This window comes from Duganella qianjiadongensis, assembly GCF_009857915.1.
Lineage (GTDB): Bacteria > Pseudomonadota > Gammaproteobacteria > Burkholderiales > Burkholderiaceae_D > Rugamonas > Rugamonas qianjiadongensis.
On sequence record NZ_WWCM01000023.1, the window covers coordinates 1 to 57,671 of the forward strand.

General features: G+C 62.7%; 36 protein-coding genes and 2 tRNA genes (1 of these 38 running past the window's edge). 23 read left to right on the top strand and 15 right to left on the bottom strand.

The window, feature by feature from the left end; all coding sequences use genetic code 11:
* Window positions 1-76 precede the first annotated feature (76 nt).
* The 4 genes from GTP27_RS21075 to GTP27_RS21090 all read right to left on the bottom strand — a co-directional run bounded on the left by GTP27_RS21075 (window position 77) and on the right by GTP27_RS21090 (window position 8,842).
* Window positions 77-511: a CCDC90 family protein gene (locus GTP27_RS21075; protein WP_161041073.1), complete on the bottom strand. Its 435-nt coding sequence runs from the start codon at window positions 509-511 to the stop codon at window positions 77-79.
* Window positions 512-573: 62 nt separating this feature from the next.
* Window positions 574-2,592, bottom strand: a complete 2,019-nt coding sequence (locus GTP27_RS21080; protein ID WP_161041074.1) for a DUF885 domain-containing protein — start codon at window positions 2,590-2,592, stop codon at window positions 574-576.
* Window positions 2,593-2,713: 121 nt separating this feature from the next.
* Window positions 2,714-6,877, bottom strand: a complete 4,164-nt coding sequence (locus GTP27_RS21085) for a DEAD/DEAH box helicase (RefSeq protein ID WP_161041075.1) — start codon at window positions 6,875-6,877, stop codon at window positions 2,714-2,716.
* Window positions 6,878-6,883: 6 nt separating this feature from the next.
* On the bottom strand, window positions 6,884-8,842 hold the full coding sequence (locus tag GTP27_RS21090; RefSeq protein WP_161041076.1) for a dipeptidyl-peptidase 5: 1,959 nt from the start codon (window positions 8,840-8,842) through the stop codon (window positions 6,884-6,886).
* 123 nt (window positions 8,843-8,965) lie between these two features.
* Here GTP27_RS21090 and hemE point away from each other — a divergent pair, with 123 nt between their 5' ends.
* Together hemE and GTP27_RS21100 are read left to right on the top strand one after the other, a co-directional pair.
* Window positions 8,966-10,045, top strand: a complete 1,080-nt coding sequence (hemE, locus tag GTP27_RS21095; RefSeq protein WP_161041077.1) for a uroporphyrinogen decarboxylase — start codon at window positions 8,966-8,968, stop codon at window positions 10,043-10,045.
* Between the two features lie 776 nt (window positions 10,046-10,821).
* Window positions 10,822-12,855, top strand: coding sequence for a primosomal protein N' (locus tag GTP27_RS21100; protein ID WP_161041078.1), 2,034 nt, complete (start codon window positions 10,822-10,824; stop codon window positions 12,853-12,855).
* 10 nt (window positions 12,856-12,865) lie between these two features.
* Here GTP27_RS21100 and GTP27_RS21105 read toward each other — a convergent pair whose 3' ends face one another.
* Window positions 12,866-13,753 carry an ArgP/LysG family DNA-binding transcriptional regulator gene (locus GTP27_RS21105; protein WP_161041079.1) on the bottom strand — a complete coding sequence of 296 codons (888 nt, stop codon included), beginning with the start codon at window positions 13,751-13,753 and terminating at the stop codon, window positions 12,866-12,868.
* A gap of 196 nt (window positions 13,754-13,949) precedes the next feature.
* Between GTP27_RS21105 and GTP27_RS21110 the strand changes: the two genes are divergently transcribed.
* Window positions 13,950-15,077, top strand: a complete 1,128-nt coding sequence (locus GTP27_RS21110) for an HD-GYP domain-containing protein (protein WP_229634271.1) — start codon at window positions 13,950-13,952, stop codon at window positions 15,075-15,077.
* Between the two features lie 11 nt (window positions 15,078-15,088).
* Here GTP27_RS21110 and GTP27_RS21115 read toward each other — a convergent pair whose 3' ends face one another.
* Window positions 15,089-15,571, bottom strand: a complete 483-nt coding sequence (locus GTP27_RS21115; protein ID WP_161041080.1) for an SRPBCC family protein — start codon at window positions 15,569-15,571, stop codon at window positions 15,089-15,091.
* Window positions 15,572-15,704: 133 nt separating this feature from the next.
* Here GTP27_RS21115 and GTP27_RS21120 point away from each other — a divergent pair, with 133 nt between their 5' ends.
* From GTP27_RS21120 to GTP27_RS21135, 4 genes are all read left to right on the top strand, one after another.
* The gene (locus GTP27_RS21120; RefSeq protein WP_161041081.1) at window positions 15,705-17,765 is read left to right on the top strand and encodes a UvrD-helicase domain-containing protein; all 2,061 of its coding nucleotides are present in this window, start codon (window positions 15,705-15,707) and stop codon (window positions 17,763-17,765) included.
* Between the two features lie 187 nt (window positions 17,766-17,952).
* Window positions 17,953-18,417, top strand: a complete 465-nt coding sequence (locus GTP27_RS21125) for a cache domain-containing protein (RefSeq protein WP_229634272.1) — start codon at window positions 17,953-17,955, stop codon at window positions 18,415-18,417.
* Between the two features lie 54 nt (window positions 18,418-18,471).
* Window positions 18,472-20,100, top strand: a complete 1,629-nt coding sequence (locus GTP27_RS21130) for a methyl-accepting chemotaxis protein (RefSeq protein WP_229634273.1) — start codon at window positions 18,472-18,474, stop codon at window positions 20,098-20,100.
* Window positions 20,101-20,146: 46 nt separating this feature from the next.
* Window positions 20,147-20,359: a SlyX family protein gene (locus GTP27_RS21135; protein ID WP_161041082.1), complete on the top strand. Its 213-nt coding sequence runs from the start codon at window positions 20,147-20,149 to the stop codon at window positions 20,357-20,359.
* Window positions 20,360-20,394: 35 nt separating this feature from the next.
* On the opposite strand, the gene GTP27_RS21140 is transcribed toward GTP27_RS21135, so the two are convergent.
* Complete coding sequence (locus GTP27_RS21140) at window positions 20,395-20,862, bottom strand: heme-degrading domain-containing protein (protein WP_161041083.1); 468 nt, start codon at window positions 20,860-20,862, stop codon at window positions 20,395-20,397.
* A 114-nt stretch (window positions 20,863-20,976) separates the two neighbouring features.
* Between GTP27_RS21140 and GTP27_RS21145 the strand changes: the two genes are divergently transcribed.
* From GTP27_RS21145 to ahpF, 10 genes are all read left to right on the top strand, one after another.
* Window positions 20,977-21,420 (top strand): SRPBCC family protein, encoded by a 444-nt coding sequence (locus tag GTP27_RS21145; protein ID WP_161041084.1) that lies wholly within the window; start codon window positions 20,977-20,979, stop codon window positions 21,418-21,420.
* A 227-nt stretch (window positions 21,421-21,647) separates the two neighbouring features.
* Entirely contained in the window at window positions 21,648-23,777 is a 2,130-nt protein-coding gene (locus tag GTP27_RS21150; protein WP_229634274.1) for a M3 family metallopeptidase, read from the top strand.
* A 38-nt stretch (window positions 23,778-23,815) separates the two neighbouring features.
* The gene (locus tag GTP27_RS21155; RefSeq protein ID WP_161041085.1) at window positions 23,816-25,942 is read left to right on the top strand and encodes a M3 family metallopeptidase; all 2,127 of its coding nucleotides are present in this window, start codon (window positions 23,816-23,818) and stop codon (window positions 25,940-25,942) included.
* 120 nt (window positions 25,943-26,062) lie between these two features.
* A complete protein-coding gene (locus tag GTP27_RS21160) occupies window positions 26,063-26,272 on the top strand; it encodes a VF530 family protein (protein ID WP_161041086.1) in 210 nt (69 codons plus the stop codon).
* Window positions 26,273-26,281: 9 nt separating this feature from the next.
* Window positions 26,282-26,560, top strand: coding sequence for a DUF4404 family protein (locus GTP27_RS21165; protein WP_161041087.1), 279 nt, complete (start codon window positions 26,282-26,284; stop codon window positions 26,558-26,560).
* Window positions 26,561-26,692: 132 nt separating this feature from the next.
* Window positions 26,693-29,074: a YgiQ family radical SAM protein gene (locus GTP27_RS21170; RefSeq protein WP_161041088.1), complete on the top strand. Its 2,382-nt coding sequence runs from the start codon at window positions 26,693-26,695 to the stop codon at window positions 29,072-29,074.
* Window positions 29,075-29,287: 213 nt separating this feature from the next.
* Window positions 29,288-30,700, top strand: a complete 1,413-nt coding sequence (locus tag GTP27_RS21175) for an RCC1 domain-containing protein (RefSeq protein ID WP_161041089.1) — start codon at window positions 29,288-29,290, stop codon at window positions 30,698-30,700.
* 144 nt (window positions 30,701-30,844) lie between these two features.
* Complete coding sequence (locus GTP27_RS21180; protein WP_371865972.1) at window positions 30,845-33,649, top strand: EAL domain-containing protein; 2,805 nt, start codon at window positions 30,845-30,847, stop codon at window positions 33,647-33,649.
* Between the two features lie 186 nt (window positions 33,650-33,835).
* A complete protein-coding gene (gene ahpC / locus GTP27_RS21185) occupies window positions 33,836-34,399 on the top strand; it encodes an alkyl hydroperoxide reductase subunit C (protein ID WP_155435771.1) in 564 nt (187 codons plus the stop codon).
* Between the two features lie 94 nt (window positions 34,400-34,493).
* Window positions 34,494-36,083 carry an alkyl hydroperoxide reductase subunit F gene (gene ahpF / locus GTP27_RS21190; RefSeq protein WP_161041090.1) on the top strand — a complete coding sequence of 530 codons (1,590 nt, stop codon included), beginning with the start codon at window positions 34,494-34,496 and terminating at the stop codon, window positions 36,081-36,083.
* Between the two features lie 522 nt (window positions 36,084-36,605).
* Here the strand turns inward: ahpF and GTP27_RS21195 are convergent.
* From GTP27_RS21195 to GTP27_RS21215, 5 genes are all read right to left on the bottom strand, one after another.
* Window positions 36,606-37,733: an AI-2E family transporter gene (locus GTP27_RS21195; protein ID WP_161041091.1), complete on the bottom strand. Its 1,128-nt coding sequence runs from the start codon at window positions 37,731-37,733 to the stop codon at window positions 36,606-36,608.
* The gene (locus GTP27_RS21200; protein ID WP_161041092.1) at window positions 37,730-38,212 is read right to left on the bottom strand and encodes a cyclic nucleotide-binding domain-containing protein; all 483 of its coding nucleotides are present in this window, start codon (window positions 38,210-38,212) and stop codon (window positions 37,730-37,732) included. Before GTP27_RS21200 ends, GTP27_RS21195 begins: the two co-directional genes overlap by 4 nt.
* A 212-nt stretch (window positions 38,213-38,424) precedes the next feature.
* Window positions 38,425-38,501: transfer RNA gene (locus GTP27_RS21205), tRNA-Asp, on the bottom strand.
* A gap of 22 nt (window positions 38,502-38,523) precedes the next feature.
* Window positions 38,524-38,599 (bottom strand) — tRNA-Val (locus GTP27_RS21210).
* Between the two features lie 142 nt (window positions 38,600-38,741).
* Window positions 38,742-39,572, bottom strand: a complete 831-nt coding sequence (locus GTP27_RS21215) for a substrate-binding periplasmic protein (RefSeq protein ID WP_161041093.1) — start codon at window positions 39,570-39,572, stop codon at window positions 38,742-38,744.
* A 126-nt stretch (window positions 39,573-39,698) separates the two neighbouring features.
* Here GTP27_RS21215 and dinB point away from each other — a divergent pair, with 126 nt between their 5' ends.
* The 3 genes from dinB to GTP27_RS21230 all read left to right on the top strand — a co-directional run bounded on the left by dinB (window position 39,699) and on the right by GTP27_RS21230 (window position 49,728).
* Window positions 39,699-40,850, top strand: a complete 1,152-nt coding sequence (gene dinB / locus GTP27_RS21220) for a DNA polymerase IV (protein WP_161041094.1) — start codon at window positions 39,699-39,701, stop codon at window positions 40,848-40,850.
* Between the two features lie 69 nt (window positions 40,851-40,919).
* On the top strand, window positions 40,920-41,816 hold the full coding sequence (locus GTP27_RS21225; RefSeq protein WP_161041095.1) for a recombination-associated protein RdgC: 897 nt from the start codon (window positions 40,920-40,922) through the stop codon (window positions 41,814-41,816).
* Window positions 41,817-41,994: 178 nt separating this feature from the next.
* Complete coding sequence (locus tag GTP27_RS21230; RefSeq protein WP_161041096.1) at window positions 41,995-49,728, top strand: SPM autocatalytic domain-containing protein; 7,734 nt, start codon at window positions 41,995-41,997, stop codon at window positions 49,726-49,728.
* A 10-nt stretch (window positions 49,729-49,738) separates the two neighbouring features.
* On the opposite strand, the gene GTP27_RS21235 is transcribed toward GTP27_RS21230, so the two are convergent.
* Window positions 49,739-50,224 carry an asparaginase domain-containing protein gene (locus GTP27_RS21235; protein WP_161041097.1) on the bottom strand — a complete coding sequence of 162 codons (486 nt, stop codon included), beginning with the start codon at window positions 50,222-50,224 and terminating at the stop codon, window positions 49,739-49,741.
* Window positions 50,225-50,352: 128 nt separating this feature from the next.
* Here GTP27_RS21235 and GTP27_RS21240 point away from each other — a divergent pair, with 128 nt between their 5' ends.
* Entirely contained in the window at window positions 50,353-51,177 is an 825-nt protein-coding gene (locus GTP27_RS21240; protein WP_229634275.1) for an L-asparaginase, read from the top strand.
* A gap of 5 nt (window positions 51,178-51,182) precedes the next feature.
* On the opposite strand, the gene GTP27_RS21245 is transcribed toward GTP27_RS21240, so the two are convergent.
* Window positions 51,183-52,187, bottom strand: a complete 1,005-nt coding sequence (locus GTP27_RS21245) for a D-2-hydroxyacid dehydrogenase family protein (RefSeq protein ID WP_161041098.1) — start codon at window positions 52,185-52,187, stop codon at window positions 51,183-51,185.
* Window positions 52,188-52,492: 305 nt separating this feature from the next.
* On the opposite strand from GTP27_RS21245, the gene GTP27_RS21250 reads away from it, so the two are divergent.
* Both GTP27_RS21250 and GTP27_RS21255 read left to right on the top strand, forming a co-directional pair.
* Complete coding sequence (locus GTP27_RS21250) at window positions 52,493-54,358, top strand: phosphoenolpyruvate carboxykinase (GTP) (protein ID WP_161041099.1); 1,866 nt, start codon at window positions 52,493-52,495, stop codon at window positions 54,356-54,358.
* A 152-nt stretch (window positions 54,359-54,510) separates the two neighbouring features.
* Window positions 54,511-56,313 (top strand): DUF885 domain-containing protein, encoded by a 1,803-nt coding sequence (locus GTP27_RS21255; RefSeq protein WP_161041100.1) that lies wholly within the window; start codon window positions 54,511-54,513, stop codon window positions 56,311-56,313.
* A 70-nt stretch (window positions 56,314-56,383) separates the two neighbouring features.
* Here the strand turns inward: GTP27_RS21255 and uvrA are convergent, their stop codons facing one another.
* Window positions 56,384-57,671, bottom strand: partial view of an excinuclease ABC subunit UvrA gene (gene uvrA / locus GTP27_RS21260; protein ID WP_161041101.1) — the 3' portion only. It continues 1,574 nt past the right edge of the window; 1,288 of the gene's 2,862 nt are visible here — the last part of the coding sequence; the start codon falls outside the window, past its right edge; it ends in the stop codon at window positions 56,384-56,386.

The window sequence follows — 57,671 nt, forward strand, 5'->3', positions numbered from 1 at the left end:
AAGATGCCGCAGCGAACTTGGAAGATGGCAGCAAACCAGTTTGCCATTCTGTTTGGGGAACGCTTCACCAACGCGATTAATTAACTACGAACCGCGACCCCGGCACACAAAATTCCTGACAGGTCCGCATTTCGCTGCGCAAGGTTGCAATCTGGGATTGCATTTCACTGCGTAAAGTCGCGATCTGGGCCAGCATTTCAGTGCGCAAGGCTGCAATTTGCGTCTGCATCTCGGTGCGCAGAGCGCCGATCTGGGCCAGCATTTCGTTGCGCAGGATGTCGATGCGTGCCAGCAGGTCCGTCTTGAGCAGGAGCAGATCGCCCGGTGTAACCGTGGCTTCGTGCAGCACTTCAGCCAGCGCCTGCGCATGCGTCTCGGCCAGATCCGGCGGCAAGCCGCCTTCGCTCAGCTTACGTGCATATTCCAGCGTGTTGAAATGTATGGGCATATTCATCACCGCTCCCTGATCGCATGCTAGCAGAACTGGCCATTCCGGCAGCCAGTTCCTCATCGTATCGAATCAGGGGCGGTGCTGTTTGCGGACCCGCAAGCGTGCCGCACCCGGCCGCAGGCTTACTGGCTCATCAGTCCTTTGATGACGCGCACAGGAGCGCTGCCGTAGCTGAGGAACTGCTCGTGGAAGTCCTTCAGGTTGAACTTGCTACCTAGCGCCTGCTTGCGCTGCTCGCGCAGTTCCATGATTTCGCTGTAGCCGCTGAAGTAGCTGGTCAGCTGCACCGACGATACCTGTACGCGATGCCATTTTTCCGTTGCTTCGCTGCGCGTCTGGAAGGCTTGGCGGGTCAGCAGGTCCAGCGCCTGCTGTTCCGTCATGCCCAGCACATGCACGCTGTAATCGAGGATGGTGTTGGTTACGCTGCGCAGATTCCACTTCGAATACATCAGCCACATTTCGGGCGCATTATCGCCATAGCCCGATTCCAGCATCATGCGTTCGCCGTACACAGCCCAGCCTTCCACCATGGCGCCATTACCAAAGATGGATTTGACGATGGAGGGCGAACGGTTGGCATACACCAGCTGGGCGTAATGGCCGGGAATCGCTTCGTGGATGTTGAGGATCTGCAGTATCCAGTAGTTGTACTCGCGCAGACTGCTTTCGGCCTGCTCTGCCGTCGCGCCGTCGAGCGGAGTCACGTTGTAGTAGGTCTTATCCTGTGGCCGGTAAGGGCCGGGCGCATCGATGCTGGCACCGGCCACGCCTGCCGCGTAAGCCGGGGTGGCGCGCACTTCGAGCGGCTTGCTCGGGTCTAAGGTCAGCAGATCATGGCTGATCACCCAGTCCTGCAGCAGCGGCACCTGACGGCGGATTTCGTTCACGAAATCTGCGCGTGCCACATGACGTTCGGATAGCTTGTCGATCATCATGCCGATGCGGCCATAACGGTCAGGCGGACGCGGCGTTGCGCCCAGATAGCGGTCCCACAGTTCGTCCGTAATCCGGCTCATGTTCGACAGCAGTTCTTCCCGTGCTGCCAGCGCCTTCTGGTAGGTTTCTTCCGCCGTGCTGGCCGACTGGATATCGAAAGCGAACTTCTGTTCGTACAGTTCTTTGCCCAGACGGAAGCTGCGGCGGCCTGCGCTGTCGGACTGCTTGTCGAGCTCGGTGAGGAAGGCCACATAGCCATCGATGGCCGTCAGGGCAGCATTGATGCGCTGGGTATACAGCTGCTTTTCTACCGGCGTGAGGATGGAAGCCTGCGCAGCCTTGTCCACTTCCGTCAGCAGGGTCTGGATGCCGGGCGCCTGGGCGATGGCCAGACGGGTATGTTCGCGCGTGGGGTTGACGATGTTGGCACGCGCTGCGTCGTAGTAGGCGGGAATGCCGGCGATACGCTTGAGTAGGGTGCGCAGCCGCTGCGGCTGGGCCGCATATTCCGTGTTGAGGATCAGGTCGATGGGGCCGGCCACATTGTAGCTGGCCGGGTTCCATTCCCATTCCTTGAGCGTGGTGAGGCGGAAGCGGTCGCTATTGAGCTTGTTCATCAGCAGCGCCAGATCGGTGCGCTGTTTGAGCGCCAGCTTGCTGGCTTCAACGGCGGCGAACTTCATCTTCCACTCATCGATAAAGGCCAGCGCGCGCGCCTGCCCTGCCTTGTCGGGGATGGCCAGTGTCGCTGCGGTGTCGTACTTGCCTGCATACACGGCGCTTTCCGAGTCCAGACGCCAGAGCGCGTTGAGGAACTGGTTGCTCAGCGCATTGAAGTTGCGGTCGCGGTAGCTTTCCGGTGCCACCAGTTTCAGCGAGGCCGGGGTGGCAATGGCAGCACCTGCTACTAGCGCGTTGCCAGTGCTGGCGTGCTTATCCTTGCCGTGTTTGCTGCTCTTGCTGTCCTTGCTGCTTTTGCCGCCGCTTTTGCTTTTACTGCTTTTGCTGCTGCTCTTTGCGCTACTTTTGGTGCTGCTTTTTTCGCCGCCTTTGCTGCTATGGCTGCTTTTGCCCGAGCTCTTGTGGTGCTTGCCACTGCTGCTGGTTTCTTCCGTATCCTTGTGGTGGTGCTTGCTGGCGCTAGCCGGTGCGACGGCGAGCGTCGTCATCAGTACAGCTAGTGCAATCCTGGTTTTGATCATCGTGAACAGCCTTGTTGAAAGTGGCCCGGGTGTACCGGACCGAAGCGGTGGAGATTATCATTAAATCGCCCGTTTGCGCGTTCCCGTTTGTAACGGCTTTGCTACTTGCGTTCGCTGTGGTTTACTTGCGCAAGCCTTCCTGCAGCATGGCCAGCATTTCGCTGGCCGACATCCGGCCCGACACGTCGGCCCCCTCCAGCAGGCTATCGGCCAGATCACGCTTATGCTGGTGCAGATCGACGATGCCCTGCTCGATGGTGTGGCGCGCCACCAGCCGGTAGATGGTGACAGGGCGCAGCTGGCCCATGCGGTGGGCGCGGTCGGAGGCCTGATCTTCCACCGCCGGATTCCACCACGGGTCCATGTGGATCACGTAGTCGGCTGCCGTCAGGTTGATGCCCACGCCGCCTGCCTTCAGGCTGATCAGGAATACATCGCCCTGTCCGCTCTGGAACAGGTCGACGCGCTTCTTGCGTTCGGCCATGGGCGTCGCACCATCGAGATACTGGTAGCTGATGTTCTGCTGGTCCAGATGGGCGCGGATCAGCGCCAGATGGTCGACGAACTGGCTGAACACCAGCACCTTGTGGCGGTTTTCTAGCAGGCCCAGTAGCAAATGCGAGAAGGCTGCCAGCTTGCTGCTGGCCAGCCCCAGCTCGGGTGCCACCAGTTGCGGATTGCAGCAGGCACGGCGCAGCTTCATGATCTCGGCCAGGATCTGCATGGATTTCTTCTCGGCCGGACCTTCCGCCTGCGCCAGCTTTTCTAGTGCCGCGCGGCGCAGCGATTCGTACAGCGTGGCTTCTTCCGGCGACAGGTCGACTTCCAGCGTGATCTCGGTGCGGGCCGGCAGTTCGCTCAGCACCTGCGCCTTGGTCCGGCGCAGCATGAAGGGCTGGATCAGGCGGCGCAGACGATTGCGCGCGCCTACTTCGGCACGGTGGTCCTGCTGCCTTTCTATCGGGCCGGCAAAGCGCAGATTGAACTGATCGAGGCTGCCCAGCAGGCCCGGATTGATGAAGCGGAACAGATTCCACAACTCGCCCAGATGGTTTTCCAGCGGCGTGCCGGTGGCCACCATGCGGAACTCGCCCTGCAGCGCCATGACGGCCTGCGAGCGCTTGGTGGCGCCGTTCTTGATGGCCTGCGCTTCGTCCAGCACGATGGTGTGCCACTGCACGCCAGCAAAGCGCGCTGCTTCCAGCTGCAGCAGGCCGTAGCTGGTGACCACCACATCAAACGGTTGCAGATCACCCAGCATGGCGGCGCGGTCGCCGCTGCCGAACTGCAGCACGCGCAGCGTGGGCGCAAAGCGCGCCGCTTCGCTGATCCAGTTCAGGCAGACGCTGGTGGGGGCCACCACCAGCGCCGGGCCTTGCGGTGCGCGCGCCAGCATCAGTGCCAGCGTCTGCAGGGTTTTGCCCAGGCCCATATCGTCGGCCAGACAGGCGCCTACGCCCCAGTGAGCCAGACGTGCCAGCCAGTTATAGCCTTCCAGCTGATAATCGCGCAGTTCGGCCTGCAAGGTGGAAGGCAGTTGCGGCTGGAACGCAGCCCGCGCCGCCATCTGTTCCAGATGCTGCTTCCAGCGCTTGTCCGACTTCAGCGTGCCCACTTCGGCCGCCAGTTCCTCCAGCGAGAAGGCGGCCAGCGGATGCAGGCGTATGCCGTCGCCCTGCAGCTCGCCATAGGCCGCAACCTGCTGCAGGCGGCGGTGCAGCGCGTCGGTCAGCGCCAGATAGCGGCCCTCGGAGAGTTCGACGAAGCGGCTCTGGCTGTTGCGCATCAGCTCCAGCAGGGTTTTCAGATCGATCACCTGATCTTCCGCCACCTGCAATTCGCCGCTGGCGGCAAACCAGTCCTTATTGCTCTTGATGGCAAGGCGCAGCTGGCGCGTGCTGGCTTGGGCTGTCAGCGCGAATGGCTGGCCTTCGGGCCAGGCCAGTACCAGACTGTCGGCCGGCAGTTCCTGCAGCTCGGCCAGCAGCTGCAGACACAGGGCCGGTTGAGCGAGCAGCCATTCGTCGTGATCTTGCTCTGCCTCGGCCAGTACGGCGCAGCGTTCGATCAGCTGGCGCTCGGTTTCCTTTTCGTCGGCCAGCTGGCGCGTGGCGCGGGCTGGCTTGCCATCGATTTCGGCAATCACGTTGGCAGCGCCAGCGCCGGGCGCGTAGTAGGCGCCATTGGCCAGTGGCCGCACCAGTATCTGCAGTTTCAGGCCATGCTGGTAGGGCAGCAGATGCAGATGCAAACGGGTATCGGCTTCCAGCTGCAGCATGTCGGGCGCGGCGCCGCCGATTTCCGACTGTACCGTGACCATGCTGGACATGGCGCTGATGGCTTCCAGCACCTGCGCTTCGGCGCGTGCCGGTACCACCAGCCCGCTGCCGACGATGGCGGCTATGCGGCGGTGTTCGTCGAGGATGCTGATGACGCGCAAGCGGGTTGGCGTTTCGCGGCTGATGATGACCAGCGCGCTATCGTCGGGGATAGGCGGCTGCAGCCGCAGTTCCAGACTGCCGGCTTGCTTGGTGATCAGCAGTTCCGGCGCGCCGGCCAGCAGTTCCACCCGCGTGTCCGCTGCGTCCTTCCAGAACAGCAGCGGATGGCCGACCAGCAGGGGCGCGGCCCGCTGCGCATCGATTTCATAACTGAGCCCGCTCGAATAGTAGCTGCGGTGCGCCACGGCGATCGCTTCGGTGGCGCGGATATCTTGCGGTGTCAGGTAATCGAACTGCTCGGTTTCGAAGCGCAGCCGCTTCAGGCCTACTGCGCGGCCTTTGCTCCAGTGGCCGCGGGCGTCACGCTTCTGTTCGACGGGGCTGATTTCATGCAGGCCGTAGCGTGCATCGTAGCTGAGTAGCCATGCCAGACGGGTGGCAGCGCTGCTGTCGCTGGCGGCCGGCTGCTGCAGATTGATCAGCGCTGTCAGCTGGCGCTGCCATGCTTCCTGCCGCTCGAACCAGCTGGACAGATCGCACAGACCCGCTTGCTTGCGCAGCGCCTGCGCTTGCTGCTGGCGCGTGGGGTCACCGAGCGCGCCCAGCAGGCTGGCCAGCTGGGCGGCCAGCAGCAGATAGCCTGCCGCTTCGGCTAGCGCCAGCGCATCCTCCATTTCGGCGCGCCGCTCGGCCAGTTGCGGCAGCGAGAGCCAGAAGTACAGCAGACACTGGAACACCTGCGTCTGCAGCTGGCTGCCCCAGGCCAGTCTGGCGGCTACTTCCGCTGCCATGGTACCGGCGCGGATCTGGCGCAGCAGATCGATCTGCTGATGGATGGCGCTGTCGAGGTTAGGGCTGGCGCGCACGGCCAGCTCCAGATAGGCGCCGGCGGCCTTGCGGTGTTTGGCGTCGTCGCTGCGCAGCAGGGCCAGCATGTACAGATAGCTGCCCATGCCGCTGAACAAGCGGGTGCGCTTGCCGGTTTCGCGCCGCAGTATTTTCAGCGCGACCTCGTAGCCGGACAGCGCCTTGCCGCTATCACCGCGCAGCAGCTGCACGCTGGCAGCCAGAAACTGGCTTTGCCAGCCTTCCGTGTGTTCCAGATAGCGCTCGGCCGCGTCGCAGCGGCCACACAGGATGGCGTCTTCCGCCAGCGCCATGCGCAATTCCATGCTGATGTCGTCGCCAGCGGCTTGCCGGCTTTGCTGGTGCTGCTGGCAGTACAGGCGGATGGCGGGCGCCGAGGCGGGCGCATACTGGGCTGCCTGCAGCAGCAAGACCAGCACATCGTCGCGCAGCAGCGGATGGACTTGCGCCAGCATTTCCGGCTCGAACGGGCGGCCGAATATTTCCAGTACGGGGTGCAGCTGGGCCGCTTCGTAGCTGCCCAGACAGAAGGCCAGTAGCGGCTGGATCTGCTGCGGCGTATGGCCGCGCAGATAGCCCATGCGCAGGCGGGCGATGCCGGCACGGTAGCTGCGCGGTTCCATGCTGTTCCAGGTCTGGCGCAGGGGCGCTTGCATTTCGTAGGCCTGGCACAGATCATCGAGCATATGCTGCTCGATGGCGTACCGCAGCGCGGGCCAGCGCAATTTCGCATTGCAGACGAAGCCGCGCCCCGTCACCACGCTGACGAAGGCCAGCCGTTCCAGCTTGTGTATCACGTCATCGACGCTGGCAACGGTGAGTTTGCGCCGTTCGCCGTCGAGGATGTTCGCTGCGCGCAGCTGGTCCAGCAGTGCGGTGCGGCCCGTCGGCTCGCCGATCAGCGCCAGTTGCGCCAGCACGATTTGTTCATGCAGGGCCAGTGCGGCGAATTCGTCCTGCAGGGTTTGCTCGCTCATACTGCCTTAGTCTGTCAGGTTGGCGATCTGCACCGGCGCACCGGCCGAGGCGTCGTGCAGGCCGAACATGCGCTGGTAGAAGTACAGTTCCGCTTCCAGCGTGCGGATGATGGTGTCGGCTTTGCGGAAGCCGTGGCCTTCGCCTTCCAGTTCCACATAAGCCACCGGTACGCCGCGTGCCTTGAGCGCCTGTACCATCATTGCCGACTGCTGGGGCGGCACTACCTTGTCGTCCAGCCCCTGGAAGAAAATCATCGGGCAGGACAGCTTATCCGTGTGGTGGATGGGCGAACGCGCCTTGTACAGTTCTGCCGCAGCGGGTTGCGGCGCGATCAGGTATTCGTTGTAGTGCGATTCGAACTTGTGCGAATCCGCATCCAGTCCGGCCAGATCGGATACGCCGTAATAGCTGGCGCCCAGCTTGAAAGTGTCATGGAAGGTCAGCGCGCACAGGGTGGTCAGGCCGCCGGCACTGCTGCCGCGGATAATCAGGCGCTGCTGGTCTGCCAGTCCGCGCGCTACCAGCGCCTGTGCTCCGGCCACGCAGTCCTCCACATCGATGACGCCCCACTGGCCTTTGAGCAGGTCGCGGTAGGCGCGGCCAAAGCCGGTGCTGCCGCCGTAGTTCACATCGAGCACGCCGAAGCCGCGGCTGGTCCAGTACTGGGTCACGAGTTTCAGGGTGTTGACCGTCATGCCGGTGGGGCCGCCATGGCTGATGACGATCACGGGCGGCTGGCTGCCCTCGGGCGCCTGCACGGCCGGATTGCACGGCGGGTAGAAGAAGGCATGGGCCGTGCGCCCGCCGGCACTCGGGTAGCTGATGCTGGCCGGGACGGACAGGCAGGCCTCATCGGGCAGCTGGGCGATGGACTGGGCCAGAATTTCCACCCCTTCCTCGCTGAAATCTATGCGCGCCAGTTCCAGCGCAATGGTGGGGCTACCTGCCAGCATGGCGATATAGCCCGCTGCCACGCGCAGCTCGCGGATTTCCGCATACGGATGGGCAATCGGCTCCAGCTTGCCGCTGGCGGGCAGCAGGCGCGCCAGATGGCTGACGCCCTTATCGATATAGGTGCAGATGATTTCGCTGGCCGAGCGGAAGCCGTACATGCTGTTGCCGAAGGTCCAGTGCGGGGTGGCGAATTCTGCCTCCATCGGGCACAGGCCCTCGGTACGCTGGCCGTCGCGGCACAGGCGGTACAGATTCCACCAGCCGCTGCGGTCGGAGACAAAGTGCAGCAGGCCATCGGGCGACCATTCCGGCTGGCAGATGGATTCCTCACGGCTGCCGGCAATGCGGCGTGGTGCGTCCAGCGTGCCGTCGGCGGCGAAGGTGGCCAGCCACAGGGTAGTGCCCTGCCATGGCATGGCGGGATGGTCCCAGCTCAGCCACGCCAGCGCGCTGCCATCGGGCGCGATGCGGGGCGAGGAATAGAAGTCGGCGCCCTGCACCAGCACCTGTTCGCTGCCGTCGGCAGCGATGGCGCAGATGCTGTTGTGCGGCTGGCTGTGCTGGTCGCCATGCAGTTCGCGCACGGCGATCAGGCGGCCGCGCTGGCGGTCTATGGCCAGATCGGCAAAACGCTGCTGGCCGGCCGCCGTGATGACTTGCGGCGCCGGCACATCTGCTGTCAGATCAAGTCGGTACAGGCGGTTATCGGCGAAATGGGAGAAATAGACGGTAGCGCCATCGACGGCATAGGCGCCGCCGCCATATTCGTGCACGCGGCTGCGCACGTTGTAGGGCATGGGCGTGACTTCCTCCTCCTGCACGCCGTGGTAGCGCAGCAGCGCGTTGCGTCCGCCCTGCGCCGCCTTTCCCGCCAGCCAGAAAATATCGCAGCCATCGGCCCCGCCCAGCATCAGGCCCGAGAGTGGCGTAGCCCCTGCCGCCACCTGTGCGGCGCTGATGGTGGATGGCCAGACGCCATAGGGCACGACGGGGAGGATGGTGTTGCTCATGGGGTCTCCGGAAGGGGGAATTGCACAGTGCTAGGCATGATAGTGAATCGCGCGACGATCATCCAGCAAAAAAGCCCGCGCGGGATGTCATAATAGCCGTTTCACCGCTTTCGATTGCTACCCATGCCACAATTTGCCCCGCTCCAGAATGACAACTTCTTGCGCGCGTTGTTGCGCCAGCCGACCGATTACACGCCTGTATGGCTGATGCGCCAGGCGGGGCGCTACCTGCCTGAATACCGCGCCACGCGCCAGAAAGCCGGCTCCTTCATGGGGCTGGCCACCAATTCCGACTACGCCACCGAAGTGACGCTGCAGCCTATCGACCGCTATCCGCTCGATGCCGCCATCCTGTTCTCCGACATTCTGACGGTGCCGGACGCGATGGGGCTGGGCCTGTACTTTGTCGAAGGCGAAGGCCCGAAATTCGAACGTCCTCTGAAAACCGAGGCCGACGTGATGGCCCTGCGCGAACCGGCTGAAGGCTCGCTCGATTACGTCTTCAAGGCCGTGACCCAGATCCGCACCGAACTCAATGGCCGTGTGCCGCTGATCGGCTTCTCCGGCAGCCCGTGGACGCTAGCTTGCTACATGGTAGAAGGTCAGGGCTCGCGCGAGTTCCACACCATCAAGAAGATGCTGTACAACCGTCCGGAGCTGATGCACCACATCCTGCGCATCAACGCCAAGTCGGTGGCCGACTACCTGAACGCCCAGATCGACGCTGGCGCACAGGCGGTGATGATCTTCGATTCGTGGGGCGGTGCGCTGGCCGATGGCGCTTATCAGGAATTCTCGCTGCAATACATGCAGCAGGTGGTGGCGCAGTTGAAGCGCGAAAAAGACGGCGTCAAAATTCCGGCCATCGTGTTCACCAAGGGCGGCGGTCTGTGGATAGAGCAGATCGCCGGCATCGGCGCCGATGCGGTGGGTCTGGACTGGACCGTGAACCTGACTAAAGCGCGTCAGCAGGTCGGCGACAAGGTGGCCCTGCAGGGTAATCTGGACCCGGCTATCCTGCTGGCGAGTCCGGAGCAGGTGCAGGCTGAAGTGCGCAAGGTGCTCGATGCCTACGGCAAGCCGTCGGCAGACCACGGCCACGTGTTCAATCTGGGCCACGGTATTTCCCAGTTCACCGCGCCGGAAAACGTCGCCGCCATGGTGGAAACGGTGCACAGCTATAGCAAAGCCCAGCGCGCCTAAGGTAGTTTGCCAACAGAGGGCACGTTTCGCGAGGAAACGTGCCCTTTTTCATTGGTGTATAGAAGAAATCTGTAGCGACTTATGCACATTTTTTTCAGCTGTGGAAATATCCAGCACTGTATAACTTTCCTTCAGGGCGCTAGACGCAAGCCATTGATTTTAAACAGATTATTTTATTTACTCACAAGTAACTTTTAGCAAGTCGTAAACCCGGAAATGGAACTTCAACTGGTTTATTTGTTCATTGTCCACAAAGTTATCCACAAAAACTGTGGATAAAAAATAAAAGTACTTAGTAAACCGTGACTTAGCCATAATGTTGTTAATTTCCCTGAGGTTCATGTTGCGTTGCACGATTTTTAGGCAGTGATACGATGACTTTGCGCGGCTTGCGAGAAGACAAACCTTGTCGTTGAGGCATGTGTAGAATCCGCCGGCGGCACGCACTTATGCTGCTGTGCAGTATTGCTTCACCCTGTGCAAAAAGTGCTTGATTTCGGTAAAAAAATTTTTCTAAATACAGCACTTATGCACAGCGCAGACGTCACAGAGGGCATTTTCTCTCCTCTGGGAAGCATTTTCTAAGTGATTGATTTTAAATGGAAATAATTGTGAATTTTTAGCCAGTTTACGGGTACATCAAGTTGTCTGTACGCGTTTCTGGGGATTAAGATTCCTTTGTCCACAAAGTTATCCACAAAAACTGTGGATACATCAAATAGTTGAAGTGGTGTGGGACGCTCCCGAACCGCGGCGACGCTAAAGTAACGGGAGCTATGTCTGGTCTTTTAAACCATTGCATCTTGCAGGTCGTGCTCGATACGCCGCTGCATGCCGTGTTCGATTACCGCTGGCCTTGCGCTGGCGCAGAGCGGCCACAGGCCGGACAACTGGCGCTAGTGCCATTCGGCCGGCGCGAAGTGGCAGGCCTGATCGTGGGCGTGGCCGACAGCAGCGACGTGCCGGCCGACAAGCTCAAGGATGCGCTGGCCGTACGTAGCCAGCTCAGCCCTTTGTCGCCGCAATGGCTGGCGCTGGCCGGCTTTGCCGCCGACTATTATCAGCGTCCGCTGGGTGAAGTGGCGCTGCCCGGCCTGCCCAAAAACACCCGTCTGGCTACCACGGTGGCGCTCGACCGTGCTCTCAAGAAACTCGCCAAGCTTGATACGGCACATGACGGTACGCCGCTCAATGTGCCGCAACTGAATCCGGCCCAGCAGCAGGCGGCCGATGCCATCGGCGGCGCGCAGGGCTATCTGCCCACGCTGCTGCATGGGGTGACGGGCAGCGGCAAGACCGAAGTCTATCTGCAAGCCTGTGCGCAAGTGCTGGCGCGCGAGCCCGATGGCCAGATTCTGATCCTGGTGCCGGAAATTAATCTGACGCCCCAGCTGGAGGGCAATATCCGCGCCCGCTTCCCCGGCGTGATGCTGGCGACCCTGCACAGCAGCCTGTCGGAAGGCGAGCGCATGCTGCACTGGCTGGCCGCCCATGAGGGCCGCGCCCGCATCGTGCTGGGCACGCGGCTGGCCATACTGGCGTCGCTGCCGGCACTCAAGCTGATCGTGATCGACGAGGAGCACGACCCGTCCTACAAGCAGCAGGAAGGGCTGCGCTATTCGGCGCGCGATCTGGCCGTATGGCGCGCGCGCCAGCTCAACATCCCCATCGTGCTCGGTTCCGCCACGCCGTCGCTGGAAAGCTGGCAGCATGCCCAGTCGGGCCGTTACCGCCTGCTGACGCTGCGCGAACGGGCCGTGCAGAACGCCGTGCTGCCCCGTATCAGCCTGCTCGATATGGAGCGCGACAAGCCGCAGGATGGCCTGACCTCGGCGCTGGTGGCGGCGCTGCGCCTGCGCATGGAAAGGGGCGAACAGTCGCTGCTGTTCCTGAACCGGCGCGGCTATGCCCCCGTGATCTGCTGCGAGGCCTGCGGCTGGATCAGTAACTGTCACCGCTGCACGGCCTATATGGTGCTGCACCGGCCCGAACACCGGCTGCGCTGCCATCACTGCAGTCTGGAGATGCGCATCCCCCGCCACTGCCCCGATTGCGGCAATGTCGATCTGCAGCCGCTGGGACGCGGCACCCAGCGGGTGGAAGAAGGCTTGCAGCAGCTGTTTCCCGCTGCGCGCATCCTGCGCATCGATGCCGATTCGACGCGGCGCAAGGGCAGCGCGCAGGCTGCGTTCGACAGTGTGCACCGGGGCGAGGTGGATATCCTGATCGGCACCCAGATGGTGGCCAAGGGGCATGACTTCAAAAACCTCACGCTGGTCGGCATCCTCAATCCCGATACGGCGCTGTTCTCGCAGGATTACCGCGCCAGCGAGCGGCTGTTTGCCCAGCTGATGCAGGTGGCCGGACGGGCCGGGCGGGCTGGCCAGAGCGCCGGCGGCAGCGTCAGCGAAGTGCTGATCCAGACCCGTTATCCCCAGCATCCGCTGTATGGTTCGGTGGTGCGGCACGACTATGACAATTTCGCCTCGGCCCTGCTGGAAGAACGCCAGCAGGCCGCCCTGCCGCCCTTTTTGTATCAGGCGCTGCTGCGCGCCGAAGCGCCGGAGCTGGCCACGGCCATCGACTTCCTCACCCAGGCCCGCGATCTGCTGGTCCATCCCGAAGTGACGCTGCACGATCCCATCCCGATGAGCATGACGCGCGTCCACAACGTCGACCGCGCCCAGCTGCTGCTGGAGGCCGCTTCGCGCCCGCTGCTGCAGGCCTTCCTCAAGGAGTGGCTGCAAGTGCTGCGCACCGTGAAAACCCGCGTCAAATGGTCGCTCGAAGTCGATCCGGTGGATATCTGATGTGGCTGGGCTACAGCAGATAGCGTCTGGCTGTGCTGACGATCTGTTCGCTCAGGGCGCGGGTGAACGGCGTATCCAGATTCCACGCATGCCACTCCAGCGCCACATCGAGCGGCTGGCCCGGCGCCAGCTCCACCAGCCGTTCCGACGCCAGCGCAGCGGCCACCTGCAGCAGCGGCATCAGGCCGTAGCCCAGGCTGCCGTACAGGCATTCCGTGGTCGCCGCCGAGTGCGGCATGCTGTGGTGCGGATAGGCGCCCTGCAGGCCCAGCGTGCGGTGCAGGAAGGAGGCCATCAGCTCCGCGTCGCTGACGATGGCGGGCGCCAGCCGCGCCGCCTCGATGGAAAAACCGTCGCCGAACCAGTGGGCGGCAAAGGCCGGTGTGGCCACGCAGACATAGCGCAGCTGGCCCAGCGCGGTAATGTCGGGGCCGCTGGCAGGCGCTGCGCCCGGGCTGGCAGCGACGATGCTGCCGAACACGCCGCCTTCCTGCACCAGCTGCATAGCCTGTTCGCGCGCTGCGCTGTGGATCTTCAGCTGGCAGCGCGGCGGCGACAGCAGCGGCTGCAGGCTGAGCGGAAACCATGTGGCCAGACTGGCGCTATCCACCGCCAGTGCAATTTCCGGCATGCTGGTGCTGTGGCCCAGATCGATGTCGAGCGCCGCTTCCATCAGCCGCACGCTGCGGTGGTGCGACACTAGCCGCATGCCCAGCCCGGTGGGCACGGCCGGCTGGCCGCGGATGATCAGCAGGCGGCCCGCCGCATCTTCCAGCGCCTTGATGCGCTGCGACACGGCCGACTGGCTGATGCCCAGCGCCAGTGCAGCTTTCTCGAAACTGCCCTGCGTAGCGACGGCATCAAGTACAGCCAGTGCGCGGTAATCCAGAGTTCCCATAAGCTGCACTTATAAAAATTTGAAACGATAAGCGATACTAATACCTCTAACGGCAGCGAGGCAGGAATTCTTCAGTCCATTATGGCGTTGCAGTTCACCATGTTGGTGAAAATGTAGTGCAAAAATACAACATTCTCACACATTGTCACTAAAAAACGTCGTATGCTGCGGGCTCGGTGGCTTTCTATTAACAGCAATGAATATACGTAAAGTGACGGCGGCCGATCTCCATCTAGGCATGCCTATGCCATGGAATGTGTACGGCGAGAACGGCGATCTGCTGATGCGCAAAGGCCATATGCTGGCCAGCCCCAGCCAGATCAGTTCGCTGGTGGCGGAGGGCGTGTACGAAGATTACAGCGGCCACAGCAGCGTGCCGGCGTCGGCTGTGCGCAAGCTCAATGCGGCGGGTCTGCAACTGGCCGGCCTGCTGCCGCTGATCGAGCAGGGGACGGCACCGCAGGATGTGCTTGCGCGGCTGGACATGGTGGCGCGGCTGGTAGCGCGGGCGGTGGCGGTGGATGCCGACGTGGCCGTGGCTTCCATCCTGCACAACCAGCGCAGCCTGCCCTACAGCGTCCGTCACAGCCTCAATAGTGCCATCATCGTCCACCTGCTGGGACAGGCGCGCCAGCTGGCGGCGCAGGATGTGCACAGCCTGACGCTGGCCGCGCTGACCATGAATGTGGGCATGCAGGCCCAGCACCAGCGCCTGCAGGATTGCAGTCAGGAGCTGTGCAGCGCAGACCGCGCCATGGTGCTGGCCCATTGCGAGCGCAGCGTCGAACTGCTGCGCGCCGCCGGAGTCGATGATGCGCGCTGGCTGGAATGCGTGTTGCACCACCACGAGAATGAAGATGGCAGCGGTTATCCGCTGCGTAAATCGGGCGCCCAGATTCCGCCGCTGGCACGGTTGCTGGCGCTGGCCGACCGCTATTGCGCGCGCGTCAGCGAGCGCGCCTACCGCAAGACCATGGCGCCCAATCTGGCGCTGCGCGATCTGCTGCTCGATGCGAATGTGACGGTGGATGGCAATCTGGCGCCCATGCTGATCCGCGCGCTGGGCATTTATCCGGTGGGTACTTATGTGCGTCTGCTGAACGGCGAAGTGGCCGTCGTGGCGCGGCGCGGCCTGCAGTCGACCACGCCGCAGGTGGCAGCGGTGCTGTGCCCGCGCAGCGGGCCGCTGGCGCGCAGCGAACCGCGCGATACCCGCAGCGGGGTGCACGGCATCCGTGATGCGCTGACCACGGCGCAGGCGGCAGCCCTGCAGGCGCCGCCGCTGCGCATGGAACTGGTATGGGGCCGGCGCGCCGCCGTCTGAGCGGCGCCGGATCAGTTCAGCAGCGAGTCCAGCCGGCCCTGTGCGGCCATATCGCGCAGCACGCGGATGGTATCGAGATCGGCGGCGTGATAGGCCGAACGGCGGTAATCGTCATACATGCTGTTGGCCGCGTCGGTGGCGGCATCGTGGCCGTCGTCGTACTGGAAGCGCACAAACAGGGCGTCTTCGGCCGGGCTTTCGATGCTCATGATCAGGCTCGAAGCGCTGATCTCGCCCTGCGCCGCCACCAGATAGCGCACTTGCCGCATGGGCTCGAATTCCACTCTATCCTCGACCACCAGATCGCCGTAGCGCAGGCTGCGGCGCAGCCCTTCCACACTGCGCTCGTGGATCTGGCATTCGTCCAGATGGGGCATGAACAGCTGGGGCGATTCCGCCCGCAGCACCAGACCGCGCCACAGTTGCTCCACGCTCAGGGGATCGAGCAGGGGATTGAGCGGGTCGTTAATTTCAATTAAGTGTTCGAATTTCATGGTCTTCTGATGTCCAGTCAGGCGCTATGGCCAGATTCCAGCATGGTAACGCAAATGGCAGCGGCGGGTCCGGCAGCTGCGCCGGGCGGGCTGCTACAATGCACTTCTATTTCCCCTGCAAGAGCCCCATCCGATGTCCAAAGCCCCCATGTTCGGCCTGAATGTTCCGCAAAGCGAGGCTGTGACCTATCTGGACGGCCCCTGTCTGGTGCTGGCCGGCGCCGGTTCGGGCAAGACGCGGGTGATCACGCAGAAAATCGCCCACCTGATCGAAGACCGCGGCTATGACCCGCGCACCATTGCCGCGCTGACTTTTACCAATAAGGCAGCGCTGGAAATGCAGGAGCGTATCGCCAAGCTGCTCAAGCAGCCGCGCCAGGCCAAGCAGCTGACGGTGTCCACCTTCCACTCGCTGGGGGTGAAGATTCTGCGCCAGGAAGCTAATGGCGTGGGGCTGAAAGACCGCTTTTCCATCATCGACAGCGACGACTGCGGTTCGCTGATCCAGGATCTGGCCATCACCACCGACAAGCAGATCGTGCGCCGCATCCAGACCGATATCTCGCTGTGGAAGAATGGCCTGATCGATCCCGTGCAGGCCTTGCAACAGGCGAAAGATGAAGATCAGGCCCAGTCGGCGCGCATCTACGCTAGCTATGTGGCCACCCTGTCGGCCTATCAGGCGGTGGATTTCGATGACCTGATCCGCCTGCCCGTAGAACTGTTCCGCAACAACGAGCCTATCCGCGACAAGTGGCAGCGCCGCCTGCGCTATCTGCTGATGGACGAGTATCAGGACACCAATACCTGCCAGTACGAGCTGGTCAAGCTGATGGTGACGGGGCTGGGCAAGAAGCCCATGTTCACCGCCGTGGGCGACGACGATCAGGCCATCTACGCCTGGCGCGGCGCCTCGGTGGAAAACCTGAAAACCTTGCAGACGGACTTTCCCGATCTGGCGGTGATCAAGCTGGAGCAGAACTACCGCTCCACCACCCGCATCCTGCAGGCCGCCAATGCCGTCATCGGCAACAACCCCAAGCTGTTCGAAAAATCGCTGTGGTCGGAGCACGGTCTGGGCGAGCCGATCAAGGTGCTGGGCATGGCCAACGACGACCAGGAAGCCGAGCAGGTGGCCATCATGATTTCGGCCGACCACTTCGAGCGCAAGAACAAGTGGTCCGATTACGCCATCCTGTATCGCGGCAACCATCAGGCCCGCGTGATCGAGCAGTGTTTGCGCAAGGAGCGCATCCCCTACACCATCTCGGGCGGGCAGAGCTTCTTCGACAAGGCGGAAATCAAGGACATCATCAGCTATCTGCGCCTGCTGGCCAATACCGATGATGATCCGGCCTTCATCCGCGCCGTCACCACGCCGCGGCGCGGGGTGGGCCAGTCCACGCTGGAAACGCTGGGCACCTTCTCGGGTCAGTGGCAGTGTTCGCTGTTCGAAGCCGTATTTAAGGGCGGCATCGAAGCGCTGCTGGCGGAGAAGCAGCTGCGACCGCTGCGCGAATTCTGCAACTTCATCAACGATCTGGAATCGCGCGCCAGCCGCCCCGGCCCCGGCGGCAGCGGCGACAACGCGGCGCAGGTGCTCGATGACATGCTGGAAGCGATCAACTACGAATCCTATCTGTACGATATGTTCGACGAGCGTGCCGCCCAGAGCAAATGGCAGAACGTGCTGGAATTTACCAACTGGCTCAAGGAGCGCGGACGCGGCGGCAAGGACCGCGACGGCGACGAAAAAAATGTGCTGGAACTGACCCAGATGGTGGCCCTGATGTCCATGCTGGAAGGGCAGGACGAAGACCCCGATGCCGTGCGCATGTCTACCCTGCATGCCTCGAAAGGGCTGGAATATCCGCACGTGTTTCTGGTGGGGGTGGAAGAAGGCATATTGCCGCACAAGGGCGATGCCGATGCACCGGCCGAGCAGATCGCCGCGCGGGTGCAGGAAGAACGCCGCCTGATGTATGTGGGCATTACCCGCGCCCAGCGCACGCTGCATATCAGCTGGTGCAAGAAGCGCAAGCGCGCCGGCGAGCTGGTGCACTGCGATCCTTCGCGCTTCATCAAGGAAATGGCGCTCGATGTGGGCACGGCCGTACCGCAAGAATCCGAGGTGCTGACGCCCAAGGAAAGGCTAGCAAGAATGAAGGAATTGCTGGCGACGCCCAAGTCCTGAAGCAATCATGACGCTTAGGCAAAAAACGCTGTATTGAGTGTTGCGCAGATGTTGTAAATACGCGCCGCGCCGACACAATTCATGGAGTCGCGTGTGCACGGGTGGAAGAACAGGACTAGTATGAAGTCGTCGTGCAAATGTTAATGCACGTCAACTTTCATCCTGATTCCATTAAAAAAGAGACATCATGCTAAAGACTACTTCCCTCCGTCTGGCATTGGCTGTGGCTGCTTGCGCGCTGATGCCGTCTCTCCACGCCGCCGATGGCGGTGCCACCCGTGCCGATGCCGAAGCCATGGTGAAAAAAGCCGTGGCCCATATCAAGAAAGAAGGCGATGCCAAGGCCTATGCCGATTTCACCGGCAAGTCGCCGCAGTTCATCCTGCACGACCTGTACATCGTGGTCTACCGGCTCGATGGCACGGTGCTGGCACACGGCAGCAACACCAAAATGGTGGGCAAGAACCTGATCGAGCTGAAAGATATCGACGGCAAAGCCTTTGTCAAAGAGCGGGTGGAACTGGGCAAGTCCAAAGGCAGTTTCTGGCAGGACTATAAATTTACCAATCCTGAAAACAAGAAGATCGAGCCCAAGCAGATGTACTGTGAAAAGCTCAACGATACGGTGGTTTGCGGCGGCATATATCTCTAATCCGTAGTATCTGCGCGCCGCTTTGCGGCGCGCCATGTTTTGGATGGATAGACCTTGAAGATCGCACATAAATTGCTGGTCGTGCCAGCAGCGGCATTAGCCTGCCTGATGTTCCTCGGTACCGTGTCTTACTTCTCCATGCAGGACAACGAAGGCCGCATACAGGACCTGAAGGAAACCACCTTCGTAGCCCTACGAACGGCCAGCCAGCAAAGCAATGTGCTGGGTCAGGTTCATTCTGCAAGTTATGCAAAAATTGCCATCGCCGGCAGTCTCACGGAAGCGGATCTGGCCAGCTTCGGCAAACAGACTTCGGGCGAGCTCGATAAGGTGGCCGGTGAATTGACGCGCCTCAAGGACATGACAGGCGCCAGCGACGCGGCACAGGCTTTGCCCATGCTGGCCGCCTACCGCGCCGGTGTGGCGCAGGCGCTCGATCTGGCTTCGATGGACGCCAATACGGGCGTGGCGGCCATGCAGAGTGCCGACGGCCAGTACCAGAAAATGCGCGGCGTGCTGGACAAGGTGGTGGGCAATCTCAACCATCAGGCCGACCTGTCTTTGCAGGAAGCCAAAACGGCCGATAGCCGTGCCGTGTGGGTGATCCTGATCGTGATGGGCATAGGCGCGCTGGTGCTGCTGGCGCTGACGGGCGCGATTACCCGCGCCGTGCTGCATCCGATAGCCGATGCCTGTGCAGCGGCCGAACGACTGGCTGCAGGCGATCTGGCCACGCCGGTGGAAATGCGGCGCGACGATGAGATGGGTGCCCTGTCGCGTGCGCTGGGCACGGTGATCGACAACTGGACCCATCTGCTGACCGACATCCGCACTGCCGGCCATACGATCACGCAGGAAGCGGGCGAAATTGCACAAGGCAATGCCGATCTGTCGGCGCGTACCGAATCGCAGGCCAGCTCGCTGGAGGAAACGGCCGCTTCCATGCACGAGCTGACCAACACCGTGCGGGAAAATGCCGACCATGCCCAGCAGGCCAACCAGCTGGTGGTGTCCGCTTCGGATGTGGCCGTACAGGGCGGGCAGGTGATGGAGCAGATGGTGGGTACCATGGCCTCCATCAAGGAAAGCTCGGCACGCGTGGTGGATATCATTTCGCTCATCGACTCGATCGCCTTCCAGACCAATATTCTGGCGCTGAACGCAGCGGTAGAAGCGGCCCGTGCCGGCGAACAGGGGCGCGGCTTTGCCGTGGTAGCCACCGAGGTGCGCGGGCTGGCCCAGCGCTCGGCGCAGGCAGCGCGCGAGATCAAGGACCTGATCGACGATTCCGTGGCCAAGGTGGAAACGGGCAGCAAGCTGGCCGATACGGCGGGCCAGACCATGGGCAATATCGTCACTTCCGTGCGCCATGTGACGGAAATCATGAACGATATCAGCGTGGCCAGCCGGCGCCAGACGCAAGGCATAGAGGAAGTCAACAGCGCCATCACGGAAATGGATGACCTTACCCAGCGCAATGCGGCACTGGTGGAACAGGCCGCCGCTGCAGCGCAGAGCATGCGCGAGCAGGCGCACGAACTGCTCAAGGCGGTCAGCAGCTTCCAGCTGCCGGCATCGGCCGGGGCGAACAGCGTGCCCGAGGCGGTGGCCAGTGCGCCTACCCTGCTACAGCGGCGCGGCCATGCGGGTGCCGGCAAGCGGCTGGCAATTGCCAAGTCGTGATGGAGCAGAGCCGGTAAAATGCATGCTTTCCAGCCGGGAGCATGCCGTGAGCAACACTGAAGACCGATTTATCGACATAGAAATCAAACTGGCCCATCAGGAACATCTGGTGGAAGCGCTGAACCAGCGCATCTACGAACAGCAGCAGCAAATCGACAAGCTCGAACAGTTGTGCAATCTGCTGGTGCAGCATGTGCGCGATCAGGCGCGCAATGCCGGTGCTGCCCCGCTGGCGCACGAACCGCCGCCGCACTACTAAGCCATACGACGGGGCCGCCTGAGTGCGGCAGCCGGCTAGTTCAGCACGGCCTGCAGTGCTTCCACCAGCAGCGCATGGTCTTCGGCCTGACGCAGGCCGGAAACGGCCGCCGTGCCTATCATGCCGCTACCGCGCAGCAGGATGGGGAAGGCGCCGCCAAAGGCTGCATAGTCTTCCGCCGGCAGATGCTTCTGCTGGTCGAAGGCCACGCCGCGCTGGCGGTAGTCGCAACCGACCGCATACGAGCTGCGGCCAAAGCGCAGCACCACATTGCTCTTGCGCCGTATCCAGTCGGCCTGATCTGCCGTGGCGCCCTGCATGGCGTGCTGGAACAGCAGCTTGCCGTTCACGCTGATCTGCACTGTGATGCTTTTCTGCTTATACCTGGCCAGTTCTATGACTTTCAGACCCAGCGCGAGCGCCGTATCGCTGCTGAAAGTGGTAAATTGCAGTGCGTTTTCCTGCTGCGCCAGAGCCGCCAGCAGTTCAAGCTCGTTTTCCATCGTGCTGTCCTGTAACTGTCATGAGGCTGGCAGTGTAGCGTAAAGCTGCCGTGCCAGTCAGATGCGGCGGGATGGTGCGCTGGCCTATTCCCGTATCCGACAGGAGCAGAACGTATGACTCACACTATCAAACTGCACCGCGTGCTGCGCGCACCGGCCGAGCGTGTCTATCGGGCTTTTCTGGATGCCGATGCACTGGCCAAGTGGCTGCCGCCGCATGGTTTCAGTGGCAAGGTGCATGCGCTGGACGTGCGCGTAGGCGGCAGCTACCGCATGTCCTTCACCCATTTTGCCAGCGGCAATGCGCATTCCTTCGGCGGCGAATATCTGGCACTGGTACCCAACGAAAAGCTGATCTACACGGCCACCTTCGACGATCCCAATCTGCCGGGCCAGATGCAGACCACGGTAGCCCTGCGCAGCGTGTTCTGCGGAACGGAACTGGCCGTGGTGCAGCAGGGCGTGCCGGAAGTCATTCCACCCGAAGCCTGCTACATGGGCTGGCAGGAATCGCTGACGCTGCTGGCCCAGCTGGTGGAGCCTGAGATACCCCAGTAATTCTGCATTGTTGCAATAGGGCACTGTACTTTCAGTCATGTAGCCACTGTCGGCCATGCTTTGTTTGGAAAAATCACGGACTCTCCGACAAAGTGCAGTGCAGCATTTTTTGCCCGTGACGGCCGCCATGAGCGACTGCTATTATCGCCGCTGCATCTGTTGCGCCTGCTGGCTTGGCACCCGCAGGCGTCAGCATCTTCCACCGGCGTTTAATGAAAGAGTCCCCCATGTCCCGTCCTCAAATGCTTGTTGTCGCGGCCGCACTCGGCCTGGCGTTTTCCCAGACTGTGCTCGCTGCCCCAGCCGCATCGGCTGTGCTGGCCGGTAATCCGCTGGCCGCTGCCAGCAAGCTGCCGTTCAACTATCCGCTGTTTGACCAGATCAAGGACGAGCATTTCGTACCGGCGTTTAACGAGGGCATGCGCATCCAGCTGGAAGAAATCGCTGCGATTGCCGGCAACCCCAAGCCGGCCACTTTCGACAACACCATCGTGGCGATGGAAAAGTCGGGCGAGCTGCTGAGCCGCACCCAGACCGTGTTCTACAACCTGCAAGGCGCTAACACCAACGACAAGATGGATGCGGTGGACAGTGAAATGTCGGCCAAGCTGGCGGCTCATGGCGATGCCATCTACCTCAACCCGAAACTGTTTGCGCGCGTGCACAGCCTGTACCAGCAGCGTGCCAAGCTCAAGCTCGACGCCGAAGCGCGCCACCTGCTCGAGCGTTACCACAAGGACTTTGTGCGCGCCGGCGCCCAGCTGTCCGATGCCGACAAGGAGAAGCTGAAGAACATCAACGCCAGCATCGCCACGCTGCAGACCAGCTTCACCCAGAACGTGCTGAAGGAAGCCAATGCTTCCGCGCTGATCGTCGATAGCCGCGAAGAGCTGGCCGGCATGAGCGAGGCCGCCATCGACGCCGCAGCCGCCGCCGCCAAGGCCAAAGGCCATGAAGGCAAATTCCTCCTTGCCATCGTCAACACCAGCGGCCAGCCGGCACTGGCCGAGCTGACCAACCGCGCCGTGCGCGAAAAGCTGATGGCACTGTCGCTGGCACGGGGCAGTCATGGCGGCGAATTCGATAGCCGCGAAATCGTGCTGAAAATTGCCAAGGCACGCGCTGAAAAAGCCACCCTGCTCGGTTATGCTAATTTTGCGGCCTACGCACTGGACGACCAGACCGCGCACGACACCAAGTCGGTCAACCAGCTGCTCGGCGATCTGGCCAAACCGGCCGTGAACAACGCCCGCAAGGAAGCCGCCGACCTGCAAGCCATGGTGGTCGCCGACGGTGGCACTTTCCCGCTGGGCGCGGCCGACTGGGCCTATTACGCCGACAAAGTGCGCGCCCAGCGCTATGCCTTCGACGAGAAGCAGATCAAGCCCTACTTCGAACTCGATAACGTGCTGACCAAGGGCGTGTTCTACGCCGCCAACAAGCTGTATGGCATTTCCTTCAAGGAGCGTAAAGACCTGCCCGTGTATAACCCGGACGTGCGCGTATTCGACGTGTTCGACGCCGACGGCAAACAGCTGGCCATCTTCATCGCCGACATGTACGCGCGCAGCAACAAGCAGGGCGGCGCATGGATGAACGAATACAGCTCGCAGTCGAAACTGCTGGGCCGCCATCCGGTGGTAGCGAATCACCTGAATATTCCCAAGCCGCCAGCGGGCGAACCGACCCTGCTGACCTATGATGAAGTGTCGACCGCCTTCCACGAATTCGGCCACGCGCTGCACGGCATGTTCTCCAACGTGAACTATCCGCGCTTCTCCGGCACCAGCGTACCTAGCGATTTCGTCGAATATCCGTCGCAGGCCAATGAAATGTGGGCCGTGTGGCCGGAAGTGCTGGCCAACTACGCCAAGCATTACAAGACGGGCGAGCCGATGCCGAAAGAGCTGCTGGACAAGGTGATCGAGTCGCGCAAATTCAACCGCGGCTTTGCCGCCACCGAATATCTGGCTTCCTCCCTGCTGGACCAGCGCTGGCACCAGCTGACCCCGGCCCAGATCCCCACCGACGTGCTGGGCTTCGAAGCGGCCGCGCTGAAAGATCTGGGCGTGGACTTCGCTCCCGTGCCGCCACGCTACCGCACCACCTATTTCTCGCATAGCTTCTCGGGCGGCTACGCAGCGGGCTACTACGCCTATCTGTGGTCGGAAAAGCTGACCGCCGATACGGAAGTCTGGTTCAAGCAGAACGGCGGCCTGAAACGCGCCAGCGGCGACTGGTACCGCAGCAAGCTGCTGTCGCGCGGCGGTACCGACGATGCGATGAATCTGTTCCGTAACTTCCGCGGCCGCGATGCCATCATCGAGCCGCTGCTGGAACGCCGCGGCCTGAAATAAGCTGGTGCCTAACGTCTAACACTCATAACAGGAAAACCATGAACCGTCCTCTGATGATGGCTGCTGCCGTGGCGCTGGTCTGCAGCGCCGCGCAGGCCGCCGAACCGGCTGCCATGCTGCCAGCCAGTAATCCGTTCGCCCAGGCCAGCACGCTGCCGTTTGGCTACCCGCAATTCGACCAGATCAGGAACGAAGACTATGCGCCGGCGTTTGCCGAAGGCATGCGCATCAATGCCGCCGAGATCGAAGCGATCGCCAACAATCCCAAGCCTGCCACCTTCGAGAACACCATCGTGGCGCTGGAAAAATCGGGCCAGCTGCTGTCGCGGGTGAGCTCGGTGTTCGGCAATCTGTCCGGCGCCAATACCAACGATAGCTTCAAGGCGCTGGAACGCGAACTGTCGCCCAAACTGGCCGCACACAGCGATGCTATCCGCCTCAACGAGAAGCTGTATGCGCGCATCCAGTCGCTGTACGACAAGCGCGACAAGCTGCATCTCGATGCGGAAGCCAAGTACCTGCTGCAGCGCTACCACACCGACTTCGTGCGCGCCGGTGCGCGCCTGTCCGCCGCCGACAAGGAAAAGCTGAAAGTCATGAACGGCCAGCTGGCCAATCTGCAGACGGCATTTGCCCAGAACGTGCAGGAAGAAGCCAATGCTTCGGCGCTGGTGGTCGATACGCGGGAAGAGCTGGCCGGCATGTCCGCTGCCGCCATCGACGCGGCAGCTGCTGCGGCCAAGGCACGCGGCATGGAAGGCAAGTTCCTGATTCCGGTGGTGAACACCACGGGACAGGCCAATCTGGCCGTGCTGACCAACCGCGCCGTGCGCGAGCGCCTGATGGCCGCTTCGCTCGAACGCGGCAGCCACGGTGGCCAGTACGATAACCGCGAGGTGGTGCTCAAGCTGGTGCGTCTGCGCGCCGAGAAGGCGGCGCTGCTCGGCTATGCGACTTATGCCGATTACGCGCTGGAAGACCAGACCGCCCACGATGCGCAGGCCGTGAACCGCATGCTGGCCGAATTCGCCCGCCCGGCCGTGGCCAATGCCAAAAAAGAAGGTGCCGAAATCCAGCAGGTGATTGAGCGCGAACAGGGCGGCTTCCAGCTGGCCGCGCAGGACTGGTCGTTCTACAGCGACAAGGTGCGTGCCGAGCGCTTCAACTTCGACCAGAACCAGTTGCGCCCCTACTTCGAACTGAACAACGTGCTGACCAAGGGCGTGTTCTTCGCGGCCAACAAGGTATATGGCCTGACCTTCAAAGAACGCAAAGACCTGCCGGTCTACCATCCGGACGTGCGCGTGTTCGACGTGTACGATGCCAACGGCAAGCAGCTGGCCATCTTCCTGGCCGACTTCTACGCCCGCAGCAATAAGCGCGGCGGTGCATGGATGAATGCCTATGTGTCGCAATCGAAGCTGATGGGCACGCATCCGGTGGTGGCCAATCACCTCAACATCCCGCAACCCAAGGATGGCGAGCCCACGCTGCTGACTTACGATGAGCTGCGCACCCTGTTCCACGAGTTCGGCCACGCCCTGCATGGCATGTTCTCCGATGTGACTTATCCGCGTTTCTCCGGCACCCGCGTGCCGCGTGACTTCGTCGAGTTCCCCTCGCAGGTCAACGAGATGTGGTCGGTCTGGCCGGAAGTGCTGGCCAACTACGCCACCCACTACCAGACGGGCGCTCCCATGCCCAAGGAATTGCTGGACAAAGTGATCGCGTCGAAGAAATTCAACGAAGGTTTCCGCACCACGGAATATCTGGCGGCATCGATACTGGATCAAAAATGGCACCAGCTCGGTGTGGCGCAAATCCCTAACGATGTGCTGGGGTTTGAAGCGGCTGCGCTGAAGTCGGCCGGAATCGATTACGCGCCCGTGCCGCCGCGCTACCGCACCACCTATTTCTCGCACACCTTCGCCGGCGGCTACACGGCCGGCTACTACGGCTACCTGTGGTCGGAGAAGCTCGATGCCGATACCGTCAACTGGTTCAGCGAGCAGGGCGGCATGCTGCGCAAGAACGGCGACTGGTTCCGCAAGATGCTGCTGTCGCGTGGCGGCACCATGGATGCCATGCAGATGTACCGCAACTTCCGTGGCCGTGATGCCACCGTCGAACCGCTGCTGGAACGGCGCGGCCTGACGGAAAAATAAGCAGTTCAGAGCAGCCGTTAGCGCCGGGCCTGGTCGCCCGACAGCTTGGCTGCCACAGGCCGCTGTGCCGATTTATGTGAAAATCGGCACAGCGGTCTTTTTTTATGGGTAAGATAAAGCATGAGCAAACAACTGCAGGGCATGACACTGGAAGCGATACTGATCCGTCTGCACGCGTATTACGGCTGGGAGCAACTGGCCCAGCGCATCGCGATCAACTGTTTCATCAGCGACCCCAGCATCAAATCCAGCCTGAAATTCCTGCGCAAAACCCCGTGGGCGCGCGAGCGCGTCGAAGCGCTGTATTGCGCCTCCCACTTCAACGATTAGGATTGCAACATGGATAGCAAACTCAAGGCCACTCTGACTTCCCTGCATAGCCATCTGGCCCAGAGCGGCCCGCTGGACGAGGAATCGCGTGCCCTGCTGGCCCAGCTCGATGGCGATATCCAGCAGCTGCTGGCCGGTAATGCTGCGGCCGACGCGGGCGAGGAAAGCAGTACCTTCGGTCTGGCCGAACGGGCGCAGGAACTGGGCGCCAGATTTGCCGTCAAACATCCGCATCTGGAACCGGCCCTGCGCGAACTGGGCAATATTCTCTCCAGCATGGGCATCTGAGCCAGCTTGCCGGATAGGCCAGATGGTCTGCCTGTCCAGCTTGCCGGATTGCCTCAAGTATTTGAATACTAAAAGGTTTTTCGCTGGCGTGCCAAGCGGGGGCGGCGCATTTCCGGTACAATGCCGTCCGATATGAGCTCCCCTACTAATTTATTTGCGACCGTCCCCAAGCGGTCTGCCCGCGCTGCTGCCGCGCCTTTCCTGCCGATGTCCCGCGCCGAGATGGACGCGCTCGGCTGGGACGAGTGCGACGTCATTCTGGTGACCGGCGACGCCTACATCGACCACCCCAGCTTCGGCATGGCGCTGGTGGGCCGTCTGCTGGAAGCGCAAGGCTACCGCGTCGGCATCATCAGCCAGCCGGACTGGACTTCTGCCGACGCCTTCCGCGTGCTGGGCAAGCCACGCCTGTACTTCGGCGTTACGGCTGGCAATATGGACTCCATGGTCAACCGCTACACGGCCGACCGCAAAATCCGCTCGGACGATGCCTACACGGCCAATGGCGAACCGAATAAACGTCCGGACCGCGCCGTCACGGCCTATGCCCAGCGGGCGCGCGAAGCCTATCCCGGCATACCCGTAGTGATAGGTTCTATCGAAGCCTCGCTGCGCCGTATCGCCCATTACGACTACTGGTCGGACAAGGTGCGCCGCTCCGTGCTGGTCGATTCCAAGGCTGACCTGCTGATCTTCGGTAATGCCGAACGGGCGCTGGTGGACCTGACCCACCGCATGGATGCCGGCGAAGAAATCAAGACCATCCGCGATCTGCGCGGTACGGCCTTCCTGGTTCCGAGCGGCTGGCTGCCGTCGCCCGAATGGGGCGTGCATAACAGCACCCGCGTCGATACGCCGGGCAAGGTCGATGTCCACCCCGATCCGTATCTGATGGTGGCGCCGAATACCGCTTCCTGCGCCAGCAATGGCGGCACCGCAGCGCCTGCGGCGGCGGGGGAAGCCGCCGCTGCACCTGCTGCACCGGCCGTGCTGGAAAAACCTATCCGCATCATGAGCCGCGCCGAACGGCAGGCCATGGAGCGCGAAAAGCATCAGCGCACCGTGGTGCGTCTGCCCTCGTTCGAAACGGTGAGCACCGATCCGGTGATGTATGCGCATGCCTCGCGCGTGTTTCACCTCGAATCGAATCCCGGCAACGCACGTGCACTGGTGCAGGCGCATGGCGAGCGCGATGTGTGGCTGAATCCGCCGCCGCTGCCGCTGCGCATGGATGAAATGGATGGCGTGTACGACATGAACTATGCGCGCGCGCCCCATCCGTCCTACGGCAAGGCGCGCATTCCGGCGTGGGAAATGATCCGCTTCTCCGTCAACATCATGCGCGGCTGCTTCGGCGGTTGCACCTTCTGCTCGATTACCGAGCACGAAGGCCGCATCATCCAGAGCCGCTCCGAGCCGTCCATCCTGCGCGAGATCGAACATATCCGCGACAAGACCAAGGGCTTTACGGGTACGATTTCCGATCTGGGCGGCCCCACGGCGAATATGTACCGGCTGTCCTGCAAGGACCCGGCCATCGAGCAGACCTGCCGCCGTCTGTCCTGCGTGTTCCCGTCCATCTGCGTCAATCTGGGCACCGACCACAGCAAGCTGATTTCGCTGTACCGCAAGGCGCGCGCCATTCCGGGCGTGAAGAAGATCCTGATTTCTTCCGGCCTGCGCTACGATCTGGCCGTGCGTTCGCCCGAATACGTGAAAGAGCTGGTGACCCACCACGTGGGCGGCTTGCTGAAGATCGCGCCCGAGCACACGGAAGAAAACACTCTGAACAAGATGATGAAGCCCGGCATAGGCGCTTACGACGAGTTCAAGGAAATGTTCGACCGTTTCTCGCTGGAAGCGGGCAAGAAGCAGTACCTGATACCCTACTTTATCGCGGCCCACCCGGGCACCACCGATCTGGACATGCTGAATCTGGCGCTGTGGCTGAAGAAAAACAACTTCAAGCTCGATCAGGTGCAGACTTTCATGCCCACGCCTATGGCCATGGCCACCACCATGTACCACTCGCGCCGCAACCCGCTGCACAAGGTCACGGCTGATTCGGAAGTGGTGGAAACCGCCCGCAGCGGCAAGATACGCCGCACCCACAAGGCTTTCCTGCGTTATCAGGATCCGGAAAACTGGCCTATCCTGCGCGAAGCGCTGGTGGCCATGGGCCGTGCCGACCTGATCGGCAATGGCGAGCGCCACCTGATTCCCGCCTGGTCGGCTGGCGAAGGCGCCGGTATGCCGGCTGCAGCCTACGCAGGCAGCGCGCCGGCGAAAGCTAAGGGCGGCGGCGGCCATGCGGCCGCAGCGCCGGCTGGCCGTACGGCGCGCTCCGGGAAAGCGGGCGTGGCCGCCGCCGCCCAGCCGCAGGTGCGCGGTGCCCGCGCCAACGCGCTGACAGGTTCGCTGACGGCGCGTAAATCGCTGGAAACCAAGCCGCGCGCATCGATCCTCGACACCATCAAGGTGAAAAAACCGGCCAGTCCCCGCGGCCGCAAATAAATTCTTCATGGATTTATTTTTGCCTCGGCGGCAAGGTTGATCTTGTATTAAGCCGGTCCTGCCGGGGGCCGGCGTTCTAAGGCGCGAGTTAGCGCCTGTTTTCCGCCCTGCTCCGGTGATGCCAGCCCCGGTATTGCCGCTAAACTAGTTCGCAAGCTGGCCACCCATGCGCGTGGCCTCCACTGCATCCCTCCTTCTGCGAACTGGAAGATCATGAAAAAATTCTGTAATACCTATCTGCTGCTGCCTTTGCTGGGCTTGCTGGCAGCCTGCGGCGGTGGCGGCGGTAGCTCCACCACGGCAGCACCGGCCGTGCTGAAATCGATCGCCGTGACGGCGCCAAGCAACACCGTACCAGTCGGCACCACCCTGCAGCTGACCGCTACCGGCACCTATTCCGATAACAGTACCAAGGTGCTGACCACCGCCACCGGCGTGGTCTGGGCTTTCAAGGGCACGGGCGCCGTCGCCAGCATCTTTTCCAGCGGCAGTGTGACGGGCAAGGCCGTGGGCTCCGATACCTTCACGGCCACGCAGGATGGCATTACCGGCAGCATCAACCTGAGCGTGATTGCGCCATGGGCCAATGTGGTGGCGGGCGGTAACCAGACGCTGGCGCGCAAGGCCGATGGCAGCCTGTATGCATGGGGCTCGAATATCCGCGGCCAGCTGGGCGACAGCACCACCATCGACCGTAATGCGCCGGTGCAGGTCAGCGGCGGCAGCCTGCTGTGGAAGCAGATTGCCGTGGGCGATCAGTTTGTGGTGGCGCTGCGCAGCGACGGCACCATCTGGTCGTGGGGCTTCAATCAGAACGGCCGTCTGGGCGATGGCACCACCGTCGACCACGCCATTCCCGCCAAAATCGGCAAGGATACCGACTGGGCCTACGTGGCCGCCGGTAAAGGCCATGCCTTCGCGATCAAGACCACCGGCGTGATGTATGGCTGGGGCCGCAACTTCAATGGCCAGCTCGGTGATGGGACGACCATCGACCGTCTGGTGCCGACCAAGCTCACTTCGCCCACCACGGGCGGCTGGCAATCGGTCAGCGCTGGCGATACCCATACGCTGGCGATCACCAAGGATACGGGCAATCTGTATGGCTGGGGCGGCAATTCCAATGGCCAGGTGGGCAATGGCGGTCAGGTCGATGTGACGGCGCCAGCCAAGATAGGCTCGTCGACCTGGGCTTCCGTTTCTGCTGGTGCCAGCCATTCGCTGGCCATCCGGGCCGACGGTTCCATGTATGGCTGGGGCTACAACCTCAATGGCCAGGTGGGCAACAATGGCTCAGCCAGCGTGAATGCTCCCGTGCAGATTTCCACCGCCACCAACTGGGCAATGGTGTCGGCCGGTAGTGCACACAGCATGGCGGTGACGCGCGAAGGCCAGCTGTGGGGCTGGGGCAGCAATGCCGAAAGCCAGCTGGGCAATGGCGGACCGGATATTTCCGCACCGGCCCAGATCGGTACGGCCAGCAACTGGATTTCCGTCACGGCGGGCAATGCCCATACCTTCGGGCTGCGGTCGGACAATACCCTGTGGGGCTGGGGCCGGAATGTCGAAGGTCAACTTGGTAAAGGTGACAATACGCAAGCACCAGTGCCTGTAAGCATCCCTTAAGCGGCTAATTTAAGCGCTTTTTGCACGGACGGCCAGCGCAAGCTGGGCCGTCCGTTGCTTTTTGCAGCTTTGGCTTGCCGAATGGCATTTTGGCCTGCCGAAACGGCTACAATCAGTGTTCCATTGCTGCCAACAGGATATTCCGTGCCTCCAGCTTTACCTGCCTTTTTTGCGCACCTAGCAGCCCGGCTGATGCCGCAGGGCGTGCTGGCAGTAGCGCTGAGCGTAGGCGGCTTGGCTCCGGCACAGGCGCTGGAGCCGGTGACCTTGCAGCTCAAACATCACCACCAGTTCCAGTTTGCCGGCTATTACGCGGCGGTGGAGCAGGGCTATTACCGCGAAGCGGGGCTCGATGTGCGCATCCTCGAAGGCACGGACGGCAACGAGCCCGAGCGCAATGTGGAGTCCGGCAAGGCCCAGTTCGGCACTGGCGCCAGCAGCCTGTTGCTGGCGCGTGCAGCTGGCAAGCCGGTCGTGGTGCTGGGGGTGATCTTCCAGCACTCGCCCTATGCGCTGGCCATGCGCCAGACTGCCAGCGAGCCCGATCTGCGCCGCATCATCGGCAAGCGCGCCATGATAGGCACGCTGACGGACGAACTGGGCAACTCCGACGAACTGCTGGCCTACATGGTGAAAGAGGGCGTGCCGCCCACCAGTTTCCAGCGTGTCGAACATAGTTACAACGTCAATGACCTGATTAATGGCAAGGTGGAGGCCATGGCCATCTACACCACCAACGAGCCCGATCTGTTCGACCGCCGTGGCTTCCCTTATGAAATCTACAGCCCCCGTTCGGTGGGCATCGATTTCTATGGCGACAATCTGTTCACCAGCGAAAAAGAGATCGCCGACCATCCGGCCCGGGTGCGCGCCTTCCGCGAGGCCAGCATGCGCGGCTGGCAGTGGGCCATGAGCCATCCGGAAGAAACGGTGGAACTGATCCTGCGCTATTACGCGCGCGGCGCCGACCGCCAGCATCTGCTGTACGAAGCGCACCAGATGGTGCCGCTGGTGCAGCCTGTGCTGGTGGAAATCGGCTACATGAATCCCGAACGCTGGCGTCATATTGCCGATGTGTACGCAGGTCTGGGCATGATCCCCAAACAGGTCAGCCTCGACGGTTTTCTGTACAACGTCGATAGCAGTGCCAGCCGGCTGCGCTGGCTGTACCGCGCTCTGGCCGGCGTGGGCGTGCTGCTGCTGGCGGGGGGCGTGATCCACTACAGCATGCTGACACGCGAACGGCGCCGTACCAACGCGGAAATCCGCGCCGGCGAGCAGCGTTTCCGCACCATGTTCGAAGCTTCGCCGCTGGGCATAGCGCTGATCGATTCGGTGACCTATGAATACCGCGATATCAATCCCCGCTATCAGGAAATTCTGGGCCGCTCGCAGGACGTGCTGGGCAATATGCGCTGGCTCGATTCCGGCCATCCGGACGATGTGGCGCAGGTCAAAGCCCAGATGGCCCGCCTGATGGCACGGGAGATCAGCAATTTCAAGGTGAACAACCGGATGTTCCGCTCCGATGGCGAAATGGTCTGGATTGCCGTCTCGGTCACGGCGATCGAAACGCCGCCGGACAGCCATGCCCTGCATCTGTGCATGATCGAAGACGTCACCGACAAGAAGCAGACGGAACAGCTAGTCTGGCATCAGGCCAATTTCGATCCGCTTACCCAGCTGCCCAACCGCCGCATGTTCCTCGACCGGCTGGCGCTCGATCTGCTCAAGAGCCAGCGCAGCCGCAGCCGCATCGCCATCCTGTTCATCGACCTCGATCACTTCAAGGAAGTCAACGATACGCTGGGCCACCATCAGGGCGATGTGCTGCTGATCGATGCCGCACGCCGCATCAGCGACAGCGTGCGCAAGTCCGACACGGTGGCGCGGCTAGGCGGCGACGAATTCACCGTGATTCTGTCCGAGCTCGACAGCACGGAACGGGTCGAGGCCATCGCCCAGAACATAATCGACCGCATGTGCCAGCCGTTTGCACTGGGGCAGGAGCAGGCCTTTGTGTCGGCCAGCATCGGCATCACCCTGTATCCTGACGATGCCGATGATATCGATGACCTGCTCAAGCACGCCGATCAGGCCATGTACGCGGCCAAAGGGGCGGGACGCAACCGCTACAGCTACTTCACGCCCGCCCTGCAGGTGGAAGCGCTGACCCGCATGCGTCTGACCAATGACCTGCGCAGCGCCGTCAAGGGCGGCCAGCTGGAGCTGTATTTCCAGCCCATCGTGCACCTGAAGACGGGGCGTATCCACAAGGCCGAGGCGCTGATCCGCTGGCGCCATCCCACGCGCGGGCTGGTCAGCCCGATGGACTTCATCCCGCTGGCCGAATCGAGCGGGCTGATTTTCGATATCGGCATGTGGGTGTTCAGCGAATCGGCGCGCTGGGTGCAGCGCTGGCGCAGCGAACACCATCCGGATTTCCAGATCAGCGTCAACCAGTCGCCGCTGGAATTCCAGCGCGATGACGGCAGCTATCTGGAATGGCAGCGCCAGATGCAGAGCCTGACTTTGTCCGGCCAGGCGCTGGTGGTGGAAATCACCGAAGGCATGCTGCTCGACGCCAATACCACGGTGGCCAACAAGCTGCTACAGCTGCGCGACGCCGGCATACAGGTGGCGCTGGACGATTTCGGCACCGGCTATTCCTCGCTGTCCTACCTGAAAAAATTCGACATCGATTATCTCAAGATCGACCGTTCCTTCACCCGTAATCTGGCGCCCGATTCGAGCGATATGGCGCTGTCGGACGCAATCATCGTGATGGCCCACAAGCTGGGCCTGCGCGTGATCGCGGAAGGGGTGGAAACCGAGCAGCAGCGCGCCCTGCTGGCCGAGGCGGGCTGCGACTATGGCCAGGGCTATCTGTTCTCGCGGCCTATCCCGGCGCAGGAATTCGATGCCATGTTGCGTAGCCAGCAGTTCTGATCTCCTCCCCCTGCCCGCCATGGGCTGAGGTCATACGCGCGTCGCCTGTAGCAGCGATAATAGCTATCTGCTATGACGGGTCGATAGCTAAAACAAATTGATTATATTGGAACAATCAATTTTCCTAATAGCCGGAAAACCCGTACACTGGCGTCTCAATGATTCACAACCCAAGAGGAAACCACCATGTCTCTGATTAACACCCAAATCAAACCATTCAAAGCAACCGCCTACGTCAACGGCAAATTCATCGACGTTAGCGATGAATCCCTGAAAGGCAAATGGTCGGTTCTGATGTTCTACCCAGCCGACTTCACCTTCGTCTGCCCGACCGAACTGGAAGATCTGGCTGATCACCAGCCTGAATTCGCCAAGCTGGGCGTGGACGTGTACGGCGTTTCGACCGACACCCACTTCGCTCACAAAGCCTGGCACGACACTTCGGACGCGATCAAGAAAGTCAACTACCCGCTGATCGGCGACCCAACCGGCACCCTGTCGCGCAACTTCGAAGTGATGATCGAAGAAGAAGGCCTGGCACTGCGCGGTACCTTCGTGATCAATCCGGAAGGCCAGATCAAAGTGATGGAAGTGCACGACAACGGCATCGGCCGCGACGCTTCCGAACTGCTGCGTAAAGTGAAAGCTGCCCTGTACGTCGCTTCCCACCCAGGCGAAGTTTGCCCAGCTAAATGGACCGAAGGCGCTGCCACGCTGACCCCATCGCTGGACCTGGTCGGCAAGATCTAAGTCTTGAAGACAGCAGCACCATTACAGTAATACCGCGATGCCGGTCCGGGCGTCCGGCCCGGCATACGCCTAAATATTTGTAAGGAAAAGAATCATGTTGGATGCATCGCTCAAAACCCAGTTGAAAGCCTACCTCGAAAAAGTCGTGCAACCGATCGAACTGGTTGCAGCGCTCGATAGCAGCGCCAAGGCGCAGGAGATGGAAGCACTGTTGCAGGATATCGTGTCCCTGAGCGACAAGATTACGCTGGTCAAGCGTGCCGATCCCGGCGTGCGCCTGCCTTCGTTCAGCATCAACCGTGCTGGCAGCGATATCGGCGTACGGTTTGCCGGCGTGCCCATGGGCCATGAATTCACCTCGCTGGTACTGGCCCTGCTGCAGGTAGGCGGCCATACCATCAAATTTGACGACGCCGTGATCGAGCAGATCCGCAACCTCGACGGCGATTACGCATTCGAGACCTTCATCTCGCTGAGCTGCCATAATTGCCCGGAAGTGGTGCAGGCGCTCAATGCGATGGCGGTGATTAACCCACGCATCAAAGTCACCACCATCGACGGCGGCGTGTTCCCGCAGGAAGTGGAAGCCCGCCAGATCATGGCCGTGCCCATGATGTTCCTGAACGGCGAGCACTTCGGTCAGGGCCGCAGCAGCGTGGAAGAGATACTGGCCAAGCTGGACACCAATGCCGGTGCCCGTCAGGCCGCAGAAATGAACAAGAAAGAGGTGTTCGATGTGCTGATCGTCGGCGGTGGTCCTGCCGGTGCCGCTGCCGCCATCTACGCCGCCCGCAAAGGCATACGCACCGGTGTGGTGGCGGAGCGCTTTGGCGGCCAGGTGCTCGATACGCTGGCCATCGAAAACTTCATTTCCGTGAAAGAGACGGAAGGTCCGAAGTTTGCCGTGGCGCTGGAGCAGCACGTCAAGGAATATGCGGTCGACATCATGAACACCCAGCGCGCTGCCAGACTGCTGCCCGGTAAAGTGATCGAAGTGCAGACCGCCAGCGGCGCCACGCTGAAAGCCAAGTCGGTGATCCTGGCGACCGGTGCGCGCTGGCGCGAAATCAATGTGCCGGGCGAGAAGGAATACCGTAACCACGGTGTGGCCTACTGCCCGCACTGCGATGGTCCGCTGTTCAAGGGCAAGCGCGTGGCCGTGATCGGCGGCGGTAACTCGGGCGTGGAAGCGGCCATCGATCTGGCCGGTCTGGTCCAGCACGTGACGCTGATCGAGTTCGGCGCCGAACTGCGCGCTGACGCTGTGCTGCAGCGCAAGCTGCGCAGCCTGCCCAACGTGACGGTGATCGTTTCGGCGCAGACCACGGAAATCCATGGCGACGGCAAGATCGTCAACGGCCTCAGCTACACCGACCGTGTCTCGGGTGAGGCCAAGCGTATCGATCTGGAAGGCGTGTTCGTGCAGATCGGTCTGGTACCGAATACGGAATGGCTGAAAGGCACGGTAGCCCTGTCGCGTCACGGCGAAATCGAAATCGACAGCCGTGGCCAGACTTCGGTACCGGGCGTGTTTGCCGCCGGCGATGTGACCACCGTGCCGTACAAGCAGATCATCATCGCCACCGGCGAAGGTGCCAAAGCTGCCCTGTCGGCCTTCGATCACCTGATCCGCGCCGATGACGACAGCGCCGCGGCACCGGCAGCACAGGCGGTTGCCGCCTAAGCTGCTCCCTCAGCCGGCACGTCGAGCCTGCGCAGCCCGGTCGCAACTTGCGATCGGGCTGATTTTATTTGTGCCGGCGCATTCGCCGGGCCAGCTTAGCGTTTCAGGAGTTGGGCAAATCCGTACGGGACAGGACTCAGTCGATGCGGACGAAAGATTCCCGTGACCTTGTTGCCGGCTCGGCCGAATAGACTGCGCGACGGGGGCGCAAAGCTACGGCCAGCGCTCATGCGTTTTGTGGTGGATGACTGCAAGCTAACGTTGCGTAATTTCTCGCTGGTTTGCGGCGGGCGGGCGGCATTAGCGCAAACGTCACGGGGGAAAATGTTTCTGATTAAATTTGAAAGAAACATGCTAGCCTCTACGTGTAGGAAAATGAATTGTGTTCCGGTGAACACCCCATGAGTAACGCTGCGGCGAAAATGGTTGTTCGCTGAGCGTATTCCCCCTGTGCGCAGAGCTCACGCTGTTTGGATGCGATGTGTCATTTTGTTAATGCGGATCGGCGTCCGCGTTAACGGTTTAGTGCACCAGATCGGCGCTGGCCTGCCGCGTGCGCAGGTAGATGGCATTGCGGTGGCGCGCACGCAGGCGCGGATCGGTGATCAGGCGGCCCAGCGTTTCGCCCACTACCATCACCACGCCCAGCAGCGGCAGCACCAGCATCAGTCCTGCCACCCCGGCCACCGAGCCGCCGATGAAAATCATCAGCACCGTGATCAGCGGATGGATGTGCAGGCTGCGTCCCAGCGTGAGCGGCATGAAGATGAAATCATCGAGCAGGCGCACACCGATGAACACGCTGATGGCCATGTAGGCCATGGAAGGATCGCTGGGGGCATCGGTCGAGGCCACCATCACCACCAGCATGCAGCCGACGATGGAACCCACATACGGCACCCACGCCAGCATGGCGGCGATCAGGCCCAGCACCAGCGGCGACGACACGCCTATGGCCCACAGGCCCAGTGCCAGCACGATGGTATCGAGCACGGTGAGCTTGATCAGGCCCTGAAAATAGCGATGCGCAGTCTGGTCCACTTCATGCAGCAGATATAGCGCCCGTTCGAAGAAGGCATTCGGTACTGCGCGCGCCAGAAATTTCTTGAAGCGGGACCCGTCGCGCAGGAAGAAGAATGCCAGAAAGGGCGCCAGCAGCAGCGACGGCAGCCAGCCCGCTACCGACACCAGTATGTCGGTCAGGTGCTGCTGGATAAAGGTGCTGGTAAAGCTGCTCATGCGGGCGTTGACGGTGCGCGCCAGCTTCATCTGCTTGAGGATGGGGAACTGGCGTTCCAGCGAGGCCATGGTGTGACGGATGAAATCGAGCCCGCCGCTCAGGTATTTGCCCAGCATGGTCTGCCATGATTCGGATGGTCCCGCGTCCCAGTAGATGGCCAGCAGGGTGGCCAGCATCAGCACCAGCAGGAACATGCTGCCCACCATCAGTGTGGCCGCGTTGTGGCTGATGCCAAGCCGGATCAGGCGCTGCATGGGCGGCTGCAGGATGTAGTACAGCACGATGGCGAGCAGGAAGGGTATTGCCAGAAACAGCATCTGCTGCAGCAGGAACAGTAGCGCACAGGTGGCGGCGATGATGCCGCTCCAGACGATGGGGCCGGCGTGCTGCTGGGCAGGCAGCCGGCTCATATGGCCTCGATCTGCGGTTTGCCACTCATCCATTCGCGCAGGCGCGAGCCGATATGGCGCGCCAGTGCCAGCGAGATCTTGTAGCCGATTACGGCATCGGTTTCCATCAGGCCCATGAAGTCGGCGCGGAAGAATACGGCCAGCTCGCAGTTATCGAGGGCGCGCGTCTGGGCATTGCGCGGCGAGTTGTCGAGCAGGGCCAGATCGCCGAAGAAGGCGCCCGGTCCCATTTCCGCTACCACTTCGCGCCCCTGCGGACGCAGACGGCTGATGATCACGCGGCCCGACATGATCAGGTACAGGGCCTGCCCCTCTTCGCCTTCGTCGAAAATGATTTCATCGGCCAGATAGCGGCGCTCGTGCAGCAGGTCGTCGACGATCTTCAGCTCCAGCGGCGTGAGCGTGGAGAATAGCGACGAGGCCTTGAGCCGCTGCAGGCGCGGCGATAGTTCGGGCGATTTGAGGAAGCCGAATAACAAGGGAACTCCCGAGCTAAGGATGAGATTGAAATATGAATAAGATCATAACGCAAACACTGCCTGCACTGACGGGTAAGGCTGTCATGGCGTGGCGAGTTTGCCGCGCCGTTGAGGATGAAGACAGAAACACGGTGCGGAAATGAAAAAAGCCTTCTTCTGTACAGAGCGCGATCTTGATCGCGTTCAGACTGAAAAAGGCTTCTCTCGGAATTTGGCGGAGCGGACGGGACTCGAACCCGCGACCCCCGGCGTGACAGGCCGGTATTCTAACCAACTGAACTACCGCTCCAAATTCGTTCGTTATGTTTTACTGGTGGGTGCTGAGAGGGTCGAACTCCCGACCTACGCCTTGTAAGGGCGCCGCTCTACCAACTGAGCTAAGCACCCAGAAAACATATCAGCTTGTCGCTACTACTTTGCTACAACTGCTGAACGAGGCCGTATTCTACAGGGCGGCTCCGCCAAACCGCAAGGGTTTTTCCAAATAATTTTAAAAATTAATTGAACAATTCCTGCGGCCCGCATCTTTTCATGGTTGGCGCGGCATGGCGTCGAGGATTTCCTGCATCCCGCCGAGGAACATCTGGCGGCTGATTTCTTCGCCCAGATAGTGAGCGTTGTAGCGCTGCACGCTGCCATCGCCGATGATGCTGCGCAGGCTGTCCGCATAGCGCCGGCGGATTTCGGGTGCGACCCGGCGCGATACATACAGGCCGACGATGGTGCGCGGGGATTCGCTAAAGAAGCTGGCCTTCATCTGCCCCAGCAGCTGATGCTGGCGCTGGTAGCGTAGATGGATGGTGGGCGAGGCCAGCGTGCCCTCGGCGCGGCCGGCGACGATTTTGCGGAATACGGCCTCATAGTCGTTGACATATTCCAGCCGGCCCTGCTGCTGCAGGCGCTGCATCTGCGCCAGTGCGGCGCGCGAATAGGAGATCCCGCGCGGAACGTTGAGGCGCGCCGTGCTGTGTTCGACGAATTCGGCCAGCGAGTGGAATTTGCCGGCGCTGTCATTGCGCAGTACCAGTTCGAACTGGGTATAGGTGTAGGGCAGCCAGACGCCGTAGCGGTCGCGCTCGGGCGTGCGCAGGGAGGCACCGGTCAGTTCCAGCTGGCCGTCGTAGAACTGGGCATACAGGCGGCCATGGGGAAACCAGATCAGTTCGATGGGGCAGCCGCTACGGCGCTGCAACTCGTGCAGGAGGTCGACATTGCTGCCTCCAAATGTGCCCGCTTCGCGGTAGGCGGTGAAGCCGAGATCGCTGATGCCGGCCCGCGCCGGCGGGCAGCTGCCCGCAGCATGGGCAGTGGCGAGGGCCAGAAAGAACAACGCAGGGGTCACAGCACGCAATACAGTCATGTTGAGCCAGTTGTCGAATAGTTATCATGCCAGTGTAGCACCGTCGCGCCATAAGAAATAGCGACTACTTGCATAGCGCAATGTTTCGTAAGATACTGTATGAATTCACAGTAATTTTGTTCCGTCATGTCCGAAACACCGCGCCGCATAGCCCACCTCGATATGGATGCGTTCTACGCTTCCGTCGAGCTGCTGCGCTATCCCGAGCTGCGCGGCTTGCCGGTAGTGATAGGGGGCGGGCGCGACGCCCATCCCGTACGCCAGCCGGACGGCAGCTACCGCTTTGCCCGGCTGCGTGACTATGTGGGGCGCGGCGTGATCACCACCGCCACCTACGAAGCACGGGCGCTCGGTGTGGGCTCGGCCATGGGCATGATGAAAGCGGCCAAGCTGGCGCCCGATGCGATTCTGCTGCCGGTGAACTTTGATGCCTACCGGCAGATTTCGCGTCAGTTCAAGGCAGCGGTGGCCAGTATTGCACCTGATTACGAGGATCGCGGCATCGATGAAATCTATATCGACCTGACCCATGTGGCTGGCGAAACCCGCGAACTGGCCCAGCGCATCAAGCAGGCCGTGCATGCAGCCACGGGCCTGACCTGCTCGATCGGGGTGACGCCCAACAAGCTGCTGTCGAAAATCTGCTCCGATCTGGAAAAACCCAACGGTCTGACCATCCTCGGCTATGAAGACATCCCTGCCCGCATCTGGCCGCTGGGCGTGCGCAAGATCAATGGCATCGGCCCCAAGGCCACCGACAAGCTGGCCGCGCTGGGCATAGACACCATAGGCCAGCTGGCCGCGGCCGATGCCGGCCTGCTGCAGGACCATTTCGGCGGCCATTACGCGGCGTGGCTGGCCGCAGCGGCGCGCGGCGTCGACCAGCGCGCCGTGGCTACCCGCACGGAAAGCAAGTCGATCAGCCGCGAAACCACTTTCGAGCGCGATCTGCATGCAAGGCAGGACCGTGCCGTGCTGTCCGGCGTGCTGACGGCGCTGTGCGAGCGGCTGGCCGAGGATCTGCAACGCAAGGGCTATGTCAGCCGCACTATCAGCGTCAAGCTGCGCTATGACGATTTCCAGATCGTCAGCCGCAACCTGACGCTGCCCCAGCCCGTGGTGGATGGCGCTGCCATCCTGCACGCGGCACGCGAATGTCTGAAACGGGTGCCGCTACAGCGCCGGCTGCGCCTGCTGGGAGTGCGCGCCAGCACGCTGGAGCCGCCCGGCGCAGCGACGTTGCTGCGCGTTCCCACCCAGGGCGAATTGTTCGCCTAGAAAGCTGCGGCACTGCCGTCAGCGTGTAAAATGGCGCTCCCCCAGCATTACTGAAACAAGGCTCATTACATGTGGTTCAAGAATCTACAGATCTATCGTCTGCCGGCCCCTTGGGCCTTTACTCCGGAACAACTGGAAGAGGCGCTGGCGCCCCATTCCTTCACGCCTGCCAGCAGTAACGAACTGCTGCGTCAGGGCTGGGACAGCCCGCGTCCTAACGGCGGCCTGGTACACGTGGTGAACAAGCAGATGCTGATCCTGCTGGGCACGGAAAAGAAACTGCTGCCTAACACGGTGATCAATCAGGTGGCCAAGGCCCGTGCTGCCGAGCTGGAAGAAGCTCAGGGCTTCGCCCCGGGCAAAAAAGCCATGAAAGAACTGAAAGAGCGCGTGGCGGACGAACTGCTGCCGCGCGCCTTCTCGATCCGCAGCAATGTCTGGACCTGGATCGATCCGGTCAATGGCTGGCTGGTGGTCGATGCGGCCAGCCCGGCCAAGGCCGATGAAGTGATCAAATTGCTGCTCAAGGCCGTCGATAAACTGCCGTTAGAGAGTTTACGGGTACAGCGTTCGCCTGTGGGCGTGATGACGGAATGGCTGCAGGCCGACGATGCGCCGGCCGGCTTTACGGTGGATATGGATACCGAACTGCGCGCCACCGGCGAAAGCAAGGCGGCCGTGCGCTATGTGCGCCACACGCTGGAAGCGGAAGAAATCCGCCGCCATATTGCAGCGGGCAAGCAGTGCACCCGTCTGGCCATGACCTGGGATAGCAAGATTTCCTTCGTGCTGACCGAATCGCTGGCCATCAAGGCAGTGAAAGCGCTGGATGTGATCAGCGAAAAGGAATCGAGCACCAAGAATGACGAAGAGCGCTTCGATGGCGACTTCATGCTGATGACGGGTGAACTGGCCAAGCTGATGGCCGATGTGGTGGAAGCACTGGGTGGCGAAGCCAAAGCCTGAGTTGCTAGCCCTGTGCCGGGCCACTCTGGCCGGTCTTGAGTAGTTTGACAAGAATGCCGCAAAATCATTGATTTTGCGGCATTTTTACGCTGAATTTCGACGAAAATATCGCAGTTTCCGTGGGGAAACTGCAGGCTTTTCTGATATATTAAGAGACGTTGCTAAATTAGGAAGTCGTATGCCCTCGTCCATCCCCTCACTCTCTACTTCGCAGCTGGTCGGCCTGACCACAGCGCAGGTAGCGGCGTGGACGACGGAAGACATACAGGCGCTCAGTTCGCTGCAGGTGCAGGTTTTGCGCACCCAGCAGATGGCGGCGCTGAGCACGCTGCAACTGAGCTATCTGGCGCCTGCCAATGTGGCGGCGATCAGCACTCAGGATATCGCCGCCATTGCCCCGGCCCGGCTCGACGCCGTGGGGGCCGCCAGCAGCGATTTTCTCGCTGCCCTGAGCAGCCGCCAGATCGTGGCCCTGACTACGGCCCAGAGTGCCGCACTGGGTAGCGCCGCCTTCAGCACACTGGCCACGCAATCCATCGCTGCGTTCGAAACGGCCGATCTGGCCGCGCTGGGCACCGCCAGCATCGCCAGCCTGTCCACAGCACAGCTAGCCTTGCTCGGTACGGGCCAGCTGGCTGCGCTGACCACGCGCCAGCTGGGAGCACTGACGGCGGGCGCGCTAGGTGCCATCGGCACGCGCGGCATGGGTGCGCTGAGCACGGCCGATATCGTCGCGCTAAGTACGGCGCAGGTCGCGGAACTGGGTAGCGCGCAAGTGGCGGCCCTGTCCACTCTGCAGGCGGCGCAGCTGGGCAGCGCCCAGCTGGCGGCGCTGTCTACCAGCCAGCTGGCGGGGCTGGAAACGGCCGATCTGGCCGCCGTGCGCAGCGCCAGCCTGACCGCGCTGAACAGCCAGCAGCTGGCGGCGCTGGGTAGCGCCCAGCTGCAAGCGCTCACTACTGCGCAGTTTGCCAATCTGCGCAGTGCCCAGCTGCTGGCGTTGAACACGGCCTATCTGGCGCTGCTATCGACGCAGGATATTGCTGCGCTGGCCCCGGCTACGCTCAATGCCGTGGGTGCCAGCCAGAGCAGCTTCATGGCGGCACTGGGCAGCCAGCAGATTGCCAGTCTGACGACGGCGCAGGTAGCGGCGCTGGGCACGGATGCCTACACGGCGCTGGGCAGCGCGGCCATCACCCGCCTCAACACGGCCCAGTTTGTTGCACTCGGCACGCAGAACATTGCGGCACTTTCCACCGATCAGGCCGCCCTGCTCAGCACGGCGCAACTACAGGCGCTGGGCACGCGCCAGCTGGCCGTGCTGGTCAGCGGCGCGCTGGCTGCCATCGGCACGCGCGGTATCGGTGCGCTGAGCACGCAGGACATCGCAGCGCTGAGCACGGCCCAGCTGGGCGAATTGAGCAGCGCGCAGATTACGGCACTGAGCACGCTGCAGGCAGCACAGCTGGGCAGCCAGCAGCTGAATGCACTGAGCAGCAGCCAGCTGGCCGGGCTGGAAGCAGTGGATCTGGCGGCACTGCGCACGGCCAGTCTGAGCGCGCTCGATACGCGCCAGCTGGCGGCGCTGGGCAGCAACCAGCTGGCCGCGCTGACGACGGCGCAGTTCAGCAGCCTGCGCAGCGCACAGCTACTGGCGCTCAATACTGCCATGGTGCCGGCCCTGAGCACGCAGGATCTGGCAGCGCTGGCGGCCAGCGTACTCAATGCCGTAGGCGCGGCGCAGACCAGCTTCATGGCCGCGCTCAGCAGCAACCAGATTGCCGGCCTCACCACCGCCCAGATTGCAGCGCTCAGCACCGATGCCTGGCTGGCGCTGCGCAGCAACGGCGTGCAGGCGCTCGGTACGGCCAGCGTGGCGGCCCTGAGCACGGCGCAATTGCTGGCGCTGTCGACCAGCCAGCTGGCACTGCTCAGCAATGCCCAGCTGGCCGCTTTGGGTACGCGCCAGCTGCTGGCCTTGCCCAGCGATGATCTGCTGGCCATCGGCACGCGCGGCATCGCCGCCCTCAGCACGCAGGGCATTGCGGCACTGAATTCGGTCCAGCTGACGGCATTGACCACAGCCCAGCTGGTGGCCCTGACCACCGCTCAGGCGGCAGCCCTGAACAGCGCGCAGCTGAATGTGCTGACGCTGGACCAGCTGGCCGGCATGGAGAATCAGGATCTGGCGGCGCTACGCTCGAATGCCATCGTCGGACTGAATACGGACCAGATGGCGGCGCTGACCAGCAGCCAGATCCGCGCCATCAGCACGGCCGCATTTGTCGCCCTGAGCAGCCGCCAGCTGAGCGCACTGACCAGCGACGCGCTGGCCGCCGTGCCGCTGGCCGATCTGGCGGCGGTGGGCACGGCCTCGGTAGCGCAGCTGGTGCCTGCCGTGCTGGCGCTGCTGGGCAGCAGCCAGCTGGCTGCGCTCAACAGCGATGCATTGGGCGCCCTGAGCAGCACGCAGGTCGCGGCGCTCAGCACGGCGCAGCTGCAGGGCTGGAGTGCCAGCCAGTATGCGGTGCTGGGCAGCCGCCAGCTGGCCGGTCTGAGTAGCGATGATTTTGCGGCGCTCGGCAATACCGCCCTGCAAGCCCTGAGCACGGCGGCACTGACGGCGCTCAGTTCGGCGCAGCTGGCGGCGCTGCGGAATAGCCAGATCAGTCTGCTCGGTACGGCCCAGATAGCAGCGCTGCGGCCCGCTACGCTGACGGGCCTGAGCAGCGATCAGGTCGCGGCGCTGACGGTGGCTCAGGCGGCAGCGCTGGGCACAGGGCAGCTGGCGGCACTGAATACGGACCAGATGCAGGCGCTCAGCGGCGCCGGTCTGGCAGCCCTGCGCAGCAATGTGCTGGCCGCGCTGAGCACCCAGCAGGCGCACGCGCTGGGCAGCGCCCAGCTGGCCGCGCTCGGCACTATCCAGCTCGGCATCCTGAGCAGCGCCCAGCTCAATGCGCTGGCCACCAGTGCGCTGGCCGGGCTGTCCAGCAGCGCGTGGCCGGCCCTGAATACGGCCAGTCTGGCGCAGCTGAATACGGCCAGCATGGCGGCGCTGTCGCTGAGCCAGCTGGCGGGCTTCGGCACGCGCCAGATCGCCGTGCTGAATACGGCCCAGCTCAATGCACTGGGCAGCGACCAGTTCGGCAGTCTCAATGCCAGCCAGATTGCCACGCTCAGTTCGCAGCAGCTGGCGGGCCTGTCGCTGGCCGAAATGGCAGCGCTGGGCACGGCCACGCTATCGTCGCTGCGCACGGCGGCGCTGGCGGCACTGGGTTCGGCCCAGCTGGCCGTGCTGGCCGCCAGCGGCGGCAGCAATGCTATCCAGCAGCTGACCACCGCGCAGATCGCCGTGCTGCGCAGCGCCACGCTGGCCGGTCTGACGCCCGATGAAGCCACTGCGCTGACGGCGACCCAGACTTCGGTACTCACCAGCAGCCAGCTGCGCGCGCTCAGCACGCAGGCGGTGGCGGCCATCGATCCGCTCGATATTTCGGCGTTGCGCACCGCCGCCGTGGCGGGCCTGACCACGGCCCAGCTGGCGGCCCTGACACCGGCCCAGCTGGCAGCGCTCACCATGGCGCAGTATCTGACGCTGAGCACTACCCAGCTGCAGGCCTTGCCGGCCGATGTGATAGCGGCCTTCACCACAGCGAATATGTCGGCCTTCAGCACGGCCTATATTGCCGCGCTCAGCACGGATGCCCTGCGCGCCATGCCGGCGGCACAGCTGTCGAGCTTCAGTTCGCGCCAGTTTGCCGTGCTCAGTAGCGACCAGCTGGCGGCCTTGCGCAGCCAGCAGGTGGCCGGACTGGGCGCCACCCAGCTGGTGGGCCTGAGTTCGCGCAATGTGACCGGACTCTCGCCGGAAGACGTGGGCGCCATCAATGCGCTGGGCTTGCGCGTGCTGGGCACGTCGGCACTGGCGGCGCTCAATTCCGACCAGCTGGCGGCGCTTGGTAGCGACCCCACCGGCAACCAGATCGGCGTGCTCAGCACCGGCCAGTTTGCCGTGCTGTCGACGGCCGCGCTGGCCGGGCTGACGGTGCAGCAGACCATCGCCCTGACCACGGCGCAGGCGGCCATGCTCAATAGCGCCCAGCTGGCGGTGCTCAGCGCGGACGATATCGCTGCCATGGAAACGGCTGATCTGGCGGCGCTCACCACGCGGGCCCTGAATGGCCTGAGTACCGGCCAGATGGCAGCGCTGAATGGTGCGCAGGTGGCCGCACTGGGCAGTGCGCAAGTGGCTGCGCTGAGCAGCGATCAGGTACTGGCACTGAGCGATGGCGCACTGGCCGGGCTGGAAACGGCCGATGTGGCCGCGCTGTCGACTGCCGTGATGGCGGCACTGCCGACTGCCATGCTGGCGCAGCTCAGTGGCGATCAGGTGGCGGCGCTGAGCACCCGCCAGCTGGCCACGCTCAGCAACGACCAGCTCAATAGTCTCGACAATAGCCAGCTGGCGCAACTGGGTTCGGCCCAGCTGGCTGCATTCGGCTCGCGCCAGATCAGCGGGCTGACACTGGCCCATCTGGCCGCCTTGAATGTGGCGGCGCTGGTGGGCCTGAAAACCAGCGCCATTGCGGCGCTCAGTTCGGACCAGCTGGCGCTGCTGGCAACCGATCAGAACGGCGTCAGTCATATGGATCTGCTGAGCACCCAGCAGATCGCCTCGCTCGGCACAGCGGCGCTGGCCGGTCTGGGCGCAGCGCAGGTGGTGGCGCTGAGCACGGCGCAGGCGGCCGCGCTGGGTAGTGCGCAACTGGCGGCCTTCGCCACGGCCGATATCGCCGCGCTGGAACTGGCCGACCTGGCTGCCATCCGTACCCAGACTTTGCGTGGCCTGAGCGAAGCGCAGATGCGGGCCCTGAGCGCGCAGCAGCTGGCCGCGCTGGGCACCCAGCAGGTGGCGGCGTTGAGCAGCACCCAGCTAGGCGCCCTGTCCGATGAAGCCCAGGCCGCACTGGCCACAGCGCAGCTGGCGGCACTCGGCACGGGCGCACTGCTGGCCTTCGCGCCAGCGGCACTGGCGGCATTGACACCGGCCCAGCTGGCGGCGCTGAACACGCGCCAGCTTTCCGTCCTGAGCAGCGACCAGTTCGGCGCTTTGCTGCCGCAGCAGGTGGGCAGCTTCAGCTCGCAGCAACTGGGCGCGCTGGGCACGCGCCAGATGGTGGGCCTGAGTCCGGCGGCAGTGGCAGCGCTGGGCAGCGCCAGTCTGCCGGGGCTGACACCGCAGGCGCTGGCAGCATTGAGCGCAGACCAGCTGGCGGCGCTGGGCGGCGACCTGTCCGCGGGCCAGCTGGCCACGCTGCGCACGGTGCAGATTGCTGCGCTGGGAACGGCGGCCCTGCCGGGCCTGAGCAGTGCCCAGCTCAATGCGCTCAGCACGGCGCAGGTGACGGCGTTCAGCAGCCGCCAGCTGATGCAGCTCGATCCTTCCCTGATCGGCGCCATGGAGACGGCGGATCTGGCAGCGCTGCGCACGGCGGCCGTGATCGGCCTGACCACCGACCAGATCGGTGCGCTCGATGGCGCACACATGGCAGCCCTGAGTACGGCGCAGGTGAGCATACTGAACACGGCGCAGATGGCGGTGCTGGCGAATTATCAGGTGGCTGCGCTGAGCACGGCGCAGGCCGCTGCGCTGGGTTCGCAGCAGCTGCTCAGAATCGGCACGGAAGCGCTGCTGGCGCTGGGCGATGCCGATGTGGCGGCATTGAAAACATCGGCGCTGGCGGGGCTGTCGACGGCGCAGGCCAGCATCCTGCGCAGCAACCAGCTGGTGGCACTGCGCACGGCACAATTGACGGTGCTGCGCAGCGACCAGATCGCCGCACTGGGCAGTGATGTACTGGCTGCGCTGGGCAGCACCAGCATCGGTGCACTGAATACGGCGGCCATGGCTGGTCTGACAGGCGCGGTGCTGGCCAGCCTGAACACGGCGCAGCTGGTCGGACTGGGTACGGCGCAGATGGCCACCCTGCGCAGCGGCCAGCTGGCCGCGCTGGCCACCGGCCAGATCGCCGCACTGTCGGCTCGTCAGGCCGGTGCGCTGACGTCGGCGCAGATGGCCTATCTGCCGGCCAGCGATATTGCCGCGCTGAGTAGCAGCGCCATGCAGGCGCTCAGTTCGGGCGCACTGTCAGGCCTGAGTTCGGCGCAGCTGGCGCAACTGGGGGCGGACCCGTTCGGCAGCGGCGTGCAGTCCTTCGGTCTGCTCGGCACCGATCAGGTGGCGGTGCTGCGCACGGCCGCGCTGCAGGGGCTGAGCACAGCCCAGCTGGTGGCCCTCACCACAGCGCAGGCAGCGGCGCTCGGTAGTGCACAGGTACAGTCGCTGCAGACAGCCCAGCTGGCAGCACTGGAAACGGCCGATCTGGCGGCGCTGAAAACGGCCGCGATTGCGGTACTGAAAACGGCGCAGCTGGCGGCCCTGAATGCGGCGCAAGTGGCCGCCCTGAATAGCCAGCAGGTAGGCGGCATGAACAGCACCCAGCTCACGGCGCTGTCGAGCACGCAGGTGGCAGCGCTGCGCACGGCGGCAGTTGCCGCCATCAACCCGCTGATGCTCAACGCCTCGGGGCGTGATGGCAGCCTGCTGTCGGCCATGGGCAGCGACCAGCTGCGCGCGCTCACGGGCAGCCAGTTTGCTGCGCTAGGCTCGGCTGCCATGGGGCAGATCCAGACCGATATGATAGGCGGCATCGACGCGGCCGATATCGCCCAGCTGCGCACCGAAACTTTCCGCGCCCTGCGCAGCGACCAGTTGCTGGCGCTGAACACGGCGCAGGTGGCGGCCATGACGCTGGCCCAGATCAGCGTGATGCAGCCGAATGGCAGCAATGCCAGCCAGTTCACCACGGCGCAGATGGTGGCGCTGTCGTCGGGCCAGCTGCGGGCGCTGAGCACGGCCATGATAGCGGCGCTCAGTTCGCGCGATATGGGCGCCATCGAGGCGCGCGATATCGGCGGCCTGAGCACGCGCCAGATTACCGTGCTGTCGACGATGCAGATGGCCGGTCTGCAGACGGATCAGCTGCTGGCCCTGAGCACGGCGCAGATGCGCGCCCTGTCGGTGAACCAGTACAACGAATTGAGCGCAGCCCAGAAGGCGGCCTTCACACCGGCGCAGATCGCGGCGCTGACCTTTATCACGCCGCTGGCGCTGGATCTGGATGGCCATGGCGTGCAGACGCTGGCCGCCAGCGCCGGCGTGCAGTTCGATCTTGCTGCCAGTGGACAGCGGCAGGCAAGCGGCTGGATCGCCCCCGGCGATGGCCTGCTGGCGCTGGACCGCAATCAGGATGGCGTGATCAACGATGGCAGCGAGCTATTCGGCATGGCCACGCCGCTGGCCGATGGCAGCCGCGCAGCGGACGGCTACGCTGCGCTGGCCGCGCTCGATAGCAACCACGATGGCCAGATCGATGCGCAGGATAGCGCTTTCGGCCAGCTACGCGTGTGGGTGGATAGGAATAGCGACGGCCAGAGCACGGCGGATGAACTGTACACGCTGGGGCAGCTGCAGATCCGCAGCCTGGCGCTGGCAGCGCAGATAGGCGCCACGCTGGAGCAGGGTAATCTGATCGGCGCCAGCAGCAGCTATACCAGCACCGATGGCAGCAGCCATGCGCTGGCTGACGTCTGGTTCCGCCAGGGCGATGGCGCGACGCTGGCCGCAGCGGATGGCGGGCAGACGAATGGGAGCGCAGCAGGGGCGGGCGGACAGCTGAACCTGCAGACGGGCCGTCTGGCCGATGCGCTGCAGCAGTTTGCTGCGAGCGGCGGAGTGACCGCTGCTACCGCGGGCTATAGTCCGGCTACGGGGGCTACCAGCCAGCTGGCGCAGCCGGCCTGGCCGCAGCCAGACCCTGCAGCACTGCTGGCTGTGCCGCGCCGCTAGGGTAACGTGCTTACAGCGGCTGGAACACGCCCGCTGCTTTGTTTTTCTGTACGTTGTCCCACGCAAAAATTTTGCCGTTCATGGCCACATACACGCCGGCCGGCAGGGTTTGCGCCACGGCGCTGGCAAAGCCCAGATTGAACATGGCGTCCGAATTGGCAATTTCGTAGGGAATCATGGCGCCCGTCAGGACGATGGTTTTGCCCAGCTGGGCCGGGCCCAGTACGGTGGCCGTTTGCGGCATGGTATCGGTGCCGTGGATGATGACGATGGCTTTTTCCGCTGCGGCCGTGCAGCTGGCCAGTATGCGCTCGCGGTCGGCATCGACCATGTCCAGCGAATCCATCAGCGGCAGCTGTTCCAGCGCTACGTCCACGGTCAGGCGGCAGCGCGCCAGCAGGGCTGGCAGGTGGCTTTCACCAAAGGTCAGCTTGCCGTTGATTTCGTCGTAGTGTTTGTCGAAAGTGCCGCCGGTGGCGAGGATGCGCAAAGTCATGGTGTGTGCTCGGTGTCGGTAAAATGATGTGCATCATAACCTAAACCGTCAGGGCTCCGTAGCCTCGCCAGACACTGGAAATGTGCCCCGACTATGTCTACACTGGTTTCTTTGTCTGCGCGCTGCCCATGACCAACCTCGCACCCGGTACTGTGATTTTCCACCGCCATCGCGGCTATGGCGTGATCACGGCCGTCAATCTGCTGACGGGCTGGATAGCCGCCCGTTTCGGCAGCGAGTCGCGCACGCTGGACCTCAATCTCTCCACCGACGAAGTGCAGACGGCAGACGGCGTGCCCATTCTATTCCGCCGCGCCCCGCCCGACCGCATGCCGCAGGCGCGCTTGATGGCTGTGGTGCGCGCCCTGCACAGCGCCGGCTATCAGCGGCTATACCTGTACGTCTGGCCGAAAGCGTCCGGCCTGCATTGGCGCTGGCATCTGTTTACGGGACGGCGCGACTGGCTGCAGCGCTCGTGGCGCGAAGGCTGGTACGGCTCGGGCGCCGACTACAACGTCAACCCCGTGATGGGCTGGGGCGACAAGCCCGGCGCCAGCACCGAGGAGCTGATCGAGGCACTGGCCCGTTTCGATCCGCACGGACTGGCGCAGGCGCTAGGGCGTGACGAAGACCACACGGCGTGGTTTGCCGCTATCTGCGCTGCCCTGCTGCCCGGCTATATGTACAGCCTCGATATGGCGCGCCCTGCCCACGGCCCTTTGACAGAAATGCCGCCGCTGCCGGTGGTGCCGGTACGCGCTTCGCTGCCGCCGTATGCGGGGCCGGCGCTGCCTTGGCCGCCCGGCTGGCAGGGCTTGTGGAGCAAGGTGCATGCGCTGCCCCCGGCACGGCTGGAACTGGGCCCCATGGCGGCGCCATTGCCGCCTGCAGCAGGCGCGCCGTCCGATGCCGACGAGGAGCCCGATGCCGAGCAGGCGCCTGCCGCCGAGTAGCCGCTTCAGGCCAGCGGGCGTGCCTGCGCCCGATAGTCGGGATTGTGGATGGTCTGGCACTGGCCTGCCGCAAAATCGACGATGTTCTGGAAGGCGTGGCGGAAGTACAGCTCGTAGCTATCGCGTTCTACATAGCCCAGATGGGGCGTGGCCAGCACCGTGGGAATGCGCAGCAGCGGGCTATCCGTGCCTAGCGGTTCCGAGGTGTAGACGTCGAGCGCAGCATAACCGGGGCGGCCCCGTCCCAGTGCCTGCTCCAGTGCGTCGGGCTGCACCAGTTCGGCGCGGCTGGTGTTGACGAACAGGGCGTCAGGCTGCATGCGCGCCAGATCCTCGGCCGTGACGATGCCGCGCGTGTCCGCATGCAGGCGCAGGTGCAGGCTGAGCACATCGGCCTGTCCGAACAGCGCCGCGCGCGAGGCCGCCGCCTGAAAACCGTCGGCCACGGCTTTGGCGCGGCTGCTTTCGCTGCCCCACACCAGCACTTGCATGCCGAAAGCCCGGCCATAGCCGGCCACCAGCTGGCCGATCTTGCCATAACCCCAGATGCCCAGCGTGCGCCCCTTGAGCACCATGCCCAGTCCGTTGAGCTGCGGGTTGACGGAGGCGGTCTGCCACAGCCCGTCCCTGAGGTTGCTGGCATACGGCACGATCTTGCGCGCCGCCGCCATGATCAGTGCCCAGGTCAGCTCGGCCGGCGCGGTGGGCGAGCCCACCCCTTCGGCGATGGCGATACCCAGTTCGGTGGCCGCGGCGACATCCACATGGCCGGCCAGCTTGCCCGTCTGGGAAATCACCTTGAGATTCGGCAGCCGGGCCAGCAGGGCGCGGTTGAGTGCCGTGCGTTCGCGGATCAGTACCAGCGCATCGTAGGGCGCCAGCCGGATGGCCAGCTGGCCCAGTCCGCGCGTGGTGTTGTTGAACACTTTGACCTCGTGATCGCGCAACAGATCGAAGCAGGCTAGGCTAGGAGTTGCGTTCTGGTAATCATCAAGAATTGCGATTTTCATGGTAGATGCACGAATTTAATAGATATTGCGTAGGGAAATAACGGTCTGAACAGAAAGCTGAATAGCCTACTACTTTAGTCAACCAATTCTCCTACATTTTTGTCGGAAACAGGGATAGTCAGGTGTACAATCGCCGGACAAAAATAATACGGCCCCCCATCATACAGGGCTGCCCACCCGGCTTTCCGACTAGACCGCCGTATCCGCCGACCCATATCGTATGGGCTTCCGAGCGCAAGCCACAAGCTGACGACGATCCTGCCGCGCAGGGACACAGAATTCTTACATAGTCTATTGGAGGTAGTATGAATCAACCCGTCATGGGTGGCGTTGCAGCATTGAACGTCCCAACTTACGTCAAGCAGCAGAAGCTGATCAACTGGGTAGCGGAAATCGCCGCTCTGACCAAGCCGGCCCGCATCTACTGGTGCGACGGTACGCAGGAAGAGTATGACCGCCTGTGCGGCGAAATGGTCGCCGCCGGCACCATGAAAAAGCTGAATCAGGAACTGCGTCCCAACTCCTACCTGGCCTGCTCCGATCCTAGCGACGTGGCACGGGTGGAAGACCGCACCTTCATCTGCTCGAAAACCAGAGAAGAAGCCGGCCCGACCAATAACTGGATGGCGCCTGCCGAAATGCGCGCGACCCTGAACCCGCTGTTCGATGGCTGCATGGCTGGCCGTACCCTGTACGTCGTGCCATTCTCGATGGGCCCGCTGGGTTCGCCGATCGCCCACATCGGCGTGGAACTGTCCGATTCGCCTTACGTTGCTGTCAACATGCGCATCATGACCCGCATGGGCAAAGCTGTGTACGATGTGCTGGGCAGCGACGGCGAGTTCGTGCCATGCGTGCACACCGTGGGCGCACCGCTGGCCGCCGGCCAGAAAGACGTGGCATGGCCTTGCAACGCCACCAAATACATCGTGCACTTCCCGGATACCCGTGAAATCTGGTCCTATGGTTCGGGCTACGGCGGCAACGCGCTGCTGGGCAAGAAGTGCTTCGCGCTGCGTATCGCTTCCAACATGGGCCATCAGGAAGCCCAGAACGGCGGCATGGGCTGGCTGGCAGAACACATGCTGATTCTGGGCGTGGAATCGCCAGAAGGCAAAAAACACTATGTGGCAGCGGCCTTCCCTTCGGCCTGCGGCAAAACCAACTTCGCCATGCTGATTCCGCCAGCGACCTTCAAGGGCTGGAAGATCACCACTATCGGCGACGACATCGCGTGGATCAAACCGGGCGCCGATGGCCGCCTGTATGCGATCAATCCGGAAGCCGGCTACTTCGGCGTGGCGCCGGGCACCAACACCCGCACCAACTCGAACTGCATGGCGTCGCTGGGTTCGGACACCATCTTCACCAACGTGGCGCTGACCGATGACGGCGATATCTGGTGGGAAGGCCTGAGCAAGGAAGCCCCGGCCCACCTGATCGACTGGCAGGGCAAGGACTGGACGCCTGCTTCGGGCACCAAAGCGGCGCACCCGAACGCCCGCTTCACCGTGGCTGCCACCCAGAATCCGGTCATCGATCCGGCATGGGACGATCCGGCTGGCGTGCCGATTTCGGCCTTTATTTTCGGCGGCCGCCGTTCCACCACCGTACCGCTGGTCACCGAAGCGCGTAACTGGGTGGAAGGCGTGTACATGGCCGCCACCATGGGTTCGGAAACCACCGCCGCTGCTGCCGGCCAGATGGGCGTGGTGCGGCGTGATCCGTTCGCCATGCTGCCGTTCATGGGCTACAACATGAGCGACTACTTCCAGCACTGGCTGAACATGGGCGAGAAACTGGGCAAGATCAACGCTGCCACCCTGCCGAAAATCTTCTGCGTCAACTGGTTCCGCACCGACGAGCAGGGCCACTTCGTCTGGCCTGGCTTCGGCGACAATATGCGCGTGCTGAAGTGGATGCTGGAGCGTATCGAAGGCACGGCCGGCGGTATCGAGAACATCTTCGGCACCACCCCGCGCTTCGGCGATCTGAAGTGGGACGGCATTCCGTTCTCGCCCGAGGAGTTCGAAACCATCACCTCGATCGACAAGGATGCATGGCGCGAAGAACTGGTGCTGCACGAAGAACTGTTCACCAAACTGGCCTACCATCTGCCGCAGGAACTGCGCGATGTAAAAGCCGAGCTGGAAAAGCGTCTGGCACGCTAATCGACTGAACGGGGCCGCTGGCCCCGTTTTTTATTACGGGGCAGGTATTCTGCAGCTCATCCCCGGAAATTTACATTTCGTCACATCCCGGCTGCGTGCGCCGGCCGGCTCGCTTACAGTACAGGCTCACCACTTTACCGATAGGTCCGACTATGATGAATGTAACTTCCCGCATCGGCGTTGCCAGCGCCCTGCTGTTCTCCCTGATGCTGGGCGCAGCCCATGCCGAAGCGCCTGATCTGGCTGCGCGCCGCGATGCGCTCAACCAGCTGATCAAGGAGCAGTGGGAATACTCGATGAAGAACAGCCCCGAGTGGGCTTCACTGCTGGGCGACAAGCGGTATAACGACAAGTGGTCGGACTTTTCGCAGGCCGGCATCGAGGCGGATCTGAAGAAATCGGCGGATTTCCTTAAGCGCTTCGAAGCCATCGACACTGCCGGCTTCCCGCTACAGGAACAGCTGAACCGCGAACTGATGCTGCGCCAGCTGCGCGAGAGCGTGGCCGGGGCCCGTTTCAAGGACTGGGAGATGCCGCTGGCGCAGAATTCCGGCATCCACATCGATCTGCCGCAAATCGTTTCGGCCCTGCCGTTTGAAACCGTTAAGGATTACGAAGACTACATCGCCCGTCTGCATGCGCTGCCCAAGCTGTTCGAGCAGACCCGCATCCAGATGGAAAAAGGCGTGCAGGACAAGCTGATGCCGCCCAAATTCCTGATCCCGAAAATCGTCAAGCAGTGCGAAGATGTAGCTGCCATGAAGCCGGCCGATTCGCCATTTGCCCAGCCGATCAAGACCTTCCCTAAAGATTTCTCCGCGGCCGACAAGGCCCGTCTGAGCAAGGCCATACTGGGCGCGATCCTGCAAGACGTGACGCCGTCGTACAAGAAACTGGCGCAGTACACCAAAACCCGCTACCTGCCCCATGGCCGCACGGAAGTAGGCATGTGGTCGCTGCCCGATGGCGAGGCACGCTACACCTTCAAGGCCAACTCGTCGACCACCACCACCATGACGCCGGAGCAGATCCACCAGCTGGGCCTGTCGGAAGTGGCGCGCATCGAAGCGCAGATGCTGGCGACGGCGCAGAAGCTCGGCTACAAGGATCTGAAGAGCTTCAACAAGGCAGTGGAAGAAAACCCTGAGCTGCATCCGAAATCGCGTCAGGAAATCCTCGACCTGTACCAGAAATATACCGACCAGATGTACACCCAGCTGCCGCAGCAGTTCGGCGTACTGCCTAAAGGTAAAGTGGAAATCCGTCCGGTGGAAGAGTTCCGCGAAAAAGGCGCTTCCGGTGCGGCCTACATGACCGGTTCGCCCGATGGCAAGCGGCCGGGCCGCGTGATGGTGAACACGGGCGACTTCGAGAAGCGCTCCACCATCAGCATCGAAACCACGGCGCTGCACGAAGGCGTGCCGGGCCACCACATGCAGCTGACCATAGCGCAGGAAATCGACGGCCTGCCGAATTTCCGCCAGCAGGGCAATTACACGGCCTATGCGGAAGGCTGGGCGCTGTACTCGGAACGTCTGGGCGAGGAGCTGGGCTTCTACAGCAACCCGTACAGCTACTACGGCCACCTGCAGGATGAAATGCTGCGCGCCATCCGTCTGGTGGTCGATACGGGCCTGCACTACAAGAAGTGGAACCGCCAGCAGGTGGTGGACTTCTTCCACGACCACTCCGGTATCGAGGAAGTGGAAGTGCAGAGCGAGACGGATCGCTACATCGTCTGGCCCGGTCAGGCGCTGGGCTACAAGATCGGCCAGCTGAAGATACTGGAACTGCGCGACTACGCCCGCAAGGAACTGGGCAGCAGCTTCGATATCCGCCAGTTCCACGATCAGGTCTTGGGCGCCGGTGCGCTGCCGATGGATGTGCTGGAAACCCATATCAAGGACTGGGTTAGCGCCGAGAAGGCCAAGCAGAACCGCGTCAGCATGCAATAAGCGGTAGCTGGAATAAGCAACGCCCGCGCTGCAGTTTGCAGGCGGGCGTTTTTATTTCAGGGGACAACGCTTATTTCAGCAGCGGCACCAGATATTTGCCGGTCACGCTGGCCGGGTTGGCCGCCACCTGTTCCGGGGAACCGCTGGCGATGATCTGGCCGCCCCCAGCGCCGCCTTCCGGCCCCAGATCGACGATCCAGTCGGCCGTCTTGATCACATCGAGATTGTGCTCGATGATGACCAGCGTATTGCCCTGATCGCGCAGACGGTGGATCACCTTCAGCAGCAGGTCGATATCGTGGAAGTGCAGGCCGGTGGTCGGCTCGTCGAGTATGTAGAGCGTGCGTCCCGTATCGCGCTTGGACAGCTCCAGCGACAGCTTGACGCGCTGCGCTTCGCCACCGGACAGCGTGGTCGCGCTCTGCCCCAGCTTGATATAGCCCAGGCCCACATCGAGCAGGGTCTGCAGCTTGCGGGCGATCAGCGGCACCGGCTTGAAGAATTCGTGCGCGTCTTCCACCGTCATGTCGAGGATTTCTGTGATGTTCTTGCCCTTGTACTGCACTTCCAGCGTTTCGCGGTTGTAGCGCTTGCCGTGGCAGACATCGCACGGCACGTACACGTCCGGCAGGAAGTGCATCTCCACCTTGATCACGCCATCGCCCTGACAGGCTTCGCAGCGGCCGCCCTTGACGTTGAACGAGAAACGGCCCGCGCTGTAGCCGCGTTCCTTGGCCGTAGGCACGGTGGCGAACAGGTCGCGGATAGGCGTGAACAGGCCGGTATAGGTGGCCGGATTGGAGCGTGGCGTGCGGCCGATCGGCGCCTGATCGACGGCGATGACTTTGTCGAAGTGTTCCAGTCCGCTGATGCTGTCGTGCGGCGCCGGTTCCGTCTGCGAGCCATACAGGTGGCGCGACAGGGCCGGATACAGGGTGTCGTTGATCAGCGTCGATTTGCCGGAACCGGAAACCCCCGTCACGCAGGTCATCAGGCCGACCGGCAGCTTCAGGTCGACTTTTTTCAGGTTGTTGCCGGTAGCGCCGGTGATGATCAGCTGGCGGTCGGGATCCGCCTGATGGCGCTTGGGCGGCACGGCGATTTTCAGCGTGCCGTTCAGGTATTGCGCCGTCAGCGACTGCTTGTTCTTGAGGATTTCTTTCAGCGTGCCCTGGGCGATCACGTCGCCGCCGTGCACGCCGGCGCCCTTGCCCATATCGACGATGAAGTCGGCGGTGCGGATGGCATCCTCGTCGTGCTCCACCACCAGCACGCTGTTGCCGATATCGCGCAGGTGTTTGAGGGTGTCGATCAGACGGTCGTTATCGCGCTGGTGCAGACCGATGGACGGTTCGTCC

What these genes read in the sequence shown, in the direction of transcription:
- GTP27_RS21240 (WP_229634275.1), top strand. Translation starts at nt 50,353, where the DNA reads ATGACCAACCTCGCACCCGGTACTGTGATTTTCCACCGCCATCGCGGC.
- hemE (WP_161041077.1), top strand. Translation starts at nt 8,966, where the DNA reads ATGCCACAATTTGCCCCGCTCCAGAATGACAACTTCTTGCGCGCGTTG.
- GTP27_RS21105 (WP_161041079.1), bottom strand. Translation starts at nt 13,753, where the DNA reads ATGGGAACTCTGGATTACCGCGCACTGGCTGTACTTGATGCCGTCGCT.
- GTP27_RS21195 (WP_161041091.1), bottom strand. Translation starts at nt 37,733, where the DNA reads ATGAGCCGGCTGCCTGCCCAGCAGCACGCCGGCCCCATCGTCTGGAGC.
- GTP27_RS21230 (WP_161041096.1), top strand. Translation starts at nt 41,995, where the DNA reads ATGCCCTCGTCCATCCCCTCACTCTCTACTTCGCAGCTGGTCGGCCTG.
- GTP27_RS21160 (WP_161041086.1), top strand. Translation starts at nt 26,063, where the DNA reads ATGAGCAAACAACTGCAGGGCATGACACTGGAAGCGATACTGATCCGT.
- GTP27_RS21110 (WP_229634271.1), top strand. Translation starts at nt 13,950, where the DNA reads ATGAATATACGTAAAGTGACGGCGGCCGATCTCCATCTAGGCATGCCT.
- GTP27_RS21175 (WP_161041089.1), top strand. Translation starts at nt 29,288, where the DNA reads ATGAAAAAATTCTGTAATACCTATCTGCTGCTGCCTTTGCTGGGCTTG.
- GTP27_RS21150 (WP_229634274.1), top strand. Translation starts at nt 21,648, where the DNA reads ATGTCCCGTCCTCAAATGCTTGTTGTCGCGGCCGCACTCGGCCTGGCG.
- GTP27_RS21245 (WP_161041098.1), bottom strand. Translation starts at nt 52,187, where the DNA reads ATGAAAATCGCAATTCTTGATGATTACCAGAACGCAACTCCTAGCCTA.
- GTP27_RS21145 (WP_161041084.1), top strand. Translation starts at nt 20,977, where the DNA reads ATGACTCACACTATCAAACTGCACCGCGTGCTGCGCGCACCGGCCGAG.
- GTP27_RS21155 (WP_161041085.1), top strand. Translation starts at nt 23,816, where the DNA reads ATGAACCGTCCTCTGATGATGGCTGCTGCCGTGGCGCTGGTCTGCAGC.
- GTP27_RS21250 (WP_161041099.1), top strand. Translation starts at nt 52,493, where the DNA reads ATGAATCAACCCGTCATGGGTGGCGTTGCAGCATTGAACGTCCCAACT.
- ahpC (WP_155435771.1), top strand. Translation starts at nt 33,836, where the DNA reads ATGTCTCTGATTAACACCCAAATCAAACCATTCAAAGCAACCGCCTAC.
- GTP27_RS21100 (WP_161041078.1), top strand. Translation starts at nt 10,822, where the DNA reads ATGTCTGGTCTTTTAAACCATTGCATCTTGCAGGTCGTGCTCGATACG.
- ahpF (WP_161041090.1), top strand. Translation starts at nt 34,494, where the DNA reads ATGTTGGATGCATCGCTCAAAACCCAGTTGAAAGCCTACCTCGAAAAA.
- GTP27_RS21215 (WP_161041093.1), bottom strand. Translation starts at nt 39,572, where the DNA reads ATGACTGTATTGCGTGCTGTGACCCCTGCGTTGTTCTTTCTGGCCCTC.
- GTP27_RS21140 (WP_161041083.1), bottom strand. Translation starts at nt 20,862, where the DNA reads ATGGAAAACGAGCTTGAACTGCTGGCGGCTCTGGCGCAGCAGGAAAAC.
- dinB (WP_161041094.1), top strand. Translation starts at nt 39,699, where the DNA reads ATGTCCGAAACACCGCGCCGCATAGCCCACCTCGATATGGATGCGTTC.
- GTP27_RS21165 (WP_161041087.1), top strand. Translation starts at nt 26,282, where the DNA reads ATGGATAGCAAACTCAAGGCCACTCTGACTTCCCTGCATAGCCATCTG.
- GTP27_RS21120 (WP_161041081.1), top strand. Translation starts at nt 15,705, where the DNA reads ATGTCCAAAGCCCCCATGTTCGGCCTGAATGTTCCGCAAAGCGAGGCT.
- GTP27_RS21085 (WP_161041075.1), bottom strand. Translation starts at nt 6,877, where the DNA reads ATGAGCGAGCAAACCCTGCAGGACGAATTCGCCGCACTGGCCCTGCAT.
- GTP27_RS21235 (WP_161041097.1), bottom strand. Translation starts at nt 50,224, where the DNA reads ATGACTTTGCGCATCCTCGCCACCGGCGGCACTTTCGACAAACACTAC.
- GTP27_RS21090 (WP_161041076.1), bottom strand. Translation starts at nt 8,842, where the DNA reads ATGAGCAACACCATCCTCCCCGTCGTGCCCTATGGCGTCTGGCCATCC.
- GTP27_RS21080 (WP_161041074.1), bottom strand. Translation starts at nt 2,592, where the DNA reads ATGATCAAAACCAGGATTGCACTAGCTGTACTGATGACGACGCTCGCC.
- GTP27_RS21225 (WP_161041095.1), top strand. Translation starts at nt 40,920, where the DNA reads ATGTGGTTCAAGAATCTACAGATCTATCGTCTGCCGGCCCCTTGGGCC.
- GTP27_RS21255 (WP_161041100.1), top strand. Translation starts at nt 54,511, where the DNA reads ATGATGAATGTAACTTCCCGCATCGGCGTTGCCAGCGCCCTGCTGTTC.
- GTP27_RS21115 (WP_161041080.1), bottom strand. Translation starts at nt 15,571, where the DNA reads ATGAAATTCGAACACTTAATTGAAATTAACGACCCGCTCAATCCCCTG.
- GTP27_RS21170 (WP_161041088.1), top strand. Translation starts at nt 26,693, where the DNA reads ATGAGCTCCCCTACTAATTTATTTGCGACCGTCCCCAAGCGGTCTGCC.
- GTP27_RS21075 (WP_161041073.1), bottom strand. Translation starts at nt 511, where the DNA reads ATGAGGAACTGGCTGCCGGAATGGCCAGTTCTGCTAGCATGCGATCAG.
- GTP27_RS21125 (WP_229634272.1), top strand. Translation starts at nt 17,953, where the DNA reads ATGCTAAAGACTACTTCCCTCCGTCTGGCATTGGCTGTGGCTGCTTGC.